Annotated in this window: 45 protein-coding genes and 1 pseudogene (1 of these 46 only partly in view); 17 read left to right on the top strand and 29 right to left on the bottom strand. The window is 63.6% G+C overall.

The window, feature by feature from the left end:
- The 4 genes and pseudogenes from CK486_RS14450 to CK486_RS14440 all read right to left on the bottom strand — a co-directional run.
- Positions 1-810 (bottom strand): MCP four helix bundle domain-containing protein (locus CK486_RS14450; RefSeq protein ID WP_141248915.1); only part of this gene is annotated, 810 nt, incomplete at its 3' end.
- 159 nt (positions 811-969) lie between these two features.
- The gene (locus tag CK486_RS14445; protein WP_371915505.1) at positions 970-2061 is read right to left on the bottom strand and encodes a methyl-accepting chemotaxis protein; all 1092 of its coding nucleotides are present in this window, start codon (positions 2059-2061) and stop codon (positions 970-972) included.
- Positions 2059-2580 (bottom strand): annotated as a pseudogene (locus CK486_RS18530) (MCP four helix bundle domain-containing protein); the annotation flags it as partial. The gene CK486_RS14445 and the pseudogene CK486_RS18530, both read right to left, overlap by 3 nt.
- 72 nt (positions 2581-2652) lie before the next feature.
- Positions 2653-3879 (bottom strand): nucleoside recognition domain-containing protein, encoded by a 1227-nt coding sequence (locus CK486_RS14440; RefSeq protein ID WP_095941007.1) that lies wholly within the window; start codon positions 3877-3879, stop codon positions 2653-2655.
- A 156-nt stretch (positions 3880-4035) separates the two neighbouring features.
- Between CK486_RS14440 and CK486_RS14435 the strand changes: the two genes are divergently transcribed.
- Together CK486_RS14435 and CK486_RS14430 are read left to right on the top strand one after the other, a co-directional pair.
- Positions 4036-5736, top strand: coding sequence for a sulfatase-like hydrolase/transferase (locus CK486_RS14435; RefSeq protein ID WP_095941006.1), 1701 nt, complete (start codon positions 4036-4038; stop codon positions 5734-5736).
- Positions 5737-5801: 65 nt separating this feature from the next.
- Positions 5802-6209 (top strand): DUF1330 domain-containing protein, encoded by a 408-nt coding sequence (locus CK486_RS14430; protein WP_095941005.1) that lies wholly within the window; start codon positions 5802-5804, stop codon positions 6207-6209.
- A gap of 1 nt (position 6210) precedes the next feature.
- Here the strand turns inward: CK486_RS14430 and CK486_RS14425 are convergent, their stop codons facing one another.
- Genes CK486_RS14425 through CK486_RS14415 form a run of 3 tightly spaced genes read right to left on the bottom strand, consistent with a single transcriptional unit; the run spans position 6211 to position 9187 of the window.
- Positions 6211-7797, bottom strand: a complete 1587-nt coding sequence (locus CK486_RS14425) for an EAL domain-containing protein (RefSeq protein WP_095941004.1) — start codon at positions 7795-7797, stop codon at positions 6211-6213.
- Positions 7798-7820: 23 nt separating this feature from the next.
- A complete protein-coding gene (locus CK486_RS14420; RefSeq protein ID WP_176481717.1) occupies positions 7821-8597 on the bottom strand; it encodes an N-acetylmuramoyl-L-alanine amidase in 777 nt (258 codons plus the stop codon).
- Entirely contained in the window at positions 8594-9187 is a 594-nt protein-coding gene (locus CK486_RS14415; RefSeq protein ID WP_095941003.1) for a MarC family protein, read from the bottom strand. The genes CK486_RS14420 and CK486_RS14415 overlap by 4 nt, the downstream gene beginning before the upstream one ends.
- A gap of 199 nt (positions 9188-9386) precedes the next feature.
- Between CK486_RS14415 and CK486_RS14410 the strand changes: the two genes are divergently transcribed.
- Positions 9387-10808, top strand: coding sequence for a DASH family cryptochrome (locus CK486_RS14410; RefSeq protein ID WP_095941002.1), 1422 nt, complete (start codon positions 9387-9389; stop codon positions 10806-10808).
- 14 nt (positions 10809-10822) lie between these two features.
- On the opposite strand, the gene CK486_RS14405 is transcribed toward CK486_RS14410, so the two are convergent.
- The 6 genes from CK486_RS14405 to CK486_RS14380 form a co-directional block, all read right to left on the bottom strand.
- Positions 10823-12577, bottom strand: a complete 1755-nt coding sequence (locus CK486_RS14405; protein WP_095941001.1) for a GGDEF domain-containing protein — start codon at positions 12575-12577, stop codon at positions 10823-10825.
- Positions 12578-12596: 19 nt separating this feature from the next.
- On the bottom strand, positions 12597-13454 hold the full coding sequence (locus tag CK486_RS14400) for an endonuclease/exonuclease/phosphatase family protein (RefSeq protein ID WP_095941000.1): 858 nt from the start codon (positions 13452-13454) through the stop codon (positions 12597-12599).
- A 6-nt stretch (positions 13455-13460) separates the two neighbouring features.
- Positions 13461-14090 carry a thiol:disulfide interchange protein DsbA/DsbL gene (locus tag CK486_RS14395; RefSeq protein ID WP_095940999.1) on the bottom strand — a complete coding sequence of 210 codons (630 nt, stop codon included), beginning with the start codon at positions 14088-14090 and terminating at the stop codon, positions 13461-13463.
- 142 nt (positions 14091-14232) lie between these two features.
- Positions 14233-14838, bottom strand: a complete 606-nt coding sequence (locus CK486_RS14390; RefSeq protein ID WP_095940998.1) for a cytochrome c — start codon at positions 14836-14838, stop codon at positions 14233-14235.
- Between the two features lie 41 nt (positions 14839-14879).
- Entirely contained in the window at positions 14880-15209 is a 330-nt protein-coding gene (locus CK486_RS14385; protein WP_095940997.1) for a cytochrome c, read from the bottom strand.
- A gap of 40 nt (positions 15210-15249) precedes the next feature.
- Positions 15250-15540, bottom strand: a complete 291-nt coding sequence (locus CK486_RS14380; protein ID WP_095940996.1) for a cytochrome c5 family protein — start codon at positions 15538-15540, stop codon at positions 15250-15252.
- A 189-nt stretch (positions 15541-15729) separates the two neighbouring features.
- Between CK486_RS14380 and yihA the strand changes: the two genes are divergently transcribed.
- The gene (yihA, locus tag CK486_RS14375) at positions 15730-16386 is read left to right on the top strand and encodes a ribosome biogenesis GTP-binding protein YihA/YsxC (RefSeq protein WP_095940995.1); all 657 of its coding nucleotides are present in this window, start codon (positions 15730-15732) and stop codon (positions 16384-16386) included.
- 301 nt (positions 16387-16687) lie between these two features.
- Here the strand turns inward: yihA and polA are convergent, their stop codons facing one another.
- Positions 16688-19501 (bottom strand): DNA polymerase I, encoded by a 2814-nt coding sequence (gene polA / locus CK486_RS14370; protein WP_095940994.1) that lies wholly within the window; start codon positions 19499-19501, stop codon positions 16688-16690.
- A 73-nt stretch (positions 19502-19574) separates the two neighbouring features.
- Here polA and CK486_RS14365 point away from each other — a divergent pair, with 73 nt between their 5' ends.
- The gene (locus tag CK486_RS14365) at positions 19575-19856 is read left to right on the top strand and encodes a DUF2782 domain-containing protein (RefSeq protein ID WP_095940993.1); all 282 of its coding nucleotides are present in this window, start codon (positions 19575-19577) and stop codon (positions 19854-19856) included.
- Between the two features lie 6 nt (positions 19857-19862).
- Positions 19863-20816 carry a homoserine kinase gene (locus tag CK486_RS14360; RefSeq protein WP_095940992.1) on the top strand — a complete coding sequence of 318 codons (954 nt, stop codon included), beginning with the start codon at positions 19863-19865 and terminating at the stop codon, positions 20814-20816.
- Here the strand turns inward: CK486_RS14360 and CK486_RS14355 are convergent, their stop codons facing one another.
- The 3 genes from CK486_RS14355 to znuA form a co-directional block, all read right to left on the bottom strand.
- Positions 20817-21110: a hypothetical protein gene (locus CK486_RS14355; protein WP_141248914.1), complete on the bottom strand. Its 294-nt coding sequence runs from the start codon at positions 21108-21110 to the stop codon at positions 20817-20819.
- 93 nt (positions 21111-21203) lie between these two features.
- Complete coding sequence (locus CK486_RS14350) at positions 21204-21533, bottom strand: hypothetical protein (protein WP_095940990.1); 330 nt, start codon at positions 21531-21533, stop codon at positions 21204-21206.
- 9 nt (positions 21534-21542) lie between these two features.
- Positions 21543-22478, bottom strand: a complete 936-nt coding sequence (znuA, locus tag CK486_RS14345) for a zinc ABC transporter substrate-binding protein ZnuA (protein ID WP_095940989.1) — start codon at positions 22476-22478, stop codon at positions 21543-21545.
- A gap of 92 nt (positions 22479-22570) precedes the next feature.
- Between znuA and CK486_RS14340 the strand changes: the two genes are divergently transcribed.
- The 7 genes from CK486_RS14340 (at position 22571) to CK486_RS14310 (ending at position 28396) form a co-directional block, all read left to right on the top strand.
- On the top strand, positions 22571-23071 hold the full coding sequence (locus CK486_RS14340) for a Fur family transcriptional regulator (protein ID WP_095940988.1): 501 nt from the start codon (positions 22571-22573) through the stop codon (positions 23069-23071).
- Entirely contained in the window at positions 23068-23859 is a 792-nt protein-coding gene (znuC, locus tag CK486_RS14335) for a zinc ABC transporter ATP-binding protein ZnuC (RefSeq protein WP_095940987.1), read from the top strand. Before CK486_RS14340 ends, znuC begins: the two co-directional genes overlap by 4 nt.
- A gap of 2 nt (positions 23860-23861) precedes the next feature.
- On the top strand, positions 23862-24650 hold the full coding sequence (gene znuB / locus CK486_RS14330) for a zinc ABC transporter permease subunit ZnuB (RefSeq protein ID WP_095940986.1): 789 nt from the start codon (positions 23862-23864) through the stop codon (positions 24648-24650).
- Between the two features lie 101 nt (positions 24651-24751).
- On the top strand, positions 24752-25621 hold the full coding sequence (locus tag CK486_RS14325) for a hypothetical protein (protein ID WP_141248913.1): 870 nt from the start codon (positions 24752-24754) through the stop codon (positions 25619-25621).
- Between the two features lie 241 nt (positions 25622-25862).
- Complete coding sequence (locus CK486_RS14320) at positions 25863-26870, top strand: methionine ABC transporter ATP-binding protein (protein WP_095940984.1); 1008 nt, start codon at positions 25863-25865, stop codon at positions 26868-26870.
- A complete protein-coding gene (locus tag CK486_RS14315) occupies positions 26867-27547 on the top strand; it encodes a methionine ABC transporter permease (protein WP_095940983.1) in 681 nt (226 codons plus the stop codon). The genes CK486_RS14320 and CK486_RS14315 overlap by 4 nt, the downstream gene beginning before the upstream one ends.
- Before the next feature lie 66 nt (positions 27548-27613).
- Positions 27614-28396, top strand: coding sequence for a MetQ/NlpA family ABC transporter substrate-binding protein (locus CK486_RS14310; protein WP_095940982.1), 783 nt, complete (start codon positions 27614-27616; stop codon positions 28394-28396).
- 60 nt (positions 28397-28456) lie between these two features.
- Here CK486_RS14310 and CK486_RS14305 read toward each other — a convergent pair whose 3' ends face one another.
- The 5 genes from CK486_RS14305 to CK486_RS14285 are packed head-to-tail and all read right to left on the bottom strand — an operon-like array spanning position 28457 to position 32348.
- Positions 28457-29095 carry an SCO family protein gene (locus tag CK486_RS14305; protein WP_095940981.1) on the bottom strand — a complete coding sequence of 213 codons (639 nt, stop codon included), beginning with the start codon at positions 29093-29095 and terminating at the stop codon, positions 28457-28459.
- Positions 29092-29991 (bottom strand): heme o synthase, encoded by a 900-nt coding sequence (gene cyoE / locus CK486_RS14300; RefSeq protein WP_095940980.1) that lies wholly within the window; start codon positions 29989-29991, stop codon positions 29092-29094. Before cyoE ends, CK486_RS14305 begins: the two co-directional genes overlap by 4 nt.
- An 18-nt stretch (positions 29992-30009) precedes the next feature.
- Positions 30010-31059: a heme A synthase gene (locus CK486_RS14295; protein ID WP_095940979.1), complete on the bottom strand. Its 1050-nt coding sequence runs from the start codon at positions 31057-31059 to the stop codon at positions 30010-30012.
- 10 nt (positions 31060-31069) lie between these two features.
- Positions 31070-31651 (bottom strand): hypothetical protein, encoded by a 582-nt coding sequence (locus tag CK486_RS14290; RefSeq protein ID WP_256574432.1) that lies wholly within the window; start codon positions 31649-31651, stop codon positions 31070-31072.
- Positions 31620-32348 (bottom strand): SURF1 family protein, encoded by a 729-nt coding sequence (locus tag CK486_RS14285; RefSeq protein ID WP_095940978.1) that lies wholly within the window; start codon positions 32346-32348, stop codon positions 31620-31622. The genes CK486_RS14290 and CK486_RS14285 overlap by 32 nt, the downstream gene beginning before the upstream one ends.
- 76 nt (positions 32349-32424) lie before the next feature.
- Between CK486_RS14285 and CK486_RS14280 the strand changes: the two genes are divergently transcribed.
- Positions 32425-32628, top strand: coding sequence for a twin transmembrane helix small protein (locus CK486_RS14280; protein ID WP_095940977.1), 204 nt, complete (start codon positions 32425-32427; stop codon positions 32626-32628).
- Between the two features lie 8 nt (positions 32629-32636).
- Here CK486_RS14280 and CK486_RS14275 read toward each other — a convergent pair whose 3' ends face one another.
- The 4 genes from CK486_RS14275 to coxB are packed head-to-tail and all read right to left on the bottom strand — an operon-like array spanning position 32637 to position 36812.
- Positions 32637-33524 (bottom strand): cytochrome c oxidase subunit 3, encoded by an 888-nt coding sequence (locus tag CK486_RS14275; RefSeq protein WP_095940976.1) that lies wholly within the window; start codon positions 33522-33524, stop codon positions 32637-32639.
- A gap of 13 nt (positions 33525-33537) precedes the next feature.
- Positions 33538-34086, bottom strand: coding sequence for a cytochrome c oxidase assembly protein (locus CK486_RS14270; protein WP_095940975.1), 549 nt, complete (start codon positions 34084-34086; stop codon positions 33538-33540).
- A gap of 12 nt (positions 34087-34098) precedes the next feature.
- On the bottom strand, positions 34099-35682 hold the full coding sequence (gene ctaD / locus CK486_RS14265) for a cytochrome c oxidase subunit I (protein ID WP_095940974.1): 1584 nt from the start codon (positions 35680-35682) through the stop codon (positions 34099-34101).
- A gap of 5 nt (positions 35683-35687) precedes the next feature.
- Positions 35688-36812: a cytochrome c oxidase subunit II gene (gene coxB / locus CK486_RS14260; protein WP_095940973.1), complete on the bottom strand. Its 1125-nt coding sequence runs from the start codon at positions 36810-36812 to the stop codon at positions 35688-35690.
- Between the two features lie 373 nt (positions 36813-37185).
- Between coxB and CK486_RS14255 the strand changes: the two genes are divergently transcribed.
- Positions 37186-37836: a hypothetical protein gene (locus CK486_RS14255; protein WP_095940972.1), complete on the top strand. Its 651-nt coding sequence runs from the start codon at positions 37186-37188 to the stop codon at positions 37834-37836.
- Positions 37837-37846: 10 nt separating this feature from the next.
- On the opposite strand, the gene CK486_RS14250 is transcribed toward CK486_RS14255, so the two are convergent.
- The 3 genes from CK486_RS14250 to prlC all read right to left on the bottom strand — a co-directional run bounded on the left by CK486_RS14250 (position 37847) and on the right by prlC (position 41404).
- Positions 37847-38905 carry a PA0069 family radical SAM protein gene (locus CK486_RS14250; protein ID WP_095940971.1) on the bottom strand — a complete coding sequence of 353 codons (1059 nt, stop codon included), beginning with the start codon at positions 38903-38905 and terminating at the stop codon, positions 37847-37849.
- Between the two features lie 202 nt (positions 38906-39107).
- Positions 39108-39365 carry a YheV family putative zinc ribbon protein gene (locus CK486_RS14245; protein ID WP_095940970.1) on the bottom strand — a complete coding sequence of 86 codons (258 nt, stop codon included), beginning with the start codon at positions 39363-39365 and terminating at the stop codon, positions 39108-39110.
- Positions 39362-41404: an oligopeptidase A gene (prlC, locus tag CK486_RS14240; RefSeq protein ID WP_095940969.1), complete on the bottom strand. Its 2043-nt coding sequence runs from the start codon at positions 41402-41404 to the stop codon at positions 39362-39364. Before prlC ends, CK486_RS14245 begins: the two co-directional genes overlap by 4 nt.
- Before the next feature lie 89 nt (positions 41405-41493).
- Here prlC and CK486_RS14235 point away from each other — a divergent pair, with 89 nt between their 5' ends.
- Together CK486_RS14235 and CK486_RS14230 are read left to right on the top strand one after the other, a co-directional pair.
- A complete protein-coding gene (locus tag CK486_RS14235) occupies positions 41494-42027 on the top strand; it encodes a gamma carbonic anhydrase family protein (RefSeq protein WP_095941016.1) in 534 nt (177 codons plus the stop codon).
- A gap of 139 nt (positions 42028-42166) precedes the next feature.
- On the top strand, positions 42167-42973 hold the 5' portion of the coding sequence (locus tag CK486_RS14230) for a response regulator transcription factor (protein WP_095940968.1). It continues 339 nt past the right edge of the window; only the first 807 of its 1146 coding nucleotides appear in the window; its start codon is at positions 42167-42169; its stop codon lies beyond the right edge, outside the window.

Genomic DNA, 42973 nt, shown 5'->3' with positions numbered 1-42973 from the left:
CGAGGCCAGTTGGGTGGCCGAACCCTGAATGGCATGCAGGGTATCGCGCAGGCTGGCCTGCATCTGCTCCAGCGAATGCTGCACATCGGTGATCTCGTCACTGCCCTCGCAGCGCACGGCCTGGCTCAGGTCACCACCGGCAATACGCGCTGCAACCGCCTTCAGCTCTTCCAGCGGCTGGGTGATGCTGCGGCTGAGCAGCCAGGCGGTGATCAGCGTCAGCAGCAGGCCCACCACCAGCAGCACGATGAACACCACCTCTGCCTGATTGGCACTCGCCTCGGCCTTCTCACCCGCCGCCAGCGCGCCCTTGCGATTCAGCTCCACTACCTCATCAAGGGCCTTGATCATCTCGCGGTAACTGGTCTGGCTGGCACCGATGCTGCCCAGATCCGGGTTACCGCTGCGCAGGCTGGCCAGCACATCCTGCAGGGCACGCTCGTAGGTCTGGCTACGCTGGCGGTAAGCATCGAACAGACGGCGGTCGTCATCGCTGATGATGGTGGCCTCGTAGCGACCGTCATACTTGTCGACATCGGCCTTTAAGGTTCGAATCTCCTCGCTGAAGGTATCGATCTGATCCGGCATGGTCATCGCCAGACTTTCCTGCAGTCGGATACTTAACCGATCAGCTTTGATCTGCCCCATCCAGTCCAGGCCCTGCATCCAGACATCACGGATCTCCAGGGCATTCTCACGCAGGGTATCGATCTGCTTCAGAGCGGCCAGGCCAACCACCAGTAAAATCAGACCCAGCAGGCCGAAGCCGATCAGGTTACGCGCACGCACAGTGAAGTTACGAAGGGACATCGCGAACTCCGGCTTATCCAAAAAGACGTAAAAGGGTTAACGACAGTCTGGCGGTAAAGTTGAAGTTTTTCCTGCGAAGCCCAGCAAAAACGTGCGCCTTTCTTGCACCCGAAGATGAAGAACCCCGCCGGAGCGGGGTTCTTCATCTTGAGCGAGCCATTACAAGCGGAAGCGCCCTACCATCTGGTTGAGCTGCCCGGCCAGGCGGGCCAGTTCGTCGCTCGCCGTGGACGTCTGGCTGGCGCCGTCGGCGCTCTGCTCGGCGATGTCGCGGATGGCCACCAGATTGCGGTCGACCTCGCGGGCCACCTGCGCCTGCTCTTCGGCGGCACTGGCAATCACCAGGTTCATCTCGTTGATCTGGCTGATGCGCTCAGCAATCTGCACCAGCGCATTGTCCGCCTCGCTGGCCAGCTCCTGGCTGCGCTTGGCGAATTCGCTGCTCTGCTGCATGGCACCGACCGACTCCTGACTGGCGCTCTGAATCGCGCTGATCATCCGCTCGATTTCCTGGGTGGAACTCTGCGTGCGTTGCGCCAGCGCCCGTACTTCATCAGCCACCACGGCAAAGCCGCGGCCCTGATCACCGGCACGGGCCGCTTCGATCGCGGCGTTGAGGGCCAGCAGGTTGGTCTGTTCGGCGATGGTGCGGATCACTTCCAGCACCTGGCCGATGGCGATGGCTTCCTGGGCCAGACGGCTGATGGTGGCCGAGGTGCCATCCAGCTTGCCGGTCAGCTGGACGATGGTGTCGCGGGTGATACCGACCTGCTTGCGGCCGGCCTGAGCGGTCTGCTCGGCTTCGCGGGAGGAGTCGGAGGTGTGGTTGGCGTTGCGCGCCACCTCATCCACGGCGGCCGACATCTCGGTGACGGCGGTCGCCGCCATCTGGATTTCCTCGTTCTGCTGATGAATGCCCCGCGCCGTCTGGTCGGTAATGGCGTGCATCTGCTCGGCGGCCGAGGCCAGTTGGGTGGCCGAACCCTGAATGGCATGCAGGGTATCGCGCAGGCTGGCCTGCATCTGCTCCAGCGAATGCTGCACATCGGTGATCTCGTCGGCACCCTCGCAGCGAACAGGCTGACTCAGGTCACCGCCGGCAATGCGTGCGGCCAATGCCTTCAGCTCTTCCAGCGGCTGCGTGATGCTGCGGCTTAGCAGCCAGGCAGTGGTCAGGGTCAGCAGCAGACCAAGCCCCAGCAGAACAGAGAATACCGTCACAGCCTTCTGGGCATCCTGCTCAGCATCCAGACCTGCGGCCTGAGCACCTTCGCGGTTGAGTTCAGCCACAGCGTCCAGAGCTTCCATCATGCGGGTATAGGCCTGCTGGCTGGCCCCGACGCTGGCCAGATCCGGCTCACCGGCACGGATCGACGCCAGCACGGCCTGTAATGCTTGCTCATACTCGCGAGCCTTGGTGACGTAGGCATCAAAAGCGCGCCGATCGTGCTCATAAACAATCTCGCGATCGTATTTCTGCTCAACCTCATGGGCGCTCAGGAGAAACTGATTGATGTCCTGCGATAGTGCGTCAACTTGATCCGGAATCGTCAGGACCAGGCTTTCCTTGAGGCGAACGTTCTGCCGGTCGGACTTCATCTGCGCCATCTCGTCCAATCCAAGCATCCACTCGTCACGCATTTCCAGAACATTGCTCTTGAGATTCTGTATCTGCATCAGCGCCACAACACCGGTCACCAGCAGAATGCTCCCCAGCAGGCCAAAGCCCAGCAGGTTCCGGGTACGCACAGTCAGCTTTCGAAGTGACATCACAAACTCCAGTCAATCTTTAACAGGTGAGAGGGTTAACGTCCGGACAGCCGGAAAGTTGAGGCTCTGACGCTAGCCGAAGAACCAGTAGCACACGCCGATGGCCGCCAGCACGCCGGCCAGCTCGGCCGCCAGGGCGCAGCCCACCGCATGGCGGGCGCGCTGGATGCCCACCGCGCCGAAGTACACGGCGAGCACATAGAAGGTGGTCTCGGTACTGCCCTGCACGGTAGCCGCCACCAGCGCCGGGAAGCTGTCGACGCCGTGGGTCTGCATGGTTTCGATCAGCATGGCCCGCGCCGCACTGCCGGAGAACGGCTTGACCAGCGCGGTGGGCAGCGCCTCGACAAAGCGGGTGTCCCAGCCCAGCCCCTCGACACACCAGCGGATGCCATCGAGCAGCACCTCCAGCGCGCCGGAGCTGCGCAGCACGCCGACGGCGCAGAGCATCGCCACCAGGTAGGGCAGCAGATTCTTGGCGACGTCAAAACCTTCCCTGGCGCCCTCGACGAAGGTTTCGTAGACCGGCACCTTCTTCAGCGAGCCCAGCAGCAGAAACAGCAGAATCAGGCTGAACAGCGTGAGGTTGCCCAGCAACGAGGACAGAGCTGCCAGCGCCGTAGCGCTGAGGCCGGCCAGCAACGCCATGAAGCCACCCAACAGCAGGGCTCCGGGAATCAGGTAGGCCAGCACCACCGGGTCCCACAGTCTCAGACGCTGCACCAGCGCCACGCTGAGCAAGCCGACCAGCGTCGAAGCCGTGGTGGCAAGCAGGATGGGCAGGAACACCAGGGTCGGGTCGTCCGCCCCCTGCTGGGCGCGGTACATGAAGATCGACACCGGCAGCAAAGTCAGTGAGGAGGCGTTGAGCACCAGAAACAGAATCTGCGCATTGCTCGCCGTGTGCGGCAACGGATTGAGTTCCTGCAGCGCCTTCATGGCCTTGAGGCCGATGGGAGTGGCGGCGTTGTCCAGACCCAGGCCATTGGCGGCAAAGTTGAGGGTGATCAGGCCGAGGGCCGGATGGCCACGCGGCACCTCCGGCATGAGGCGGGCAAACAGCGGTGCCAGGGCTCGCCCCAGGGCATCGACCAGACCGGCCTTCTCGGCGATACGCAGCAGACCAAGCCACAGGGTGAGGGTGCCGAACAGCAGGATCATCACCTCGACCGACAGCTTGGCCATGGCGAACAGGCTCTCCACCATGGCCGCCCAGACGCCGGGGTCGCCACCGATCCAGCGCGTCAGCCCGGCAATTGCCGCCACCACGAAAAAGCCCAGCCACAAGCCGTTAAGCATCGCCATCTCCCCCGGTCCAAGCGGCGATCATAACGGGCGGCGGCAGTAACGGCACCGTCTGGCCGTTATCTGCGGTTACAACTGCCCTTAGGCAGACGCTTGTCGCCGGGTCTGGCGCCCGTATCATCCGGCCATTTCCCAGCAAAGAAGTCGGATATGTCGCTGACCGCTCTCGCGCCGGCCCCCTCATCGGCGCCGCTACCCTGGAAAACCGCCACCCTCCGCCTGTTGCTGCTGAGCGTCCTGAGCAGTCTGTTGCTGATGGCCGACGACTTCATTCAGCAGTTGTTCACCCCGGCCAACCAGGCCGAACTGGAGCTGCGCTTCGTGTTCGTGGTCTGGCTGTTCAGCCTGGCGCTGTGGTGGTGCGGCATGCCGAGGCTGGTCAGTGCCCTGCTGGTTCTGCTGGGCAGCATGCAGTTGATTCAGCTCAGCCACGTCTCCTTCTTCGGCGAACCCCTGGCTGCTCAGGACATCGTCAGCCTGTTCGGCGACTTTGCCGAAGTGCGTGAAACCGGCTGGAACAGCTTCGGCGACCACTGGCATGTACTGCCCAGCGTGCTGCTGCCCTACGGTCTTTTGCTTCTGATGCACAACCTCATCCCGCGCCGCGTGCGCCTGCCACAAAGCCGCTGGGCACTGCTGATCATCATTCTGGTGCTGGGCAGCAAGCCTTACCGCGCCACCTACCGCGACCTCAGCTCGTTTATGCCGGGGCCCACACGCAGCGGTCTGCACAACAGCTTCAATGCCTTTGCCTTCTACGGCGTACGTCTGGCCTTTCGTCCGGCCGAAGCGTTGCCTCCCGCACCGTTCAAGCCCTATCAGATCAACCCGGTTGCGACATCGGCCAAGCATGTGTGGCTGGTGGTGGCCGACTCGCTGCGCACGGACCGGCTCGGTGTACTCGGCTATCACCGCGACACCACGCCCACGCTCAGCCGGCTGCAGGCAGAGGAGCAACTACTGGCCAAACCCGGTATCGCCTCGGGGGTCGCCACAGCCGTCAGCCTGCCGAACCTGCTCAATGTCATCCGTGAACCGGGGCAACCACATCTGCTGCGCGAGCAGCCGCACAACCTGTTCCGCCTGGCCCAGCAGGGCGGTTTTCGCACCCACTGGCTGTCGGCTCAGGAGTCCAAGCTGCTCAGCCATCTCGGCAGCCGCTACCTGGATGTATCGATCACCCGCGAGGACTACCCGCTGCGCTTCCTGAAGCGCCATGACCATGCCCTGGTCGATCTGCTGGGCGAGCAGCGCTGGGGGGCACGCAACTTTGTGGTGATCAACCTGCGCACCGCGCACCTGCCCTATGAAGAAAACTACGACCAGCACACCGAACCGGTAGAACGCTGGCCGATCACCGCCTCGCTGCCGCGCGAAGAACGTCAGGCCAACGCCTACGACAATGCCCTTCGCTATCTGGATGACGTGCTGGCCGAGATGATCGAGCGCTTCGAGCAACTGGAAGGCGAGCGCTATATGGTGATTACCGGCGACCACGGCCAACTGCTGGGCGAACAGGGCCGCTGGGGACATAACGACCTGGTGCCGCAAGTAGCGGAGGTGCCGGTGATCATCATCGCCCGTGACGCTCCGGCCAGCACACTGCAGGCGCTCAGCACGCAGCAGTGGGTCAGCCACTACGAGCTGGGCATCTGGCTGGCGGAACGACTGGGCAGTCGTGTCGACAACCCCAATCTGCAGAGCGGAGAGCACTTTGTGCAGGGCAAGCAGTTATTCGGCGACAACCTGATTCAACGGGTGAAGGAGACACCCGGAGGCCTGGTCTACGATCAACCGCGCCTGCTCAGCCGCTGGCTAAACGATCTGGCAAAAGCCGCATCCACGCCCTGAATAATGCTTGCCTGAAGGCACCGATGCGGCACAGGCTGCATCACCCAACATGCCAGGAGCCTGCCATGCCCAGCATCAACCCCAGCCGCGAACAACTGGCCCGTTTCGCCCAGCAGATGCCTGATGAAACGCCCATCCTCATGCTCAATCTGCTGCGCTATCGCGATGCCGCGGCCTATCCGGACGACAGTGGCCATAGCCCCTGCAGCGGCCGCGAGGCCTACAGGCGCTACAGCCATACCGCGCTGAACAAGGTGCAGGGTGTGGGTGGCCGGGTCGAAGTGATGGCGCCGGCTCAGGCGATGCTGATCGCCCCTCAGGACGAGCAGTGGGATGAACTGCTGCTGGTGCGCTATCCGTCAAAGAGCGCCTTTCTCAGCATGCTGGCCGACCCGGAGTACCAGGCGGCGACTGTGCACCGTACCGCGGCGCTGGCCGACTCGCGCCTGGTGGGCTGCCTGCCGAACAACTGAGTCAGTGCTGCGCGACAAACATCCGGAACGCCTGGGCATCCAGCGGTTTGGCGAACAGCCAGCCCTGGCCGATCTGTGCGCCCAGCTCAGCCAGCAGGACGGCCTGGCGTTCATGCTCGACCCCTTCGGCGATCACCTTGAGACCGAGATCGCGGGCCATCTCGATCACATGCGGCGCCACCGGGCTGCTGGCGGCTTCGGTGCCCAGGGCATCGACAAAGCTCTTGTCGATCTTCAGCACATCCACCGGCAGTTGCTGCAGGTAGGACAGGCTGGAGTAGCCGGTACCGAAGTCGTCGATGGCAATGCGGTGGCCATCGGCGCGCAACTGCCCCAGCAGGCGGGTGGCCAGCTCAACATCGACCAGGCCCCGCTCGGTCACCTCCCAGACCAGTTGCCCCGGCGCCACGCCGGCCTCACGCAGCAGGCGCCGCGCCGGTTCGGCAAAGGCCGCTCCGGCAATATCGGCGGCGGCCAGATTGACCGAAACGTATAGCTGCGGGTTCGAGCGCAGCAGCTCACCCACCTCGGCCAGCACCAGCTCGATCACCCGCTGGGTGATGGCGCAGATCTGCCCGCTGTCCTCGGCCTGGGGAATGAACAGATCAGGCCGCACCCGCTGACCATCGGCGCGCCGCCAGCGCACCAGCGCTTCGGCGCCCACGCAGCGGCGGGTCTGCAAATCCACCAGCGGCTGATAATCGACCTCCAGCTCGCCGCGACGCAGGGCCAGTTGCAAGGCCTTGTGCAGGGATTGCTCGTGGCGGATCAGCAGCGCCGCCAGCCAGCCGAGCAGGGCAGCGAATGCCAGAGCCAGACCGCCAAACAGCCGCTGGTAGTAAGCCGTGGCCTGCCGCAGCGGGCCATCATCGGTCACCAGCAGCAGGCGCATCCCGCGACTGTCGCCCGGGCCGCGCAGGTAGACTTTGCCATCGGCGACAAACAGCGGCTGTGGCGATTGCGCCGCTGCCTGCTCGGTGGCCGTGGTCACCATGCGCACACCACTGAAATCCAGCATGCGCTGCCCCTGCGCATCGGTCAGCAACGCCTGATAGCCGTCAGGCAGAGCGATTGTCTCCTGCAAATAACGCAGGCTGCTGGCTACCTGCGCACCAGCATCCATCAGCAGTAAAGAAGGCTGGCTGGACACACTCAACTGCTGCGGATTCCACAACAGCCTAACGCTATCGAACTGCCAGGCCTGATAGCTCTGCAACTGCTGCTCCGTTGGCAGGGGCAGGCTGTAGCACCACTGCCCATCAGCCAGACGCAAAGCGACCGCGTGGGTGTAGAGCATGCCGTGGCGCAAGCTACGCAGCTGTTGGCGGGCATTGTCGTCACACTGGGCGATCTTCTGCTGATCCAGTACCTGCAGATGCCCGGCCAACTCGCTGAGCAGAACTGCACTGCGCCGCACAACCTCGGCATGCAGTACACCCAGGCGCTGCTGCTCACTCTGCCGCGCCTGCCAAGTTCCAAGCTGCCAGGCACCGCTCAAGAGCAATAGGCTGCTTAGCAGACCGACCAGCAGGCCCAGTGGCCAGGGCCGATAGCACCAGCGCCAGTAGCGTGACATCTGCTTGATCATGCTCACCTCCCTGTGTGATCCGTTCAGTGCTGCGTCAGGCTGGCCAACAGGGCGGCCGTTTCGCTGTCGGCCTGGCCATCGTAGCGCACTGGCCGGTACTTCATCTGGAAGGCCGCCAACACGTTGCGCGTCTGCTCATCGAACTCGCCGCTGAAGGCAATACCGTAGCCCACTTCAGCCAGTTGCTGCTGGAACCACAAAGCATCGGGCAGGTGCTGAGCGAAGCCGGGCTGCAGGGCCGCCACCTGACGGGCATCCGGCCAGCGGATCAGCCCGGCGTCGGCCAGGCGCTTCCACGGAAACAGCGGGCCGGGGTCGACCTTGCGCTGCGGGGCAATGTCGCTGTGGCCGATGATGCTGTCGATCGGCAGATGATGGCGCTGCACGATGTCCTTGAGCAGGGCGATCAGCGCGCTGATCTGCGCCTCGCTGTAAGGCTGCCACTGGCGACCATCCGCCCCGTCGCGATAGCCCTCGTTGACCAGCTCGATACCGATGCTGCTGGCATTCAGCCAGGTACGTCCGCGCCACTGGCTGTCACCGGCATGCCAGGCGCGGCGGTCTTCGTCTACCAACTGGTAGACGGTGGCTGGCGCCGCATCGATCAGGTAATGGCTACTGACGCTGCCCTGGGTGAGCAGCTGCAGCGAGCGCTCGACGCCCGTGGAGGTGTAGTGCACCACCACGTACTGCACGCGGCTGCTGTGATTGCTGGAGGGGTGCTCGCGGTTGATCTTCAGTCCACCGGCACAACCGGCCAGCAGCAGGCACAGACTCAGGGACAGCAGGAAACGGCTCATGGGGTGATATGCAGGATGCTCTGTAGGTTATCCAGCAGCATATCGACACTGAGCATGATCAGCAGCATCCCGGTAAGACGCTCCACCGCATTCAGCCCGCGCGCGCCCAGCCATTTGTGCAGCCGGGTGGCCTGCGAGAGGATCAGCGCCGTGCCGGCCCAGGCCAGCAGGACTGCCGCATAAAGTTCCCACAGCGGGCCATCGTGGGTGTTGCGCAGGGTCATCAGCAGCGCCAGCGCCGAGGGCCCGGCCACCGCCGGAGTGGCCAGCGGCACCAGCAGCGGCTCACCATCCGGCACCTCACCGAGCAGGCCCTGCGGCGAGGGGAAGATCAGGCGCAGGGCAATGATGAAGAGGATGATGCCGCCGGCTATGGCGATCGACTCGCGCGACAGGCCCAGCCCCTTGAGCAGCCATTCACCGAAGGTGAGAAACAGCAGAAGCAGGCCGAGGGCGAACAGCAGCTCACGCAGCGCCACACGCAGACGGCGCTCGGGCGCCACCCCTTTGAGGGCTGCGAGGAAGATGGCGATGTTGCCGAAGGGGTCGGTGACCAGAAAGATCAGTACGGCAATGCCGAGAATGTCCATGGGGCGGTTCCTGATGAGCGCAGTGCCTGAAGAGCGATGGCTGCAGTGTAGGTCCTAGGACAAACGTGACGAAACGCCGATTTCCGACCTAAACCACCGACAAATGCGACCAACGGCTGGCGCCGGCTGCCCGCCGACCTTTCGCACTCAGGCGGCCCGTTTATGCTCAAAGCATTACTACCCCGCGAGGGTCACGGTCATGCTCCGTTCGCTACTGTGGTTCAAACAGGATTTGCGCCTCGATGATCATCCGGCGCTGCAGGCAGCCGAGGCGGCCGATGAGTTGCTCGCGGTGTATGTCCTTGACCCACAGTTATTCGAGGCGAGTGCACTGGGGCCCCGACGTCTTGGTGTTCACCGGGCGCGCTTTCTTCTGGAGTCGCTGGCGACCCTCGACCACGGCCTGCGTCAGCTCGGCTCGCGCCTGCTGGTGCTCCAGGGCCAGGCCGAGCAGCTCATTCCGGAACTGGTCCAGCGCCTGCAATTCAATGAGGTGCTGACATTGGAGGAAATTGCCCCGGAAGAGCGCCAGCAGGTTCAGCGCGTTCGCCAGCAGCTCGGTCAGGTAAGCCTGCGCGAGCTGCCGGGTAACCACCTGCTCAGCCGCGAGCAGTTGCCCTGCCTGGTCGCTCAGTTGCCTTCGATTTTTAGTCAGTTCCGTCAATTGCTGGAAGAACGCGTACTGGTTTTCCAGCCCCGTCCGCTACCTCCACACTTGCCTCTGCCACCCCGAGGCAGCGCCAAGCTATTTGGCCCGCTGCCGACACTCAGTCAGCTGGGTCTTGGCGAACCCCTCCCGGTGGCCAATAGTGCTTTTCCCTTTGCCGGTGGCGAAAGTGCTGCACAAGCGCGTCTGCGCGACTACCTGTGGGTCAGCCAGAACGTGCGTACCTATCAGGAAACGCGCAACGGCCTCATCGGTAGCGAGTACTCCAGCAAACTGTCGCCCTGGCTGGCAAATGGCTGTCTGTCAGCGCGCCGGGTGATGGCGGAACTGCGTCGCCACGAGAGCCGTTACGGACGCAACGAGTCGACCCTGGCACTGACCGATGAGCTGTACTGGCGCGAGTTTTTCCGCTGGACCCTGGTACGACACGGCAGCGCCCTGTTTCAGGCTGGCGGGCTGAAAGCCACCGTTCTGGCATCGCAACAGGTGGACCAGCGCTTCGAGCAATGGTGCCAGGGCCGCACGGGGATGCCGCTGGTGGATGCCAACATGCGCGAACTGGCGGCTACCGGCTTCATGTCAAACCGAGGACGCCAGGTCGTCGCCAGCTACCTGATCAACGACCTTCAGCAGGACTGGCGGCATGGCGCCGCCTGGTTCGAGGAGCACCTGCTGGATTACGACCCGGCCAGCAACTGGGGCAACTGGGCCTACCTTGCCGGCGTGGGCAGTGACCCGCGCCGCCAGCGCCTGTTCAATGCCCTCCGCCAGGCCCGCCTGTACGACCCACAGGCCGACTATGTGAGCCTTTGGCTACCCGAGCTGCGCGGCATACCACAGCATCTGCGGCACACACCCTTCCAGCTCTCCGGGTTACAACTGGAAGCGCTGCACTACCCACGCCTGGAACAGGTACCAGATAGCTGGAAACCCTATTTGACAGCCGCGGCCTAAGCGTTGGCACCCGCTCAGGGCGCGCGGATGATGCGATTGCGCCCGCTGCCTTTGGCCTGGTAAAGCGCCTGATCCGCACGCTCGAAGACTGCCTCCAGGGTGTCGCCACTGGCAAAACTGGCCAGTCCGCCAGACAGGGTAATGATCAGACGCTCACCCTTGAAATGGAACGGACAGGCCTCGATGGCCGTCCGCAGGGTTTCCAGCAACTGCTCCGCGCCGTCCAGGGGCGTCGCAGGCAACAGCACGACGAACTCTTCACCACCGAACCGGGCAATGAAGTCGGTTTTGCGCAGGCGCTTGGCCAACTCCTGCGCGATGATCTTCAACACCCGGTCACCGGCCAGATGGCCGTAATTGTCGTTGATGCGCTTGAACAGATCGACATCCAGCACCGCCAGCTGCAGCTCACCGCCATAACGCTGCCAGCGCGCAACCTCCAACGCGGCTCGTTCATTCCAGGCTGCGCGGTTAGGCAGACCGGTCAATGGATCAACCAGAGCCTTCTGCCGCTGCTCCTCGATACTGTCGCGGAAGCCCTGCGCTTCCTGCTCCATCTCGTTGACCCGCGCCACCAGCGTCTGCAGTCGCTCGACCATATCCTGCTCACGGCTGTCACGCTGTTTCTGGAAGGCACTGACTGTGCTCAATAGACCTTCCAGACGACTGTCCACTGTGCGTTTGAGGCTTTCCAAGTCTGTCGCCTCTTGCACACTGCTCTGCAATCCACTGACCTGCTGGCGCAACTCGTCGCCAAAGGCCTTGGCGCTTTCCAGTGACTCCTGATAACCCGTGTGTGTTTCACTGATGCTGTCGATGAATGCAGCCAGTCGCTCGTTGAGCTGCTTCAGGTAATGGGCAAATTCCTTCTGCCCGCTGTTGCTGGCCGCCAGTACCAGCACGGCGAGGTCATCCAGTACCGGCACCAACTCGTACCAGTTGAGCCCACCCTGCAGGCGCTCGCGCAGCTGGTCGCCCTGTTCGGTATGGGCCGGTGGCAACTCCAGCTCACCAAGCAGGCTGAGCAGACTGGCGGCAATGTGCTCGGCCACCTGACTGTAACCAGGCTCATCGGCCTCGGGCAGGGCATACTCATCACCAGCTGCAGGTGAGACTTGTGCGGCGGGTACAGCGATCACACTTTCAGGCAACGGCGACTCTTGCTCAGCGCTAGCAGCCGACACCATCACTTGTGCAGGCGCATCATCCGGTGCGGTTGCATTCTCCACGGGCGCCGCCTCAGCGGACTCACCACGCCCCCCAAACAGGCGCTGCAGCAAACCTGGACGCTCGCTTTCGGAGGAACCAAGTACGCTCAGGGCTTGTTGCTGGAGATGACTAAGTTCGGCCAGCAGCGCGGGCAATTCGCGCGGATTGCTAGCCCGCTGCTCTATCTGTTTACTGAACTTCTTGAGCGGCTTGCGCACCTCACCCGGCAGCTCAAGCTTGAGCAACTGCTGAGTCAGGCCGTCAATGGCACTGGAGTTTTGCTCAACGCGCTCCTGGCGCCGCTGCTCTGAGTCCAACACCGCTTTTTCCAGGCGTGGAATCAATGCCGAAAGGCCGGCATCAATTTCATCGCGGCGCAGGATCTCACGCAACTCGACCATGCACTGGTCTACCGCCTTGTCTACGCCTTCAGCCGCCAGCGAGCTTCGCACCAAGCCGCGACGCAGAAGGTCGAGGCGCGCATCCCAACGCCGCTCGAGCTTCTCCTGCTGCTCCAGACTTTCAAGGTACTTGGCTTTCCAGCGTTGCTCTTCGCTCATACCGCCACTCCGCGCTTTCTCAGCCCTTGAGCATAGTCGGCAAGCAACCGGCCAGGCCAGTCGGCAGGCGAATATCCACGGCAACCGGCAGATGATCGGAGATTGGCTGGTCGAGCACTTCAACCCTTTCCAGCGTCAGCCCAGAGCTGAGCAGGATGTGATCGAGACAACGCTGCGGCTGCCAGCTGGGAAAAGTGGCCTCGACCTGCGGTGCAACCAAGCCCAGCTCGCGCAGCGGTGAATGCTCGAGAAGATCAACCGCATGGGTATTCATGTCGCCCATCAGCACCAGATGCCGGTATCCCTGCAGCTGCTCGCGAACATAGGCCAGCTGCCGGGTGCGCGTGCGCGCGCCAAGCGCCAGGTGCATGACCACCACCACAAGCGCCTCGGGGCCTTCGCCAAAGCGTACAAAAATGGCCCCGCGGCCGCGTGGACCAGGCAATGGATGGTCTTCGAGACCGGTCGGGCAGAGGCGGCTGAGCACGCCGTTGCTGTGCTGAGCCAGGCGCCCGAGGTTACGGTTGAGCTGCTGATACCAGTAAGGGAAGTCACCCAGCTGAGCCAGATGCTCGACCTGGTTGATGTAGCCGGAACGCAGGCTGCCACCATCGGCCTCCTGCAAGGCCACCAGATCAAAGCCCTGCAGCAGCTCACCGATGCGCTGCAGGTTGCCGGCACGCCCGGCATGCGGCAGCAGATGCTGCCAGCTGCGGGTCAGGTAGTGGTGATAGCGCTGAGTGCTGATGCCAACCTGAATATTGAAACTGAGCAGGCGCAGACGCCCGTCCGCCGGCAGCTCGCCACCACGGCAGCGCGGATTGACCTGAGTCTGGCAGGTTCCGGCCTGGCGCGGTGACGACCAGCGACGCAGCATGGCGGCTTACTGCGCCGCGCGTTCCTTGGCGATCAGGTGATCGGCCACTTCCAGAGCCTTCTCCGGACCACCCGAGGAGCCGATGTCGAAGCGGTATTTACCATTGACGATCAGCACCGGTACGCCGGTGATCTGATAGGCCATGGCCAGCTTCTTGGCCTTCTCGACCTGCCCCTTCACACCGAAGGAGTTGTAGGTCTTGAGGAATGCGGCCTTGTCCACGCCCTGAGTGGCAACGAAGTCGGCCATCTCTTCCGGGGTCGCCAGCTTCTTCCCTTCCTTGTGAATGGCGTCGAACACGGCGGTGTGCACCTTATGCTCGACCTTCATGGCCTCCAGGGTAATGAACATCTGACCGTGGATGTCCCACATGCGACCAAACATGGCCGGCACACGAACAAAATTCACATCTTCCGGGAGTTTTTCAGCCCAGGGATTGAGGGTCGATTCGAACTGATAGCAATGCGGGCAGCCGTACCAGAACAGCTCCACCACTTCGATCTTGCCGGGCTTGGCCACCGGTACCGGGGTGGACAGCTCGACATATTGCTTGCCGGCTTCAATACCCTCGGCCTGAACAGCAGGGCTGAGCAGGGCAGTGGCGGCGAGCAGGGCAGAGAACATCAGGTTACGCATGCTTGACTCCTTGGCAGATGGTCCGCGACGCGGCGGCAGGGGTTCGACCGGCAACAGCGTGACAGGTTCCGGCATTCTAGCCGGGGCACAAATGAAAAAGGGTGGCCGAAGCCACCCTTTTCCGCAACAACAGTCGCAGAGATCAGTGCAGACCCTGGATGTAGCTGGAGATCGCCTGGATGTCCTTGTTGGACAGTTTGGCGGCTACCGAGCGCATCATCATGCTGTCGCCGTCATTGGTACGGTTGCCTTCGCGGAAGTCGGTCAGCTGCTTAGCCACGTACTGGGCATGCTGGCCACCCAGTTGCGGGAAGCCGGCAGCGTCGTTGCCAGCACCGTTCGGCGAGTGGCAACCGGTACAGGCCGGCATGCCTTCGGCCAGCTTGCCACCGCGGTACAGGGCCTCACCGGCCTTGACCAGCGCCGGATCAGCAGCGCCCACGCTCATGCTCTGGTTGGCGAAGTAGGCGGCGATATCCGCCATGTCCTGCTCGCTCATGTTGGTCAGCAGGCCGGTCATTTCCACCACGGTGCGGTTGCCGCTCTTGATGTCGTTCATCTGCTTGAGCAGGTAACGCTCACCCTGGCCAGCCAGTTTCGGGAAGTTTGGCGCGGCGCTGTTGCCGTCCGCACCGTGGCAGGCGCCACACATGGCGGCTTTGGTCTGGCCAGCTTTGGCATCGCCGGCGGCCTGAGCCACACCGGTGATACCCAGGGTCAACAGCAGAGTCACGAGTACTTTGTTCATCAGCTAATCCAACTAACGGCTAAGAGTAATAGGGGGTCAGTTTAGTTGCTCATCGACCGGATGACGCTCACGTTCTGACTGGCATAGAAAGCGGCAATATCCGCCAAATCCTGGTCGCTCAACTTGTCGAGCAAACCGGTCATTTCCACCGTTTTGCGCTTGCCGCTCCGCATGTCGGTCAACTGCTTGAGCAGGTAAGCCTCGCTCTGGCCGGCCAGCGTGGGGAAGGTCGGCGCAGCGGTTTCACCATCCGGGCCATGACAGGCTGCACACACAGCAGTCTTGGCCTGACCAGCTTTTGCATCACCTTCGGCGTGAACTACGCCGAAGGTGCCCAAGGTCAACAGCAGACTCACAAGCAGTTTGTTCATCGGCATGATCCAGTCCCTCGGAAACTTGGGTTCGCGCGGATTACTTGCTCATCCACTCGATGGTGGCCTTGTAATCCTCGGCCGTGCAATCCATGCACATGCCACGCGGCGGCATGGCATTGAAGCCGTTGGTCACATGCTGCACCAGAGTATCCATGCCCTGTTTCAGGCGTGGTTCCCAGGCAGCGGCGTCACCCTTCTTCGGTGCCATCGGCAGTTGACCGTTGTGGCAAACGCCACAGGCGCGGTTGAACACCGCTTCCGGGTCCTGCGCGGCCTGAACACCAGCGGACAGCACAAGCATGCTTGCAGCGAGAAGCAATTTCTTCATGGTGAAACCTCATCAGAGAGGAAGGGAACGTTCCGCCATTCTAGTCGAGCGGGCTATCTACATCGTTCCCGTGGACACTCAACCCTGCGGGATAAAGCGCACACTAAATCTGCGGCATTATATACTGGCGGGACATAAACGGAAACGAAACCGCCCCCTGCGACTGCGTGTCGCACCAGTGGAAACCCCATGCCCCCGAAAAATCCGATTCTCGGCCTGTGCCAACAGGCCCGCTTTCTCATCAGTGCCGCCAAAGTCGATCAGTGCCCACCCGACGAGGGCTATGAAGTGGCCTTTGCCGGGCGTTCCAATGCCGGCAAATCCAGCGCGCTGAACACCCTGACCCATGCCAGCCTGGCGCGCACCTCGAAAACCCCGGGGCGCACCCAGCTGCTCAACTTCTTCACCCTCGATGAAGAACGGCGCCTGGTGGACCTGCCAGGCTATGGCTACGCCAAAGTGCCGATTCCGCTCAAGCAGCACTGGCAACGCCATCTGGAAGCCTACCTGGGCAGCCGCGAGAGCCTAGTTGGCCTGGTGCTGATGATGGACATCCGCCACCCGCTGACCGACTTCGACCGCCTGATGCTCGACTGGGCGCAGGTCAGCCGCCTGCCCGTGCACGTCCTGCTGACCAAGGCCGACAAGCTGGCCTACGGCGCGGCCAAGAACGCCCTGCTCAAGGTGCGCCAGGAAGTACACAAGGGCTGGGGCGATGTCGCCAGCCTGCAGCTGTTCTCGGCCCCCAAGCGCCTCGGCGTGGAGGAAGCCCAGCAGGTACTGGCCGGCTGGCTGGGGCTGCTGGATGAGGAAGACGAGAGCAACGGGGACAGCGAAGAGGCCTGACGCGGCCAAATCGCCCGCCCAAGACAACCAGGCAGGTTTTCTGCAGGCAAAAAAAACCCCGAGCTTCGGATGGGGAGGGAGAAGTTCGGGGTCTAACTCCGGACCTGATGAGTGGGTCCAGATTCTGCCAACACAATGAGCACAAACTCAGGAGCAATGAAGGTTTCACCAACCATTCACGTACTCTGACCCGGTGTTCAGGAAAAGAGTTCCGTTGGCAGAAAATCTCTTTGCGATAACCACGTAACCACTTATTACCGAAGCAGTCTGGCCGACCGAAAATCGGCCAGACTCTGACGTATCAGTGGGCCTCGTCCCAGTTATCGCCCACCCCCGCCTCGACCAGCAGCGGCACATCCAGCGCAGCCGCCCCGCTCATCAGCGGCAACAGGCCGGCCTTGAGCGCCTCGACCTGATCCTCGCGCACCTCCAGCACCAGTTCGTCGTGAACCTGCAGGATCACCTTGGCATCCAGCCCGCAGGTGCCCAGCCAGCTGTCCACGGCGACCATCGCCCGCTTCATGATGTCCGCCGCGGTGCCCTGCATCGGCGCGTTGATCGCGGTGCGCTCGGCGCCCTTGCGCAGCGCCGGGTTCTTCGCCTGGATATCCGGCAGGTACAGGCGGCGGCCGAACAGGGTCTCGACATAACCCTGCTGCGACGCCTGCTCGCGGGTGCGCTCCATGTACGCCAGCACACCGGGATAGCGGTGGAAATACACGTCGATATAAGCCTGCGCCTGCTTGCGGTCACAGCCGATCTGCTTGGCCAGACCGAAGGCGCTCATGCCGTAGATCAGGCCGAAGTTGATCGCCTTGGCGCTGCGGCGCTGGTCGCTGGTCACTTCATCCAGGGTCACGCCGAACACCTCGGCAGCGGTCGCCTTGTGCACGTCGCGGCCGTGGCGGAAGGCATCCAGCAGCCCTTCGTCCTGGGCTAGGTGAGCCATGATGCGCAGCTCGATCTGCGAGTAGTCGGCCGCCACCAGCTTGTAGCCCTTGGGCGCGACGAAGGCCTGACGGATGCGCCGGCCCTCGGCGGTGCGGATCGGGATGTTCTGCAGGTTCGGGTCGCTGGATGACAGACGCCCGGTGGCGGTGACCGCCTGATGGTAGCTGGTGTGAATGCGCCCGGTGCGCGGGTTGATCTGTTCCGGCAGGCGGTCGGTATAGGTGCTTTTGAGCTTGCTCAGGCTGCGGTACTGCATCAGCACCTTGGGCAGCTCGTAGTCCTGCTCGGCCAGTTCGGCCAGCACCGCTTCGGCGGTGGAGGCCTGGCCGGTGGCGGTCTTGCTGATGATCGGCAGACCGAGCTTTTCATAAAGAATGGCGCCGAGCTGCTTGGGCGAGCCTAGGTTGAACTCCTCGCCGGCGATGGCGAAGGCCTGGCGCTCCAGCTCGACCAGGCGCTCACCCAGCTCGACACTGTGCTGGCCGAGCAGCCTGGCGTCGACCAGCGCGCCCTGACGCTCTATGCGCGCCAGCACCGGCACCAGCGGCATCTCGATCTCCTGCAGCACCCTGGCCAGCGCCGGAGTCTGCTGCAGCTTGGCCCACAGGGTCTGGTGCAGACGCAGGGTCACATCGGCATCTTCGGCGGCGTAGGGCCCGGCCTGCTCCAGAGCGATCTGGTCGAAGGTCAGTTGCTTGGCACCCTTGCCGGCGATGTCCTCGAAACGGATGGTACTGTGATCGAGGTACTTCAGCGCCAGACTGTCCATATCGTGGCGAGTTGCCGTCGAGTCGAGCACATAGGATTCGAGCATGGTGTCGAAGGCCACGCCCTGCACACTGATCGGCGTCGAGGCATTGGCCAGTACATTGATGTCGTACTTGGCGTGCTGGCCGACCTTGGCCTTGGCCGGGTCTTCGAGAATCGGCTTGAGCGCACGCAGCACCGCATCGCGGTCGAGCTGCGCCGGCACGCCCATGTAGCTGTGCGCCAGCGGCACATAGGCCGCCTCATGGGCGCTGACGGCGAAGGACACGCCGACCACCTGAGCCTGCTGCGGGTCGAGGCTGGTGGTTTCCGTGTCGAAAGCGATCAGCTCGGCGGCCTGCAGCTTCTCCAGCCAGGCATCGAAGCGGGCCTGATCCAGCACGGTTTCATAGCGGGTTTCCGCCACGGCCACGGGCTCGGCGGCACTTTCGGCCGAAACCTCTGCCACGACCTCGCCCGGCGCATCGGCAAACAGATCCCCGGCCGGCTGCGGCGCACTCGGCGCCGCCACGCTTCTGCTCTCGCGCGGCAGGGTATCCAGCCAGCTGCGGAACTCCAGCGTACGGTACAGCTCGGCCAGCGCCGGCGTGTCCTGCTCGCCGGGGTGCAGGCTGTCGATCACGATGTTCAGCGCTACATCGGTCTTGATGGTGGCCAGCTCGTAGGACAGGTAGGCCATCTCCTTGTGCTCGGCGAGCTTGGCGCCGAGGGTCTTGGCACCACGGATCGGCAGCTCGGCAACCTTGTCGAGACTGGCATAGAGCACATCGAGACCGCCGCCCAGACCGACCAGCAGGCCCAGCGCGGTCTTCTCGCCGACGCCCGGCACGCCAGGGATGTTGTCGACCTTGTCGCCCATCAGCGCCAGGTAGTCGATGATCAGTTCCGGGCCGACCCCGAACTTGGCCTTGACCCCCTCGATGTCGTAGACACTGCCGGTCATGGTGTTGACCAGGGTGACGTGCGGACAGACCAGCTGGGCCATGTCCTTGTCGCCGGTGGAAATCACCACATCACGCCCCTCGCCGGCGGCCTGGCGGGCGAGGGTACCGATCACGTCATCGGCCTCGACGCCCTCGACGCACAGCAGCGGGTAGCCCAGCGCCTTGACCGCCGCGTGCAGCGGCTCGACCTGCAGGCGCAGCTCGTCCGGCATCGGCGGGCGGTTGGCCTTGTAGTGCTCGAACATGGCATCGCGGAAGGTCGGCCCCTTGGCATCGAAGACCACCGCGAACGGGCTCTTAGGGTACTGCTTGCGCAGGCTTTTCAGCATGTTCAGCACGCCCTTCACCGCACCGGTCGGCAGACCGGTGGAGGTGTTCAGCGGCGGCAGGGCGTGGAAGGCGCGGTACAGGTAGGACGAACCGTCGACCAGGACCAGAGGTGCATTTGACATGCTCGGAATCAACCTTTTGCCAGGGGCGGGCGCTAGAATGAACCCACCAACCAGAGAAAGGGACAAGGTTACCATGCGCACACTTCCCCGCCTGATGCTCGCCAGCCTGCTGGCCCTCAGCCCACTGCCCCTGCTGGCCGAGGATGCGCCCAGCGCAGAGCCGGATGTGACCATCCGCCAGGAAGGCGACAAGACCATCCAGGAATACCGGGTGAACGGTTTCCTCTATGCCATCAAGGTCGTGCCCAAGGTCGGCAAACCGTACTTCCTGGTGCGTGCCGATGGCGCCGAACACTGGATGCGCTCGGACAAGCCGGACATGCTGATTCCTTCCTGGGAAATCTACAGCTGGTAAACGGCCATGTCGGTGTTCACCCCGCTTGAGCGCGCCGAGCTGGAGGCGTTCCTCGCCCCCTACGGGCTGGGACGCCTGCTGGATTTCCAGGGCATCGCCGCCGGCGTGGAGAACAGCAACTACTTCATCAGCCTGGAGCAGGGCGAGTTCGTCCTGACCCTGATCGAGCGCGGCCCGCTGGCCGACCTGCCGTTCTTCCTGCAACTGCTTGAACGCCTGCATCAGGCGCAGCTGCCGGTTCCCTTCGCCATCGCCACCACGCAGGGGGAAACCCTGCGCCAGCTGGCGGATAAGCCGGCCCTGCTGCAGCCGCGCCTGCCCGGCAAACACGTGCTGCAGCCCAACGCCCAGCACTGCGCTGAGATCGGCCGCTGGCTGGCGCGCCTGCACACCACGACCCAGCGCGAACCCCTGGAGCGGGCCAGTGATCGTGGCCTGGCATGGATGCTGGAAGAAGGCCCGCTGCAGGCCATGCAGCTGGAGGGCGACGCTCTGCAGCTGCTGCGTCTGGCTCTGGAGGATGCCCGCGAGCTGAGCGCTCACCTGCCGCAGCTGCCACGCGCCAACCTGCACGCGGATCTGTTCCGCGACAACGCGCTGTTCGATGGCAATCACCTGTCCGGGGTGATCGACTTCTACAACGCCTGTTCCGGCCCGATGCTCTACGACCTGGCGATTGCCCTGAACGACTGGTGTCTGGATGAACAGGACGGCCTCGACCCGCACCTGACCCAGGCCCTGCTGGGCGCCTATGCGGCGCTGCGGCCGTTTACCCGCGCCGAGGCCAGTGCCTGGCCGCTGATGCTGCGCGTGGCCTGTCTGCGTTTCTGGCTGTCGCGGTTGATCGCCGCCAGCCAGCCGGCGCAGCCTGGGGTGCAGATCAAACCTCCGGCCGAATTCCAGCAGCGCCTGCAGCTGCGCCGCGAACAGCCTGCGCCGTCACTGCCACTGGCGCTGTAATCAGCTCTCCATCTGCCCGGCCGGGGGCAGGGGCGGTTCGTCCTTGGCGGGCGCTTCAGGGGCCGGTGGTGTTTCCGGTTTGAGCAACTCATTGGCCGACTGCTGAGCCTCATCGACGCTCTGGTTGAGCTGATCGACGGTTTCGCTCACGACTTCACGGGCCTTTTCCTTGGCGACTTCCTCGGTTTGCTCAAGCAGTTGCTGCGCCGATTGCTCCACTTGATCGCAGCCGCTCAGGGTCAGCAGCAGTCCTGCACCGGCGGCGAAGGCCATGAAAGATGGAATAGTCCGCATGCTCTGTACTCCGACGATGTTTAACGTGGAGCACATGATCAGCGCAGGTGAAAACGCTGGCCAGCGACAATCTATGAGCAGTTTTTTCAGGCCTCAGGGCGCAGGCTGCACGCCGTAATGCCAGCGTGCCCCAACCGCTTCAGGCGCGGGCTGCAGCTCGGGAAACTCGGCCTTGTCGATCAGTACTTCCAGACGTGCCTGAGCGTTGTACTCGCAGAAGCGCACCCGCAGCAGGGTATCGGCGGGAATGTGCACGCCGCGCGCGTCGGTGAGTGCTATGCGCGTGCGGTAGTCCTCGAAATTACCAGCACACAGCACATCCAGCGCACCACTCTGCCAACGCGCCAGCCCATACCCCAGCAACGCCGTGGCGGAGCAGAGCCCCAGCACGGCGAAGCCTTTGAGCCATCCCTTGCCCGTCATCACGCGCCCTCAGTCGCCTTGCAGACACCCGGCCAGCGTCTCGGCCAGGCCTTCGAGCAACTGCTCGTAACCCTGCGGCCCCAGCGCTACCTCACTGCCCAGTGCATCCAGCTCCGCCAGCTGGACCGGCAGGCCTTCGCTGAGGGTCTGCGCCAGACGTGGCTGCAGCGGCGGCTCGCTGAACACGCAACTCGGGCCGGCCGCCTTGAGCTGTTCACGCATCGCCGCCACATGCCGCGCGCCCGGCTGCACCTCGCTACCCAGGCTGAAAACGCCGGCATGACGCAGCCCGTAGGCCTGCTCGAAATAGTCGTAGGTTTCGTGGAAGACGAAGAACGGCTTGCCGGCCAACGGCGCCAGACGCTTTTGCAGGCGCTGATCAAGCTGCTTCAAACGCACCTCGAACGCAGTCAGGTTGGCCTGGTAACGGGAGGCATTGGCCGGGTCGATAGCAGCCAGGTCAGCCGCCATGCGAGCCGCTATCAGGCGGGCATTGGCCGACAGCAGCCACAGGTGTACATCAATGCTGCCGGGACGATGATCGTGGTCATGCTCGGATGAATGCTCATGCTCATCGGCGTGACCGGCATGCTCCTCGGCACTTTCACCAAAGTGGCGCAGGGTCAGTCCCGGCAGGCTCTGCAGCGCCACACTCTGCCCTTCGCGCGCAGCCAGTGGCTTGCTCAGAAAGCCCTCCAGATCCGGCCCGACCCAGTAGAACAGGCTGGCCTCACGCAGCCGGCGAATGTCCGACGGACGCAGAGCAAAGCGGTGCGGCGAAGCCCCCGGCGGCAACAGCACGGCAGGCTGACCAACGCCATCCTGCACCGCGGCGGCAATCAGCTGCAGGGGTTTGATACTGGCCAGCAGCTGAACCTCGGCACGGGCCAACTGGGGAAAAGCAAGGCTGCTGCACAGCGCCAGCAGGAGCACAACGGAACGCATCACGGGAGAAACCACGGCTTGAACGGAAAGTAATATAATAACGTTCTGTCACAGTTTCGTCCCGCGCCGCACACCGCGCCGAGAGAATCCCCATGCTCAAACCCTTTACCGGCAAGGCGCCGCTGGCCTGCCGTCCGCACGATCACTCGCACTGCGTCAGTCAGGCGCTGGGCACCGCGGAAAGCCTGTGCCTGGCTCAGGGAGTCCGCCTGACAGCCCTGCGCAAGCGCGTGCTGGAGCTGGTCTGGCAGAGCCACAAGCCGCTGGGGGCCTACGACATCCTCGCCGTGCTGAGCGAGGAGGATGGCCGCAAGGCCGCGCCGCCGACGGTCTACCGGGCTCTGGACTTCCTCCTCGAGCAGGGTCTGGTGCACCGCATTGCCTCGCTCAACGCCTTCATCGGCTGCAACCATCCCGGCGAAGTCCATCAGGGCCAGTTCCTCATCTGCCGCCAGTGCCATGCCGCCGTGGAACTGGAGCACAGCGCCATCGATGCCGCAGTTCAGGCCAGCGCCAACAGCCTCGGTTTCATCGTGGAATCACAGACCGTGGAAGTGCTCGGCCTGTGCGCCCAGTGCCGGGGGACGGCATGAGCGAGCCACTGATTCGCCTGCAGCAGGTCAGCGTCGGCTTTCGTCAGGAAAGCGTGCTGGAGAACGTGCAACTGGCCGTGAATGCCGGGGAAATCGTCACCCTGATCGGCCCCAACGGTGCCGGCAAGACCACCTTGGTGCGTGTCGTGCTCGGCCTGCTCAAGCCCGACAGTGGCTCGGTGTGGCGCAAGCCGAAGTTGCGCATCGGCTACATGCCGCAGAAGCTGACGGTCGATCCGACCCTGCCGCTGTCGGTGCTGCGCTTCCTCCGCCTGGTTCCCGGCGTCGACCGCGCCGCAGCACTGACGGCGCTGGCCGAAGTCGGTGCCGAACAGGTCATCGACAGTCCGCTGCAGAACATCTCCGGCGGCGAACTGCAGCGCGTGCTGCTGGCCCGCGCCCTGTTGCGCGAGCCGGAACTGCTGGTACTGGACGAGCCCGTGCAGGGTGTCGATGTCGCGGGGCAGGCCGAGCTCTATCGCCTGATCACCGAGTTGCGCGACCGGCATGGCTGCGGCGTGCTGATGGTCTCCCACGACCTGCATCTGGTGATGAGCACCACCGACCAGGTGGTGTGCCTGAACCGCCATGTCTGCTGCTCCGGGCATCCCGAGCAGGTCAGTGGTGATCCGGCCTTCGTCGAGCTGTTCGGTCAGGATGCCCAGAGCCTGGCGATCTACCACCACCATCACGACCACAGCCACGACCTGCACGGCGCGGTGATCAGCCCCGCCGGGCTGACCATCCACGGCCCGGCGCATGTCCACGGCCCGAACTGCAAACACTGACCATGCCTGATTTTCTGCTCCACGCCCTGCTCGCCGGCCTGGCCCTGGCGCTGGTCGCCGGCCCCCTCGGCTCCTTCGTGGTCTGGCGGCGCATGGCCTACTTCGGCGATACTCTGTCGCACTCGGCGCTGCTCGGCGTGGCCCTCGGCCTGCTGCTGGATATCAGCCCGACCCTGGCGGTCACCCTCGGCTGCGTGCTGCTGGCCGTGCTGCTGGTGACCCTGCAACAGCGCCAGCCACTGGCCTCCGACACGCTGCTGGGCATCCTCGCGCACAGCTCGCTGTCCCTCGGCCTGGTGACCCTGAGCTTCATGCCGGAAGTGCGCATCGACCTGATGAGCTACCTGTTCGGCGACCTGCTGGCGGTCAGCCGCAGCGACCTGTACTGGATTCTCGCCGGCAGCGCCGCCGTACTGGTGGCCCTCACTCTGCTCTGGCGACCGCTGCTGGCCATCACCGTGCATGAGGAACTGGCACGGGTCGAAGGCCTGCCGGTGGCCGCCATCCGGCTTGGTCTGATGCTTTTGATCGCCGTGGTTATCGCCGTGGCCATGAAGATCGTCGGCGTACTGCTGATCACCTCGCTGCTGATCATTCCGGCTGCCGCGGCGCAGCGCCATGCGCGTACCCCGGAACAGATGGCCGGCGGTGCCAGTGTCCTCGGCCTGCTGGCGGTGTGTGGCGGGCTGACGCTGTCCTGGTTCAAGGACACCCCAGCCGGCCCCTCAATCGTAGTCTGTGCGGCGGCGCTGTTCCTGCTCAGCTTTCTCCTGCCAAGGCGAAAAGGGTAAGATTCGGAAATTCGTGAATGATGCCGGCAGATTGTTTCGACAACGCCGGCCATTCAACGCTGATCGATTCTTTTCGCCCCCTCTCACAGGTTCGCTCTTTCATGCAGTCGACGCGCCTTCACCTTTTCTCATTCGCACTCGCCAGCCTGCTGAGTGCCGCCAGCGTTCATGCCGACGACTACCGGGAAGCCAACCTGCCGGTCGACCCCGATGTGCAGGCGCTCAAGCAGCTGGAACAGAGCCTGGCCCAGGGCCAGATGAGTCAGGCGGAAAGCCAGCTCAACGCCCTCAAGCAGCGCCTGGCCGGCGACACCCGACTGGAGCAGGCGCAGCGCCAGCTCAGCGACGGCTACCTGAAGCAGGGCGAACAGGCCGCCCGCCAGGGTGATCTGGCCGCCGCCCAGCAGGCCGCTCAGCAGGCCCAGCGCCTGTTGCCGAACAACCCCAAGACTGCCGCCCTGCAACAGTCCATCGAGCAGGCCAAGGCCAAGCAGGCTGCCCAGCTCGCGGCTGAGCGTCAGGCCGCCGAGCAGAAGGCTGCCGCCGCTCGCGCCGAACAGGCACGCCAGCAGCAACTGGCAGCCCAGCGCCAGGCAGCCGCTGCCAAGGCCGCTCAGGCCAAAGCCGAGCAGCAGCGACTGGCTGCGGAGGCTGCCGCCAAAGCGGCGGCCAAGCCGCAGGCCCAGCTGATCGATCCCAGGGCCAGCCAGAGCCGGATTGCCCTGCCGATGCTCGACACCCAGGACCGCGACGCCCTGCGAGCCCTGATGGACAAGGCTGCCGCCGACGTGGTGACCTTCCGCTGCGCAGTGCAGGTCCAGGTGCGCGAAGCCAAGGATTACCCCTTCGTCGCCGCCCTGCTGTCGGCCCGGGTGAAAAAGCTCGATCCGGCGTTCAAGCTGCAGATCAGTCAGCAACTGGCGGCGGATCAGGAGCCTAACCTGCAGCTGAGCCCGCAACCCAAGTCCTGACGCCCATCCCGCCAGACACAAGACCGGGTCATGCCCGGTCTTGTGCTTTCTGCAGCTAAACTGGAGCAGGCGGTCAGGATCCCGGCCTTTGGTTATAACCATAGAGCCACAAAGTTTTTTCCGACCTAAAGCCCCGCAGGTACACTGCCGCCCGCGCCCAACCGGCGCGAGTACTGCCTGCGCGCAGTGGGTTCCGGCCAATCCCGCCGGCACCTGAAACCCAGACCCAAAAGGTTGATCCGTGATCGAATTCCACCAGGTGCACAAGGCCTACCCGGTCCAGGGCCGCACCATCACCGCCCTGCAACCCTGTGATCTGCGCATCGAAGCCGGCCAGGTGTTCGGCCTGATCGGCCACTCCGGCGCCGGCAAAAGTACCCTGCTGCGCCTGATCAATCGCCTCGAAGAGCCCAGCGGCGGCCGTATCGTCATCGACGGCGAAGACATCACCGCCCTCGACGCCCAGGGCCTGCGGCGCTTTCGCCAGCAGGTCGGGATGATCTTCCAGCACTTCAACCTGCTCGCCTCGAAAACCGTGGCCGCCAACGTGGCCCTGCCGCTGCAGCTGGCCGGTGAACTCGGCAGCAGCGAGATCGCCAGCCGGGTCAGCCAGCTGCTGCAACGCGTGGGTCTGGCCGAGCACGCCGACAAGTACCCGGCGCAACTGTCCGGCGGCCAGAAGCAACGCGTCGGCATTGCCCGCGCCCTGGCCACCGAACCGAAGATCCTGCTGTGTGACGAAGCCACCAGCGCTCTGGACCCGCAAACCACCGGTCAGGTCCTGCAGCTGCTGGCCGAGATCAACCGCGAGCTGGGCCTGACCATCGTGCTGATCACCCACGAGATGGACGTGATCCGCCGCGTCTGCGATCAGGTGGCGGTAATGGATGGCGGCGTGATCGTCGAGCAGGGCCCGGTGGCTGATGTGTTTCTGCATCCGCAGCACCCGACCACCCGCCGCTTCGTGCAGGAAGACGAGCAGCTCGACGAAGAAGAACAACGTGACGACTTCGCCCACGTACAGGGCCGCATCCTGCGCCTGACCTTCCGCGGCGAGGCCACCTACGCTCCGCTGCTCGGCACCGTGGCGCGCGAAACCGGGGTGGACTACAGCATCCTGGCCGGGCGCATCGACCGCATCAAGGACACCCCCTACGGCCAGCTGACCCTGGCCCTGACCGGCGGCGATCTGGACGCCGCCATGGCCCGCTTCCGGGCGGCCGACGTGCATCTGGAGGTGCTGCGATGATCGAGTCCCTGCTGGCCAGCTGGCTGCCCAACGTCGACTGGCAGGAGATCGGTTATGCCGGCCTAGACACCCTCAACATGCTCGGCGGCGCCACCCTGTTTACCGTGCTGCTGGGCCTGCCGCTCGGTGTGCTGCTGTTTCTCACCGGGCCACGTCAGTTGCTGGAACAGCGCGCGCTGTATGCCGTGCTGTCGCTGCTGGTCAACGTGCTGCGTTCCGTGCCTTTCGTGATCCTGCTGATCCTGATGATTCCGCTGACCGTACTGATCACCGGCACCTCGCTGGGCGTGGCCGGCGCCATCCCGCCACTGGTGGTCGGGGCCACGCCGTTCTTCGCCCGCCTGGTGGAAACCGCCCTGCGCGAGGTCGACCGCGGCATCCTCGAGGCCATGCAGGCCATGGGCGCCAGCACCTGGCAGATCATCACCCGCGCTCTGCTGCCGGAGGCCCTGCCGGGCCTGATCGCAGCAGTGACGGTCACCGCCATCACCCTGGTCTCCTACACCGCCATGAGCGGCCTGATCGGTGGCGGCGGCCTCGGTGATCTCGCCGTGCGCTACGGCTACCAGCGCTACCAGCCGGATGTCATGGCCGTGACCGTGATCCTGCTGCTGGTCCTTGTACAGATTCTGCAAACCGCCGGCGACAAGCTGGTGGTGCGCTTTTCCCGCAAGTAATCCGAGAACAGCGGGCGACCGGCTACCCGCCGGACCCCGCGCCAAAATCCCACAAGGAGTTGAACCATGAAGAAACTGCTGACTGCCCTCGCCACTGCGGCGGCCCTGACCAGCGCTGCCGCCCAAGCCGCTGATAGCCTCAGCGTGGCGGCCACCGCCGTACCGCACGCGGAAATCCTCGAATTCGTCAAACCGGCACTGGCCAAGGAAGGGGTCGAGCTGAAGATCAAGGTCTTCACCGATTACGTGCAACCCAACGTGCAGGTGGCCGAAGAGCGTCTGGACGCCAACTTCTTCCAGCACCAGCCGTACCTGGATGAGTTCAACAAGAGCCGCGGTACCGAGCTGGTCAACATCGCCGGCGTACACGTCGAACCCTTCGGCGCCTATTCGAGCAAGATCAAGAACCTCGCCGAGCTCAGCGAAGGCGCTCAGGTGGTGATCCCCAATGACGCCACCAACGGCGGCCGCGCCCTGCTCCTGCTGCAGAAGACCGGCCTGATCAGCCTCAAGCCCGATGCCGGCATCACCGCCACGGTTAAAGACATTGCCGATAACCCGAAGAACCTGAAGATCCGCGAGCTGGAAGCCGCCACCCTGCCGCGCGTGCTGAATCAGGTCGACCTGGCCCTGATCAACACCAACTATGCGCTGGAAGCCAAGCTCAACCCGACCAAGGATGCTCTGGCCATCGAAGGCAGCGACTCGCCTTACGTCAACATTCTGGTGGTACGCGCCGAGCGCAAGGACGATGCGGCCCTGCAGAAGCTGGCCAAGGCCCTCAACAGCGCCGAAGTGAAGAGTTTCATCACCGAGAAGTACCAGGGCGCCGTGGTGCCGGCGTTCTGATCGCCACCTGGACGCAACAAAAAAGCCCGCTCATTGAGCGGGCTTTTTCGTATCCGGCAATCAGGCCTCGGGCTTGATTACCTGTGGTAGCTGCACCTTGAGCTTCTCATTCTTCAGCGGCGCGCGGATGAAGCCGCGCTGACGCCCGTCGGGACCCAGCAGCACGAGGTTACCGCTGTGGTCGACGGTGTAGTTTTCCTTGCTGGTATCGCCCGGAATGAAGGGGATGCTCACCGCGTTGGCCAATTTCTGGATATCCGCCAGCGGCCCGGTCAGACCCAGGTAGGCCGGGTCGAAAAAGCCAAGGTACTGCTTGAGTTTCTCCGGGGTATCGCGGTGCGGGTCGAGGCTGACCATGAGGATCTGCAGCTGACTGCGCGTTTCGGCCGGCAGCTGGCTGTTGAGCTGGCGCAGCTGGGCCAGGGTGGTCGGGCAGATGTCCGGGCAGAAGGTGTAGCCGAAGAACACCAGAGTCCACTTGCCCTTGAGGCTGGACAACGCCTGCGGCTGGCCGTCGACGTTGGTCAGTGTCAGCTCCGGCAGCTCACGGCTCTGCGGCAGGAGAATGATGCCGGCATCCAGCAGGGCTGCCTTGTCCAGCCCGTCGCCCTTGCTGCCAAGGACTTTATGCACGGTAAGGCCGAGAACGATGGCCACCAGGGCCGCGAGAACAACAACGGTTTTCTGAATTGAGGTCATAGGTTCAACAACAGGTAGTGATCGGCAAGCAGGGCGATGAACAGGAGAAACAGGTACCAGATACTGTACTTGAAGGTGTTGATCGCCGCGTGCGGTTGGCTGTCACGGTACAGCACCCAGGCCCAGTGCAGGAAGCGCCCGCCGAGCAGGAGCGCACAAACGAGATAGAGCGCACCGCTCATGTGGATGGCATAGGGCAGCAGCGTCACCGCAAACATGATCAGGGTGTACAGCAGGATGTGCAGCTTGGTGTAGTCCTCACCGTGAGTCACCGGAAGCATGGGGATATCGGCCTTGGCGTATTCGGCCTTGCGGTGGATGGCCAGCGCCCAGAAGTGCGGCGGCGTCCAGGCGAAGATGATCAGCACCAGCAAAAGCGGCTCGGCACTGAGATGGCCGGTGACCGCCACCCAGCCCAGCAGCGGCGGCGCCGCACCGGCCAGCCCGCCAATCACGATGTTCTGCGGCGTGGCGCGCTTGAGAAAGCCGGTATAGAGCACCGCATAACCGAGCAGCGAGGCCAGGGTCAGCCAGGCGGCCAGCTCGTTAGTAAAGGTCAGCAGCAGAACCAGCCCCAGCAGCGCCAGCACGGCAGCAAAGAGCAGGGCGGCTGCCGGCGAAACCCGGCCAGCGGTGACCGGCCGCTTGTAAGTGCGCGCCATAATCGAGTCGATACGCCGGTCCACCACATGGTTGACTGCTGCCGCCGCACCGGCACACAGGCCGATGCCGAGATTGCCGAACAGCAGTACCGTCCAAGGCACGCCGGCGCGGGTGGCGAGGAACATGCCGACCAGGGATGTGATCAGCATCAGCAGCACCACACGCGGCTTGGTCAGTTCAAGATAGTCGCGCCAGCTGGCAGGCTCCTGACGGGTTTGCAGCAGAGTAGCCATGAGGGTCTCTCCTTATGATTATTTGCCAGCCTGAACCAGGCCGGCGGCAACCGGGGCGACGGGTACACGGGCAGCGCCCGCGACCGCTGCAACGCCGCGCAGGCGGTAGTTGATCAGCACCAGCACCAGAAGCAGGCTGGCACCGCCGGCGTTGTGCGCCACCGCGACCGCCAGCGGCAGATGCAGCAGCACATTGCTGATGCCCAGGCTGATCTGGATGCCCAGCGCCACCAGCAGCACAGCGGCCAGCCGGCCCTGCCCGGCAGCCCGCAGACGCCAGGCCAGCAGCAGCAGAACCAGCGTGACCAGCAGGGCGCCAAGCCGGTGACTCATGTGGATTGCGGTGCGCGCATCGCTGTCGAGCTGACCACCGAGGTAGTTGGGCCCGATGTGCTGGGTCAGGTGAAAGCCGTTGGCAAAATCCATCGCCGGCCACCACTGGCCATGACAGGTGGGCAGGTCGACGCAGGCCACCGCCGCGTAGTTGGAGCTGACCCAGCCACCCAGAGCGATCTGCCCGACGACCAGCGCCAGCGCCAGCGCCGCCAGCGCCCGCAGACGGGTGGAAATGACCGGCAGCAGCGGGCAGGCGCCGGACAGACGCAGGGTGAGGAGAAACAACAGCGCCAACGTGGTGAAACCGCCCAGCAGGTGCGCGGTAACCACCTGCGGCCAGAGCTTGAGGGTCACCGTCCACATGCCGAAGGCAGCCTGCAACACCACCACGCCTAGCAGCAGCAACGGCAGCTTCAGCGGCTGACCGGGTTCGCCACGCCGGCGCAGCGCCTGAACCGCCAGACCAAGGATGGCCAGGCCGAGACTGCCGGCGAAATAGCGGTGGACCATCTCGTTCCAGCCTTTCTCAACCTCCACCGGCGCCTCGGGGAAACGCGCCTCGGCCAGAGCCTGCTTGTGCTCGCTCATCGGCACGCCGATGAAACCGTAGCAGCCCGGCCAGTCCGGACAGCCGAGGCCGGCGTGAGTCAGGCGGGTGTAGGCGCCCAGCAGCACCACCACAGCCGCCAGCAGCGTGGCAAAGAGCGCCAGTCGGAATCCCGGTTTGGCCATGGCAGACTCCTCAGCCGATATTGGAGAGCTTGAGCAGCAAACGCAGGTCGGTCAGCACCTGCTTGCCGTTGGCATCGGCGTCATAGCGCAGCACCAGGTTGCCGTGGGGATCGACGATCCACAGCTGGGCGGCCTGACTCCGCTCGGCCGGGTAGCGACCGGGCTCCAGACTGAAGCGCTGCAGCTGCGGGTATTCCCGTTCCAGCTGGACGGCGAAATCCGCCGGAATCTGCCCGCTGGCCAGCGCATGAGCGCCGCGCGATGCCTCACGCCCCAGACCGATATGAATCTGCCGCGCCAGGTAGACCAGCCGCTGGCAATCGGCCGCGCACTCACCCGGTGCCGTGACCAGCAGCTGCCAGCGTTTTTCCTCCAGCGCCGGCAGGCCCAGATCGGCCCGGCTCAGAGCGCCGCCGATCAGCTCGCCGTGGTAGCTGCGCCCTTCCGGCACCCAGAAGCGCCAGTAGTACATGGCCGAGGCCAGCAGCATCGGACCGATCACCACCGCCAGGATCAGCAGCAACTGCAGACGCCCGCGGCCCACCCGCGGCGTGGAGGATTCAGACAGGGTCAGACTGTGCGACATGGACAAGCTCCTGCGCTCGGCGCCAGCCGAGATAGCCATAGAGAAGGGTGAGAGCCAGAGCCAGGGCAAACCACTGCAAGGCATAGCCGAGGTGTTTTTCCGGGCCCATGGCAACGATGGGCCAGTCCACTGCATACGCAGCCGGACCGGGATTCAGGCGCAGTTCATAGGGCCAGCCGGCGCGCCCCAGTTCACTCCACAGAGCACGCGCCTCGACGCGGTTGATCAGCCGCGGCCAGTCGCGCGAGGGCGTGGCCGACAGCTGCAGGGGCTCACCCGGCGAGCGGTAGACCCAGGCGGTCAGGTCCAGCTCCTGATCGGGCGTGCTGAACTGCACCGTCTGGCGGCGATCAGGCCACGGCAGCCAGCCGCGATTGACCAGCAGCCACAGGCCGCTGGCCTGATCATAGAAAGGTTGCAGCAACTCGACACCCACCTGACCGTGGCGGATGCGACTGTCCAGCAGCAGCGCATGCCGGTCGTCAAAACGACCATGCAGACGCACCTGGCGGAACGCCGGGTTGGCCAGCTCTTCCAGCTGGCTAAGTGGCTGGGCCGACGCCTCGCGCTGCAGCGCCTCGGCGGCGAGCAACTGGCGCTTTTCCTCGGCGCGTTGCAGCTGCCAGACGCCAAGGCCGACCAGCAGCGGCAGCAACAGCAGTACCAGCACGGTCGGCGCCAGGCCGGGACGAAAGCCTTTCATGCCAGCACCCCTGGCTGCTGCGTGCCACCGCCTATACTGCCGTTTACCCGCATGTCCTTCCCCCGGAGTCACCACCATGCTCAAGCTGGCGATTGTCCTGATGCTGCTGGCCACCGTGATCAGCCTGTTCAGTGGCCTGGTGTTTCTGGTCCGCGATGCCGGTCAGGGCTCCCGGCTGGTCAATGCCCTGACGGTGCGCGTGTGCCTTACCACCATCACCCTGGCGCTGATCACCTGGGGCTTCTACAGCGGCCAACTGATCAGCCACGCCACCTGGTAAGCCCTCGCTCAGAGCACATAGACAAAGACGAAAAGCCCCAGCCAGACCACATCGACGAAGTGCCAGTACCAGCTGGCCGCCTCGAAACCAAAGTGCTGATCCGCCGTGAAATGCCCCTTGAGCACGCGGATCAGCATCACCGTGAGGATGATCGCGCCGAGCGTCACGTGGGCACCGTGGAAACCGGTAAGCATGAAGAAGGTGGCGCCGTAGATGCCCGAACCGAGGGTCAGGCCCAGCTCGGTGTAGGCGTGCACATACTCCTCGACCTGCAGCACCAGGAAGGCCACGCCCAGCAGCACGGTCAGCGCCAGCCAGGCCTTGAGCGCCGTGCGATTGTTCTTCTTCAGCGCATGGTGGGCGAAGGTCACGGTGAAGCTGGAGGTGACCAGCAGGATGGTGTTGATCAGCGGCAGGTGCCACGGATCAATGATGCCCTTGGGCGCCGGATACAGCTTCGGATCGGGGGTATTGAGCAGCGGCCAGGTGTAATCGAAGTTCGGCCAGAGCATCTCGGCAATGCCCTTGGCGCCCTCACCACCCAGCCACGGCCCGGCGAAGGTGCGCACATAGAACAGGGCCCCGAAGAAGGCGGCGAAGAACATCACCTCAGAGAAGATGAACCAGCTCATGCCCCAGCGGAACGAGCGGTCCATCTGCGCGCTGTACAGGCCGCCACGGCTCTCGCGGATCACGTTGCCGAACCAGCCGAACAGCATGTAGGCGAGGAACAGACCGCCGATGAAAAAGATCAGCGGGCCGTTGGATTCGGCGCGGTCGGCCTTGAGGTCGTTGAACCAGGTGCCCAGACCGTAGACGGAAAACAGCAGGCCCAAGGTGGCGATGATCGGCCACTTGCTCTGGGCGGGAACGTAGTACTGCTCGTGAGTCGACATAGCATGCTTCTCCTTATCGTCCTGCCACGGGGACAGGCGGTTTCCGCGCAGTGATATCGAACAGGGTGTAGGCCAGCGTCAGGTGGCGTACATCCGCAGGCAGGTCGCGGTCGACGATGAAACGCACCGGCATCTCGATGCGCTCACCCGGTTGCAGCACCTGCTGGGTAAAGCAGAAACATTCGGTCTTGTGGAAGAAGGCCGCGGCCTTGGACGGCGCCACGCTGGGAATAGCCTGCGCGGTCATCGGCTTGTCCGTGGGGTTGAAGGCGACAAAACGCATCTCGCTCACCGCCCCCGGATGCACCGCGACCTCATCGGCCAGTGGCTGAAACTCCCAGACCATGCCGGCGGCATTGGTAGCGAGGAACTGCACACGCACCTGGCGCGCCTCATCCACCGTCTGCTCACCCTGATAGGCTCCGGCTGTCTTGCCGTTGATGCCGAAGGCCTGGCACATGACCTCGTAGATCGGCACCAGAGCAAAGCCGAAGCCGAACATCACCAGCACCAGCAGCAACAGGCGCTGGATCAGTTGGCGGGTGCTCATGCCCTGGGCCATGGCCGCGCCTCCCTACTTCACATCCGGCGGTGTGCTGAAGGTGTGGTAAGGCGCCGGTGAAGGCACGGTCCACTCCAGCCCCTCGGCACCATCCCAGGGCTTGGCCGGGGCTGGCTTGCCGCCACGGATGCACTTGATGACGATGAACAGGAAGAGGAACTGGGTCGCCCCGAAGGTGAAGGCGCCCACCGACGACACCATGTTGAAGTCGGCGAACTGCAGGTTGTAGTCGGGAATACGGCGCGGCATGCCGGCCAGGCCGACGAAGTGCATCGGGAAGAACGCCAGGTTCATACCGATGAAGCTCATCCAGAAATGCAGCTTGGCCAAAGTCTCGTCGTACATGTGCCCGGTCCACTTCGGCAGCCAGTAGTAGGCCGAGGCGAAGATGCCGAAGATCGCCCCCGGCACCAGCACGTAGTGGAAGTGCGCCACCACGAAGTAGGTGTCGTGGTACTGGAAGTCCGCCGGGGCGATGGCCAGCATCAGCCCGGAGAAACCGCCGATGGTGAACAGGATGACGAAGGCCACGGCAAACAGCATGGGTGCCTCGAAGGTCATCGAACCCTGCCACATGGTCGACACCCAGTTGAACACCTTCACCCCGGTCGGCACGGCGATCAGCATGGTGGCATACATGAAGAACAGCTCGCCCGTGAGAGGAATACCCACGGTGAACATGTGGTGCGCCCAGACGATGAACGACAGGAAGGCAATGCTCGCGGTCGCATAGACCATCGAGGTGTAGCCGAACAGCGGCTTGCGCGCGAAGGCCGGGATGATCGAGCTGACGGCACCGAAGGCCGGCAGGATCATGATGTATACCTCGGGGTGGCCGAAGAACCAGAACACATGCTGGAACAGCACCGGGTCACCGCCACCGGCGGCGTTGAAGAAGCTGGTACCGAAGTGGATGTCCATCAGCATCATGGTCACGCAACCGGCCAGCACCGGCATCACCGCGATCAGCAGGAAGGCGGTGATCAGCCAGGTCCAGACGAACAGCGGCATCTTCATCAGGGTCATGCCGGGGGCACGCAGGTTGAGGATGGTGGCGACCACGTTGATCGCGCCCATGATCGAGCTGATGCCCATCAGGTGCACAGCGAAGATGAAGAAGGTCACCGATTCCGGCGCGTAGGTGGTCGACAGCGGCGCGTAGAAGGTCCAGCCGAAGTTGGGCCCGCCGCCTTCGCTGAACAGGGTGCTGACCAGCATGCCGAAGGCGGCCGGCAACAACCAGAAGCTGAAGTTGTTCATCCGCGGCAGGGCCATGTCCGGCGCGCCGATCATCAGCGGGATCATCCAGTTGGCCAGGCCGACGAAGGCTGGCATCACCGCGCCGAAGACCATGATCAGGCCGTGCATGGTGGTCATCTGGTTGAAGAACTCCGGCTGCACGATCTGCAGGCCGGGCTGGAACAGCTCGGCGCGGATCACCATGGCCATGGACCCGCCGAGCAGGAACATGGCAAAGCTGAACCACAGGTACATCGTGCCGATGTCCTTGTGGTTGGTGGTCAGCACCCAGCGCATGAGGCCCTTGGCCGGGCCATGATGGTGGTCAGTATGACCGTGATCGATCACTGCACTCATGTCCGTTACTCCTGCGCCTTTTTGAACGCGACGATGTCCTTGGGCGTGACCATGTCACCCACCTTGTTGCCCCAGGCATTGCGTTCGTAGGTGATGATCGCGGCAATGTCGACCTCCGACAGCTGCTTGCCGAACGCCGCCATGGCGGTACCCGCCTTGCCGTTGACGACGATGCCGATATGCCCTTCCGCGGGGCCGGTGGCGATCTTCGAACCCTTGAGTGGCGGGAACATTGGCGGCAGGCCTTCGCCGGTGGGCTGGTGGCAGGAAGCGCAGTTGGTCTGGTAGGCCTTCTCACCTCGCACCATCAGCTCGTCGAGGGTCCAGACCTTGCTGGTCAGCTCCTTCTCGGCCAGAGCCACCTGCTTGCGCTCGGTCAACCACTTGGCGAAGTCTTCCTTCGACTTGACCTCGACCACCACCGGCATGAAGCCGTGATCCTTGCCGCACAGCTCGGTGCACTGGCCACGGTAGATGCCGGGCGTGTCGATACGCGTCCAGGATTCGTTGACGAAGCCGGGGATGGCATCCTTCTTCACCGCCAGCGCCGGCACCCACCAGGAGTGGATCACGTCGGCAGCAGTAACCAGAAAGCGCACCTTGGTGCCCACCGGAATGACCAGCGGCTGGTCGACTTCCAGCAGGTAATGCTCATCCTTGGCCGACTGGTTGTGGATCTGCGCGCTGGGCGTGGCCAGGTTGCTGAAAAACTCCACTTCCTGACCCAGGTACTTGTAGTGCCATTTCCACTGATAACCGGTGATCTGGATATCCAGTTCCGATTCGCTGGTGTCGTAGATGTCGATCAGGGTCTTGGTCGCCGGTATCGCCATCACCACCAGAATCACCAGCGGCACGATGGTCCACAGGATCTCCACCGTGGTGCTTTCATGGAAGTGGGCCGGTTGCTGGCCGCTGGCGCGGCGGTGAATCAGCATCGACCAGAACATGATGCCGAACACCACCACACCGATAACCACACAGATCCAGAAAATGGTCATGTGCAGATCGAAGACGGAGCGGCTGACTTCGGTGGCGCCGGGTGACATGTTGACTGCCCACTCGGCATGGGCAGGTGAAAACGCAAGGCATAGCAGTGAAGCCATCCATACACGTGGATGTCGCATCATCGCGAGTTCCCCATTGTTCTTGTTTTGTCGCCGACTTGAGTCGCGCGCGGGAACGGCAGCCCACTACCACTGACCAGAATCGCCGTACTCTCACGGAGCACTCAATCGGGGTTCCAGGTAAAGCCCATCGAAGGGGAGTATAGACAGACCCTGCGACAGGGCGCCGCAGCTAGCAATTTTTTCCTCAAACGCCTGTAAGAAATCCTGAAACCCTCGCCGCACTAGGCGTAGAAAGATTTCCATCACGTTTGAGGTCGTTCAACTTTGGAAAAAATTTTGTCTTATGAGGATTAATTCTTAGTCTTAAATGGAGAGCGACTAAGGTCTTCTTGTTTTCTTCATCTTTCCGTCATGTCCTTGTGCAGGAGCCGTCATGAATACCGCTGCTCTACGTTCCCTGATCCAGCACGCTCACCAGCAGGAAGCTGTCAGCGGCCTGCTGCGGCAACAGCTGGAAACCCAGCTGGAGCGTCTGCATCCGGCCATTCAACTGCCGGACGAGGATGCCCTGACCGTGATGGCGCGCTTCGTCGCAGCCTATATCGATCAGGTCCCGGAGATGCTCGATGCCGCCGCCAGCGTGGCTGAGGAAGCCGGCATTCGCGAACAGATCCTGCCGGTGCTGAAAGTGGCAGAAACCTTCTTCCTCCAGCCGCCGGCCCTGCTCAGCGGCCATCAGGGCCTGGATGCCCTGCTCGACGAGGCCTACCTGGCCCATCGTCTGGTCGAAGAGGTCAACGACCGCTACATCAACCACCTCGGCCAGGTGCTGATTCCGCTGGATACCACCATGGCCAACCTGATCGCCCATCAGCTGATCGGCGAGCCCTTTGCCAATCAGCTCGACGAGGCGGTGCACCATGCCGTCGACGGCCTGCTCAACGAGGCCATCTTCCAGCGGGCCTCGGTGCAGGCCTACCGGGAACGCCTGTCCAACCCGCACACGGTGTCGGCCTGGAAGCGCTGGCCCTGCCTGTCGCGCGAACTGGGCGTCGAACTGCAGCTCAATCGCCAGCGCGCCTGACACTCGCGGCCTAAAGCAGCGACAGCTGACCACCCGGCGGCGCGAAGGCGCTGCAGTCCAGCTCCGGCTCCGGGTGGCGGTTCAGCCCCAGCCGCTTGCAGGCCACGGCAAAACGCTGCTGGAGCAGCTCAGCAAAGACCCCTTCGCCGGTAAAACGCGCGCCAAAGCGGCTGTCGTACAACTCACCACCCCGGCTCTGGCGAATCAGACTGAGCACATGGGCCACGCGCTGCGGGTAATGCGCCTGCAGCCATTCCTCGAACAGCGGAGCCACCTCACGCGGCAAACGCAACAGCATGTAGCGCGCCGACTGCGCTCCGGCCTTGCGCGCCGCCTCCAGCAGGGCCTCCAGCTCGCAGTCGTTGATCTGCGGGATCATCGGCGAACAGAGCACGCCCACCGGCACCCCGGCGCCACGCAGCACACGGATGCTGCGCAGCCGCGCGGTGGGTGCAGCGGCGCGGGGTTCGAGGATGCGTTTCAACTCGTCATCCAGGGTGGTCAGGCTGATATAGACCCGCAGCAGATGATGCTCGGCCAGCTCGCTCAGTAGGTCGAGGTCGCGCAGGATCAGCGCGCCCTTGGTGACGATGGTGACAGGATGGCGGTAGCGAAGCAGCACCTCCAGACAGCGCCGGGTCAGTTGCTGCTGGCGCTCGACGGGCTGGTAGGGGTCGGTATTGGCACCCAAGTTGATCGGCGCCGGCACATAGCCCGGCTTGCTCAGCTGCTGTTCCAGCAGGGCCGGAGCATTGGTCTTGGCAATCAGGCGGGTCTCGAAATCCAGCCCCGGCGACAGGTCCCAGTAAGCGTGGCTAGGCCGCGCATAGCAGTAGATACAACCGTGCTCACAACCCCGGTAGGGATTGAGCGAGCGGTCGAAGGGCAGGTCCGGTGACTGGTTGCGGGTGATGATGGTCTTGGCCGTCTCCACCCGCACCTCGGTGGCGCGACTGGGCGGTACTTCCTGATACCAGCCGTCGTCGCTGGCGATGATGTGCTGGGCGGCAAAGCGGTTGTGCGGATTGCTGGCGGTGCCGCGACCGCGCGGCGGCAGGGAAACGGACATGGGCAGCCCTCGACAAAATACTGTTTAAATATACAGTTATTTATCGAGAGCGACAGTTCAATCCATGCAACACCCCACCACCGACCCAACGGGCCAGGCGGCGGGATAGGTTAAAAACAGCGACCGGCCATTTTTTATGGCCTGCCATCCTCGGCAGCCACCCACTGGGCCGTCGCTGTGCGACGTTAAAAATAGCTCCCTGCTATTTTTTCAGTTTGGGATTGGGGAAGAACTGCACCGTCTGTCCCTTGGGCGCCGCCGGCTTGGCAGCAGCCTTGTTGACCCGGGTCGGGATCTCGCGCGGCACCGAGTTGCCTTGGGCATCCAGGGTATCGGAGAAGCCGCAGGCCACGCATTCACGGTGCGGCACGCCATCCACATCCCACATCTGGATCTTGTCCATCTCGCTGCAGGCCGGGCACACGGCGCCGGCGATGAAACGCTTCTTCGGCTGGCTCATGCTGCCTCCTCACTCAGACCACTGTGGCGCAGCAGCGCATCAATGGACGGCTCGCGGCCACGGAAGTCGACGAACAGGCGCATGGCTTCCTGCGAGCCGCCACGGGCCAGAATGGCCTCGCGGAAGGCACGGCCGGTTTCGGGGTTGAGCACACCCTGCTCCTCGAACAGCGAGAAGGCATCGGCGGAAAGCACCTCGGCCCACTTGTAGCTGTAGTAACCGGCCGCGTAACCGCCGGCGAAGATGTGCGCGAAGCTGTTGGCGAAGCGGTTGAAGGCCGGCGGACGGATCACCGCCACTTCATCGCGGATGCCTTCCAGCACCTCCAGCACGCTGCGACCATCGCCATGGGTGGCGTGCAGCTCGAAGTCGAACAGCGAGAACTCCAGCTGACGCACCATCATCAGGCCGGACTGGAAGTTCTTCGCCGCCAGCATCTTGTCCAGCAGGTCCTTGGGCAGCGGCTCGCCGCTCTCGAAATGGCCGGAGATCAGCGCCAGACCTTCCGGCTCCCAGCACCAGTTCTCCATGAACTGGCTGGGCAGCTCCACCGCATCCCAGGCCACGCCGTTGATGCCGGACACGCCCGCATGCTCGATGCGGGTCAGCAGATGGTGCAGGCCGTGGCCGAACTCGTGGAACAGGGTGGTGACCTCGTCGTGGGTGAGCAGTGCCGGCTGGCCTTCCACCGCTGGGGTGAAGTTGCACACCAGATTGGCCACCGGACTGATCAGCTCGCCAGAGGCCGAGCGGCGCTTGTCGCGGGCGCCGTCCATCCAGGCACCGCCGCGCTTGTTGGCGCGGGCGTAGAGGTCGAAGAAGAAGCGGCCGACATGCTGGCCGTTCTCGCGGATCTCGAACAGGCGCACATCCGGGTGCCAGCTGTCGAAGCCCTGCAGCTCGGTGATCTCGATGCCGTAGAGCTTCTGCACGATGGCAAACAGGCCGGACAGCACCTTGTCGATGGGGAACCAGGCGCGCACCTGCTCCTGGGAGATGCTGTAACGCTGCTGGCGCAGCTTCTCGCTGTAGTAACCGACATCCCAGCTCTGCAGATCGGCGCAACCCTGCTCCGCGGCAAAGGCTTTGAGCTCCTGCAGGTCGCGCTGGGCAAAGGGCTTGCTGCGCACGGCCAGATCGCGCAGGAAGTGCAGCACCTGCTCGGTATTTTCGGCCATCTTGCTGGCCAGGCTCAGCTCGCCGTAGTGGGCAAAACCAAGCAGGCGGGCCAGTTCCTGACGCAGGTCGAGGATCTGCTCCATCAGCGGGCCATTGTCGAACTGGCCGGCGTTCGGCCCCTGATCGGAGGCACGGGTGCAGTAGGCGGCGTACAGCTCCTCGCGCAGGGCACGGTCGTCGGCGTAGGTCATCACCGCGTAGTAGCTGGGGAACTCCAGACTGATCAGCCAGCCGTCCAGCTCCTTGGCCCTGGCGGCCTGCGCCATCTGTGCCTTGGCCGAGTCCGGCAGGCCAGCGAGCTGGGATTCATCGGTGATGTGCTTGGTCCAGGCCTGAGTGGCGTCGAGCAACTGGTTGGAGAAACGGCTGGTCAGCTCCGACAGCTTCATCTGGATCTCGCCGTAGCGTTGCTGCTCGGCCGGTGGCAGGTCGATACCGGACAGGCGGAAGTCGCGCAGGGCGTGCTCGAGAATGGTCTTCTGCGCCACCTCGAAGCCGGTAGCGGCCGGACTCTTGGCCAGCGCCTCATAAGCCTCGAACAGCGGTTTGTTCTGACCCATCTCGGTCCAGAATTCGGACAGCTTGGGCAGGCAGGCCTCGTACGCGGCGCGCAGCTCGGCGCTGTTGCACACGGCATTGAGGTGGCTGACCGGGCTCCAGGCACGACCCAGGCGCGCATTCAGCTCATCCAGCGCCAGCACCAGACCACTCCAGCTCGGGTTGCTCTGCTGGGTTTCCAGCAGCGCAGCGATGGCGGCACGGTTGTCGGCGAGGATCTGGTCGATCGCCGGCTCGACATGCTCGGCCTTGATCTGGGAATAGGGTGGCAGGTCGAAATCTTGCAGCAGCGGATTGCTCACGGTGGCACCTTATACGGATGGGCGCGGCAGCGCCGGATGCGCGCATCTTATTACAATCGACCGCCTACCTTCCTTTGGAGATCGCTATCGTGGCCATTAGACCTTTTCAGGACATGACACCCCGGCTCGGCGAGCGGGTGTTCATCGACGACTCGGCCGTGGTCATCGGCGATGTCAGCCTTGGCGACGACAGCTCGGTGTGGCCGCTCGCGGTGATCCGCGGCGATATGCACCGGATCAGGATTGGTCAGCGCAGCAGCGTGCAGGATGGCAGCGTGCTGCACATCACCCACGCTGGCCCCTTCAATGCCGACGGCTGGCCGCTGACCATCGGCGATGATGTGACCATCGGCCACAAGGCACTGCTGCACGGCTGCAGCGTGGGCAACCGGGTGCTGATCGGCATGGGCGCCATCGTCATGGACGGTGCCGTGATCGAAGACGACGTGGTGCTCGGCGCCGGCAGCCTGGTGCCACCCGGCAAGACCCTGCACAGCGGCTATCTGTATGTGGGCAGCCCGGTGAAGCAGGCCCGCCCGCTGAGCGAGAAGGAAAAAGCCTTCTTCACCTACAGCGCCGCCAACTACGTGCGCCTCAAGGACAGCTACCGCCACCAAGGATGATCTGCGGCAATCTTGTTGACTAGGCAAACAAGATTCTTGTTCTACGCTTGCTGAGTATTCGCAGCGACTGTGGCGCAGCCTTTGCTGCACGACGCTTTGACACTCTTCGCACCCTTAACGCGGAGCAAGGAAGAACGCTATGTCAGGTATCGACTTGTGGGATGACGATCTCGGCGCAGACAGCACAACAGTTGAAGTGCCGCCGTTACACATCCACCTGATTGCCTCTACTGAACACGAAGCCTTTTGGCGCAATGGGCTGGAAGAGCACGGCGTGTGCCTGGTTGACGCAGCAGCTCCGCACTGTCAGCTGATTCTTGTCGATGAACGCTGCCCCAACTTCGAACAACGCTTGGCGAGTCTGCCGCGTCTTCCCGAGCCTGAGCGGACACCCGTCTTTTTCCTGGTTACCGATGGTACGGAACCCGATTGCATGCGCGCGTTCTCCTGCGGCGCGGATGATTACGTGCACCTACCTATCAGCCCGGAAGCGTTGGCCGTACGTCTTAAACGCGCAGAACATCAGTTGCGTGACAATTCTGCGATGCGCCTGCAACTGAGCCAGTCTTCGCAGATCGCTTTTCAGTCGATGACCATGAATGCCGAACTGGGGCGCATTCTGCAATACATGGAATACGGATTTGCCTGTGAAGACTTCGCGTCTCTGGCCGCGCTCACACTGCGTACGCTCAACGAATTCGGTTTGCACGCCAGCATGGGTGTCTTCCACGACCGGGGCATGGCCTTTTTCTTCGACGACAACCTGCGCCGTCCCATTGAGCAAGAGGTTCTGGAAAACTCCCGCCTCCTGGGGCGAATTTCCGACTTTGGCATGCGGACCATCCTTAACTACCCACATGTGGCGATCCTGATCCGCAACATGCCGGTGGAGGACCCGATGCGCTACGGCATCATTAAGGACCATATCTGCTACATCGCCAATGGT

Origin of the sequence: Pseudomonas sp. HAR-UPW-AIA-41 (genome assembly GCF_002304225.1) — a bacterium.
Taxonomy (GTDB): domain Bacteria; phylum Pseudomonadota; class Gammaproteobacteria; order Pseudomonadales; family Pseudomonadaceae; genus Aquipseudomonas.
Note: the sequence above shows the minus strand (reverse complement) of the source record. Positions and strands in the feature narration are given on the sequence as shown.

Bases quoted from the DNA above. Each gene is read 5' to 3' on its own strand.
- CK486_RS14400 (WP_095941000.1), bottom strand. From the start codon at position 13,454: ATGCTGCGTCGCTGGTCGTCACCGCGCCAGGCCGGAACCTGCCAGACT.
- CK486_RS14340 (WP_095940988.1), top strand. From the start codon at position 22,571: ATGCTCAAACCCTTTACCGGCAAGGCGCCGCTGGCCTGCCGTCCGCAC.
- CK486_RS14305 (WP_095940981.1), bottom strand. From the start codon at position 29,095: ATGACCTCAATTCAGAAAACCGTTGTTGTTCTCGCGGCCCTGGTGGCC.
- CK486_RS14285 (WP_095940978.1), bottom strand. From the start codon at position 32,348: ATGAAAGGCTTTCGTCCCGGCCTGGCGCCGACCGTGCTGGTACTGCTG.
- znuB (WP_095940986.1), top strand. From the start codon at position 23,862: ATGCCTGATTTTCTGCTCCACGCCCTGCTCGCCGGCCTGGCCCTGGCG.
- CK486_RS14315 (WP_095940983.1), top strand. From the start codon at position 26,867: ATGATCGAGTCCCTGCTGGCCAGCTGGCTGCCCAACGTCGACTGGCAG.
- CK486_RS14410 (WP_095941002.1), top strand. From the start codon at position 9,387: ATGCTCCGTTCGCTACTGTGGTTCAAACAGGATTTGCGCCTCGATGAT.
- CK486_RS14310 (WP_095940982.1), top strand. From the start codon at position 27,614: ATGAAGAAACTGCTGACTGCCCTCGCCACTGCGGCGGCCCTGACCAGC.
- CK486_RS14380 (WP_095940996.1), bottom strand. From the start codon at position 15,540: ATGAAGAAATTGCTTCTCGCTGCAAGCATGCTTGTGCTGTCCGCTGGT.
- CK486_RS14395 (WP_095940999.1), bottom strand. From the start codon at position 14,090: ATGCGTAACCTGATGTTCTCTGCCCTGCTCGCCGCCACTGCCCTGCTC.
- CK486_RS14430 (WP_095941005.1), top strand. From the start codon at position 5,802: ATGCCCAGCATCAACCCCAGCCGCGAACAACTGGCCCGTTTCGCCCAG.
- znuA (WP_095940989.1), bottom strand. From the start codon at position 22,478: ATGCGTTCCGTTGTGCTCCTGCTGGCGCTGTGCAGCAGCCTTGCTTTT.
- yihA (WP_095940995.1), top strand. From the start codon at position 15,730: ATGCCCCCGAAAAATCCGATTCTCGGCCTGTGCCAACAGGCCCGCTTT.
- CK486_RS14350 (WP_095940990.1), bottom strand. From the start codon at position 21,533: ATGACGGGCAAGGGATGGCTCAAAGGCTTCGCCGTGCTGGGGCTCTGC.
- znuC (WP_095940987.1), top strand. From the start codon at position 23,068: ATGAGCGAGCCACTGATTCGCCTGCAGCAGGTCAGCGTCGGCTTTCGT.
- cyoE (WP_095940980.1), bottom strand. From the start codon at position 29,991: ATGGCTACTCTGCTGCAAACCCGTCAGGAGCCTGCCAGCTGGCGCGAC.
- CK486_RS14365 (WP_095940993.1), top strand. From the start codon at position 19,575: ATGCGCACACTTCCCCGCCTGATGCTCGCCAGCCTGCTGGCCCTCAGC.
- CK486_RS14245 (WP_095940970.1), bottom strand. From the start codon at position 39,365: ATGAGCCAGCCGAAGAAGCGTTTCATCGCCGGCGCCGTGTGCCCGGCC.
- CK486_RS14255 (WP_095940972.1), top strand. From the start codon at position 37,186: ATGAATACCGCTGCTCTACGTTCCCTGATCCAGCACGCTCACCAGCAG.
- CK486_RS14275 (WP_095940976.1), bottom strand. From the start codon at position 33,524: ATGTCGACTCACGAGCAGTACTACGTTCCCGCCCAGAGCAAGTGGCCG.
- CK486_RS14425 (WP_095941004.1), bottom strand. From the start codon at position 7,797: ATGATCAAGCAGATGTCACGCTACTGGCGCTGGTGCTATCGGCCCTGG.
- ctaD (WP_095940974.1), bottom strand. From the start codon at position 35,682: ATGAGTGCAGTGATCGATCACGGTCATACTGACCACCATCATGGCCCG.
- CK486_RS14390 (WP_095940998.1), bottom strand. From the start codon at position 14,838: ATGAACAAAGTACTCGTGACTCTGCTGTTGACCCTGGGTATCACCGGT.
- CK486_RS14385 (WP_095940997.1), bottom strand. From the start codon at position 15,209: ATGAACAAACTGCTTGTGAGTCTGCTGTTGACCTTGGGCACCTTCGGC.
- CK486_RS14405 (WP_095941001.1), bottom strand. From the start codon at position 12,577: ATGAGCGAAGAGCAACGCTGGAAAGCCAAGTACCTTGAAAGTCTGGAG.
- CK486_RS14435 (WP_095941006.1), top strand. From the start codon at position 4,036: ATGTCGCTGACCGCTCTCGCGCCGGCCCCCTCATCGGCGCCGCTACCC.
- CK486_RS14415 (WP_095941003.1), bottom strand. From the start codon at position 9,187: ATGGACATTCTCGGCATTGCCGTACTGATCTTTCTGGTCACCGACCCC.
- CK486_RS14420 (WP_176481717.1), bottom strand. From the start codon at position 8,597: ATGAGCCGTTTCCTGCTGTCCCTGAGTCTGTGCCTGCTGCTGGCCGGT.
- CK486_RS14440 (WP_095941007.1), bottom strand. From the start codon at position 3,879: ATGCTTAACGGCTTGTGGCTGGGCTTTTTCGTGGTGGCGGCAATTGCC.
- coxB (WP_095940973.1), bottom strand. From the start codon at position 36,812: ATGATGCGACATCCACGTGTATGGATGGCTTCACTGCTATGCCTTGCG.
- CK486_RS14360 (WP_095940992.1), top strand. From the start codon at position 19,863: ATGTCGGTGTTCACCCCGCTTGAGCGCGCCGAGCTGGAGGCGTTCCTC.
- CK486_RS14250 (WP_095940971.1), bottom strand. From the start codon at position 38,905: ATGTCCGTTTCCCTGCCGCCGCGCGGTCGCGGCACCGCCAGCAATCCG.
- polA (WP_095940994.1), bottom strand. From the start codon at position 19,501: ATGTCAAATGCACCTCTGGTCCTGGTCGACGGTTCGTCCTACCTGTAC.
- CK486_RS14280 (WP_095940977.1), top strand. From the start codon at position 32,425: ATGCTCAAGCTGGCGATTGTCCTGATGCTGCTGGCCACCGTGATCAGC.
- CK486_RS14325 (WP_141248913.1), top strand. From the start codon at position 24,752: ATGCAGTCGACGCGCCTTCACCTTTTCTCATTCGCACTCGCCAGCCTG.
- CK486_RS14295 (WP_095940979.1), bottom strand. From the start codon at position 31,059: ATGGCCAAACCGGGATTCCGACTGGCGCTCTTTGCCACGCTGCTGGCG.
- CK486_RS14270 (WP_095940975.1), bottom strand. From the start codon at position 34,086: ATGGCCCAGGGCATGAGCACCCGCCAACTGATCCAGCGCCTGTTGCTG.
- CK486_RS14355 (WP_141248914.1), bottom strand. From the start codon at position 21,110: ATGCGGACTATTCCATCTTTCATGGCCTTCGCCGCCGGTGCAGGACTG.